The 57,671-nt window shown below is 72.1% G+C and carries 42 protein-coding genes and 1 riboswitch (1 of these 43 cut by a window edge); of the genes, 26 read left to right on the top strand and 16 right to left on the bottom strand.

The features are described 5' to 3' along the window. Window positions 1–40: 40 nt before the first annotated feature. Window positions 41–2,896: a CHAT domain-containing protein gene (locus tag RI578_RS04630; protein WP_310875665.1), complete on the bottom strand. Its 2,856-nt coding sequence runs from the start codon at window positions 2,894–2,896 to the stop codon at window positions 41–43. Between the two features lie 194 nt (window positions 2,897–3,090). On the opposite strand from RI578_RS04630, the gene RI578_RS04625 reads away from it, so the two are divergent. Genes RI578_RS04625 through RI578_RS04615 form a run of 3 tightly spaced genes read left to right on the top strand, consistent with a single transcriptional unit; the run spans window position 3,091 to window position 5,662 of the window. Continuing rightward, complete coding sequence (locus RI578_RS04625; RefSeq protein WP_310869857.1) at window positions 3,091–4,524, top strand: S8/S53 family peptidase; 1,434 nt, start codon at window positions 3,091–3,093, stop codon at window positions 4,522–4,524. An 8-nt stretch (window positions 4,525–4,532) separates the two neighbouring features. Beyond that, window positions 4,533–5,171: a sigma-70 family RNA polymerase sigma factor gene (locus RI578_RS04620; RefSeq protein WP_310869856.1), complete on the top strand. Its 639-nt coding sequence runs from the start codon at window positions 4,533–4,535 to the stop codon at window positions 5,169–5,171. Continuing rightward, window positions 5,168–5,662, top strand: a complete 495-nt coding sequence (locus RI578_RS04615) for a hypothetical protein (protein WP_310869855.1) — start codon at window positions 5,168–5,170, stop codon at window positions 5,660–5,662. Before RI578_RS04620 ends, RI578_RS04615 begins: the two co-directional genes overlap by 4 nt. Before the next feature lie 22 nt (window positions 5,663–5,684). Here the strand turns inward: RI578_RS04615 and RI578_RS04610 are convergent, their stop codons facing one another. The 5 genes from RI578_RS04610 to RI578_RS04590 form a co-directional block, all read right to left on the bottom strand. Then, entirely contained in the window at window positions 5,685–6,908 is a 1,224-nt protein-coding gene (locus tag RI578_RS04610) for a cytochrome P450 (RefSeq protein ID WP_310869854.1), read from the bottom strand. 70 nt (window positions 6,909–6,978) lie between these two features. Beyond that, window positions 6,979–7,764: an N-formylglutamate amidohydrolase gene (locus tag RI578_RS04605; protein WP_310869853.1), complete on the bottom strand. Its 786-nt coding sequence runs from the start codon at window positions 7,762–7,764 to the stop codon at window positions 6,979–6,981. Between the two features lie 130 nt (window positions 7,765–7,894). Beyond that, the gene (locus RI578_RS04600) at window positions 7,895–10,114 is read right to left on the bottom strand and encodes an NADP-dependent isocitrate dehydrogenase (protein ID WP_310869852.1); all 2,220 of its coding nucleotides are present in this window, start codon (window positions 10,112–10,114) and stop codon (window positions 7,895–7,897) included. 153 nt (window positions 10,115–10,267) lie between these two features. Beyond that, window positions 10,268–11,329: a mechanosensitive ion channel family protein gene (locus tag RI578_RS04595; RefSeq protein ID WP_383555744.1), complete on the bottom strand. Its 1,062-nt coding sequence runs from the start codon at window positions 11,327–11,329 to the stop codon at window positions 10,268–10,270. A gap of 233 nt (window positions 11,330–11,562) precedes the next feature. Then, entirely contained in the window at window positions 11,563–12,462 is a 900-nt protein-coding gene (locus RI578_RS04590; RefSeq protein WP_310875664.1) for a lysylphosphatidylglycerol synthase domain-containing protein, read from the bottom strand. A 231-nt stretch (window positions 12,463–12,693) separates the two neighbouring features. On the opposite strand from RI578_RS04590, the gene RI578_RS04585 reads away from it, so the two are divergent. After that, window positions 12,694–14,577: an ABC transporter ATP-binding protein gene (locus RI578_RS04585; protein WP_310875663.1), complete on the top strand. Its 1,884-nt coding sequence runs from the start codon at window positions 12,694–12,696 to the stop codon at window positions 14,575–14,577. Window positions 14,578–14,620: 43 nt separating this feature from the next. Here RI578_RS04585 and RI578_RS04580 read toward each other — a convergent pair whose 3' ends face one another. The 5 genes from RI578_RS04580 to RI578_RS04560 all read right to left on the bottom strand — a co-directional run bounded on the left by RI578_RS04580 (window position 14,621) and on the right by RI578_RS04560 (window position 24,383). Further along, window positions 14,621–16,402, bottom strand: a complete 1,782-nt coding sequence (locus RI578_RS04580) for a SpoIIE family protein phosphatase (protein WP_310869850.1) — start codon at window positions 16,400–16,402, stop codon at window positions 14,621–14,623. A 217-nt stretch (window positions 16,403–16,619) separates the two neighbouring features. Next, window positions 16,620–17,633, bottom strand: a complete 1,014-nt coding sequence (locus RI578_RS04575) for a LacI family DNA-binding transcriptional regulator (RefSeq protein ID WP_310869849.1) — start codon at window positions 17,631–17,633, stop codon at window positions 16,620–16,622. A gap of 86 nt (window positions 17,634–17,719) precedes the next feature. Then, a complete protein-coding gene (locus RI578_RS04570) occupies window positions 17,720–22,009 on the bottom strand; it encodes a discoidin domain-containing protein (RefSeq protein WP_310869848.1) in 4,290 nt (1,429 codons plus the stop codon). Window positions 22,010–22,329: 320 nt separating this feature from the next. After that, window positions 22,330–23,340 carry a LacI family DNA-binding transcriptional regulator gene (locus tag RI578_RS04565; protein WP_310869847.1) on the bottom strand — a complete coding sequence of 337 codons (1,011 nt, stop codon included), beginning with the start codon at window positions 23,338–23,340 and terminating at the stop codon, window positions 22,330–22,332. Between the two features lie 86 nt (window positions 23,341–23,426). Then, window positions 23,427–24,383, bottom strand: coding sequence for an endonuclease/exonuclease/phosphatase family protein (locus RI578_RS04560; RefSeq protein ID WP_399059455.1), 957 nt, complete (start codon window positions 24,381–24,383; stop codon window positions 23,427–23,429). 300 nt (window positions 24,384–24,683) lie between these two features. Here RI578_RS04560 and RI578_RS04555 point away from each other — a divergent pair, with 300 nt between their 5' ends. The 8 genes from RI578_RS04555 to RI578_RS04520 all read left to right on the top strand — a co-directional run bounded on the left by RI578_RS04555 (window position 24,684) and on the right by RI578_RS04520 (window position 32,331). Beyond that, complete coding sequence (locus RI578_RS04555; RefSeq protein ID WP_310869846.1) at window positions 24,684–26,405, top strand: carbohydrate-binding module family 20 domain-containing protein; 1,722 nt, start codon at window positions 24,684–24,686, stop codon at window positions 26,403–26,405. A gap of 130 nt (window positions 26,406–26,535) precedes the next feature. Further along, window positions 26,536–26,667: riboswitch (cobalamin riboswitch) on the top strand. A 101-nt stretch (window positions 26,668–26,768) separates the two neighbouring features. Further along, window positions 26,769–27,872, top strand: coding sequence for a FecCD family ABC transporter permease (locus RI578_RS04550; RefSeq protein ID WP_399059453.1), 1,104 nt, complete (start codon window positions 26,769–26,771; stop codon window positions 27,870–27,872). Then, complete coding sequence (locus RI578_RS04545) at window positions 27,872–28,645, top strand: ABC transporter ATP-binding protein (RefSeq protein ID WP_310869844.1); 774 nt, start codon at window positions 27,872–27,874, stop codon at window positions 28,643–28,645. The genes RI578_RS04550 and RI578_RS04545 overlap by 1 nt, the downstream gene beginning before the upstream one ends. A gap of 40 nt (window positions 28,646–28,685) precedes the next feature. Continuing rightward, window positions 28,686–29,711, top strand: a complete 1,026-nt coding sequence (locus tag RI578_RS04540) for an ABC transporter substrate-binding protein (RefSeq protein ID WP_310869843.1) — start codon at window positions 28,686–28,688, stop codon at window positions 29,709–29,711. Window positions 29,712–29,837: 126 nt separating this feature from the next. Then, the gene (locus RI578_RS04535; RefSeq protein WP_310869842.1) at window positions 29,838–30,626 is read left to right on the top strand and encodes a DJ-1/PfpI family protein; all 789 of its coding nucleotides are present in this window, start codon (window positions 29,838–29,840) and stop codon (window positions 30,624–30,626) included. Between the two features lie 144 nt (window positions 30,627–30,770). After that, complete coding sequence (panD, locus tag RI578_RS04530) at window positions 30,771–31,190, top strand: aspartate 1-decarboxylase (RefSeq protein ID WP_310869841.1); 420 nt, start codon at window positions 30,771–30,773, stop codon at window positions 31,188–31,190. A gap of 41 nt (window positions 31,191–31,231) precedes the next feature. Further along, a complete protein-coding gene (locus tag RI578_RS04525) occupies window positions 31,232–31,576 on the top strand; it encodes a GNAT family N-acetyltransferase (RefSeq protein WP_310869840.1) in 345 nt (114 codons plus the stop codon). A gap of 47 nt (window positions 31,577–31,623) precedes the next feature. Beyond that, window positions 31,624–32,331 carry an aspartate/glutamate racemase family protein gene (locus RI578_RS04520; RefSeq protein ID WP_310869839.1) on the top strand — a complete coding sequence of 236 codons (708 nt, stop codon included), beginning with the start codon at window positions 31,624–31,626 and terminating at the stop codon, window positions 32,329–32,331. A 561-nt stretch (window positions 32,332–32,892) separates the two neighbouring features. Here RI578_RS04520 and gndA read toward each other — a convergent pair. Further along, window positions 32,893–34,332: an NADP-dependent phosphogluconate dehydrogenase gene (gene gndA, locus RI578_RS04515; RefSeq protein WP_310869838.1), complete on the bottom strand. Its 1,440-nt coding sequence runs from the start codon at window positions 34,330–34,332 to the stop codon at window positions 32,893–32,895. Window positions 34,333–34,659: 327 nt separating this feature from the next. Between gndA and RI578_RS04510 the strand changes: the two genes are divergently transcribed. Beyond that, the gene (locus RI578_RS04510) at window positions 34,660–35,937 is read left to right on the top strand and encodes a transglycosylase family protein (RefSeq protein ID WP_310869837.1); all 1,278 of its coding nucleotides are present in this window, start codon (window positions 34,660–34,662) and stop codon (window positions 35,935–35,937) included. On the opposite strand, the gene RI578_RS04505 is transcribed toward RI578_RS04510, so the two are convergent. Beyond that, window positions 35,927–37,114, bottom strand: coding sequence for a DMT family transporter (locus RI578_RS04505; protein WP_310869836.1), 1,188 nt, complete (start codon window positions 37,112–37,114; stop codon window positions 35,927–35,929). The two genes, RI578_RS04510 and RI578_RS04505, sit on opposite strands and share 11 nt — an antisense overlap. Window positions 37,115–37,353: 239 nt before the next feature. Between RI578_RS04505 and RI578_RS04500 the strand changes: the two genes are divergently transcribed. The 6 genes from RI578_RS04500 (at window position 37,354) to RI578_RS04475 (ending at window position 46,711) form a co-directional block, all read left to right on the top strand. Further along, window positions 37,354–38,136 (top strand): ferric iron reductase, encoded by a 783-nt coding sequence (locus RI578_RS04500; RefSeq protein WP_310875661.1) that lies wholly within the window; start codon window positions 37,354–37,356, stop codon window positions 38,134–38,136. A 38-nt stretch (window positions 38,137–38,174) separates the two neighbouring features. Further along, window positions 38,175–39,350 carry a glycogen synthase gene (glgA, locus tag RI578_RS04495; RefSeq protein ID WP_310869835.1) on the top strand — a complete coding sequence of 392 codons (1,176 nt, stop codon included), beginning with the start codon at window positions 38,175–38,177 and terminating at the stop codon, window positions 39,348–39,350. Between the two features lie 78 nt (window positions 39,351–39,428). Next, complete coding sequence (gene glgC / locus RI578_RS04490) at window positions 39,429–40,649, top strand: glucose-1-phosphate adenylyltransferase (protein ID WP_310869834.1); 1,221 nt, start codon at window positions 39,429–39,431, stop codon at window positions 40,647–40,649. A 177-nt stretch (window positions 40,650–40,826) separates the two neighbouring features. Beyond that, entirely contained in the window at window positions 40,827–43,445 is a 2,619-nt protein-coding gene (locus RI578_RS04485) for a PA14 domain-containing protein (protein ID WP_310869833.1), read from the top strand. 276 nt (window positions 43,446–43,721) lie between these two features. Next, complete coding sequence (locus RI578_RS04480) at window positions 43,722–45,062, top strand: wax ester/triacylglycerol synthase family O-acyltransferase (protein WP_310869832.1); 1,341 nt, start codon at window positions 43,722–43,724, stop codon at window positions 45,060–45,062. Between the two features lie 104 nt (window positions 45,063–45,166). Continuing rightward, window positions 45,167–46,711 (top strand): SDR family NAD(P)-dependent oxidoreductase, encoded by a 1,545-nt coding sequence (locus tag RI578_RS04475; RefSeq protein WP_310869831.1) that lies wholly within the window; start codon window positions 45,167–45,169, stop codon window positions 46,709–46,711. 123 nt (window positions 46,712–46,834) lie between these two features. On the opposite strand, the gene RI578_RS04470 is transcribed toward RI578_RS04475, so the two are convergent. Then, entirely contained in the window at window positions 46,835–47,278 is a 444-nt protein-coding gene (locus RI578_RS04470) for a hypothetical protein (RefSeq protein ID WP_310869830.1), read from the bottom strand. Window positions 47,279–47,752: 474 nt separating this feature from the next. Here RI578_RS04470 and RI578_RS04465 point away from each other — a divergent pair, with 474 nt between their 5' ends. Together RI578_RS04465 and RI578_RS04460 are read left to right on the top strand one after the other, a co-directional pair. Next, a complete protein-coding gene (locus RI578_RS04465; protein ID WP_121745644.1) occupies window positions 47,753–47,929 on the top strand; it encodes a hypothetical protein in 177 nt (58 codons plus the stop codon). 44 nt (window positions 47,930–47,973) lie between these two features. After that, complete coding sequence (locus RI578_RS04460; RefSeq protein WP_310869829.1) at window positions 47,974–48,456, top strand: GNAT family N-acetyltransferase; 483 nt, start codon at window positions 47,974–47,976, stop codon at window positions 48,454–48,456. Between the two features lie 8 nt (window positions 48,457–48,464). Here the strand turns inward: RI578_RS04460 and RI578_RS04455 are convergent, their stop codons facing one another. Next, on the bottom strand, window positions 48,465–49,820 hold the full coding sequence (locus tag RI578_RS04455; protein WP_310869828.1) for an amidase family protein: 1,356 nt from the start codon (window positions 49,818–49,820) through the stop codon (window positions 48,465–48,467). Window positions 49,821–49,974: 154 nt separating this feature from the next. Further along, window positions 49,975–51,030 carry a LacI family DNA-binding transcriptional regulator gene (locus RI578_RS04450; RefSeq protein WP_310869827.1) on the bottom strand — a complete coding sequence of 352 codons (1,056 nt, stop codon included), beginning with the start codon at window positions 51,028–51,030 and terminating at the stop codon, window positions 49,975–49,977. Window positions 51,031–51,260: 230 nt separating this feature from the next. On the opposite strand from RI578_RS04450, the gene RI578_RS04445 reads away from it, so the two are divergent. The 5 genes in view from RI578_RS04445 to RI578_RS04425 are tightly spaced (at most 31 nt apart) and all read left to right on the top strand, a layout consistent with a single transcriptional unit that may run on beyond the window. Further along, entirely contained in the window at window positions 51,261–52,550 is a 1,290-nt protein-coding gene (locus RI578_RS04445) for an extracellular solute-binding protein (RefSeq protein WP_310869826.1), read from the top strand. A gap of 5 nt (window positions 52,551–52,555) precedes the next feature. Then, complete coding sequence (locus RI578_RS04440; RefSeq protein WP_310869825.1) at window positions 52,556–53,461, top strand: sugar ABC transporter permease; 906 nt, start codon at window positions 52,556–52,558, stop codon at window positions 53,459–53,461. 5 nt (window positions 53,462–53,466) lie between these two features. Continuing rightward, window positions 53,467–54,372 (top strand): carbohydrate ABC transporter permease, encoded by a 906-nt coding sequence (locus tag RI578_RS04435; RefSeq protein ID WP_310875660.1) that lies wholly within the window; start codon window positions 53,467–53,469, stop codon window positions 54,370–54,372. Window positions 54,373–54,403: 31 nt separating this feature from the next. After that, entirely contained in the window at window positions 54,404–55,699 is a 1,296-nt protein-coding gene (locus RI578_RS04430; protein WP_310869824.1) for a cellulase family glycosylhydrolase, read from the top strand. Continuing rightward, a protein-coding gene (locus RI578_RS04425) for an endo-beta-N-acetylglucosaminidase (protein ID WP_310869823.1) crosses the window boundary here: on the top strand, window positions 55,696–57,671 show its 5' portion. 73 nt of this gene lie beyond the right edge of the window; the window shows 1,976 of its 2,049 coding nt (coding positions 1–1,976); the start codon lies at window positions 55,696–55,698; its stop codon lies beyond the right edge, outside the window. The genes RI578_RS04430 and RI578_RS04425 overlap by 4 nt, the downstream gene beginning before the upstream one ends.

The raw sequence follows: 57,671 nt of genomic DNA, 5'->3' as shown, positions 1-57,671 counted from the left end.
GGGCCACGCCACGGAGGGACCAACGGAGACCGGCCGGTGCTCAGGCCGCCCCGAACGCGGAGAACGCCCACCCCGTCGCCTGGTGCACCGCGTCGTCCGGCAGCGCCGCCCGCGCGTCGCGCAGCGCCTCCGCCAGGGACAGCCCCGCGTCCAGGCCCTTGTGCAGCGCGAGCATCAGCGGCACCACCGCCGCGTCGTTGACCGGCGCGCTGCACGCCACCACCCCGGCCGTACCCAGCGGCAGCAGCGCGGTGACCAGCCCGAGCAACTCGTCCGCGCCGACCGAGGCGAAGCGGGCGGTGTCGCAGCAGGACAGGATGATCCGGTACGGGCTGCGGTCCAGCCGCTCGAAGTCGTGCACGATGAGCGGCCCGTCCGCCATCCGCAACGACGAGAACAAGGGGCTGTCCGCGCGGAACGTCCCGTGCGCCGCGATGTGCGCCAACGCCGCCCCGTCCAGCTCCCGCAACACCCGCGGCACCCGCGCCGCGTCCCCCTCCAGCACGGTGGGCACCGCACGCCGCCCGGCGCCGCCGTCCGGTCCGGCGGGCTGGGCCGCATGTGCCGCTGGCGTTTCTTCGCCGCCCTGCGGTCCGGCGGGCTGGACCGCATGTGCCGCTGGCGTTTCCTCGCCGCCCTGCGGTCCGGCGGGCTGGGCCGCATGTGCCGCTGGCGTTTCCTCGCCGCCCTGCGGTCCGGCGGGCGGGGCCGCATGTGCCGCTGACGTCTCTTCGCCGCCCTGCGGTCCGGCGGGCCGGGCCCCGCGTGCCGCCCACGCCTCCTCGCCGCCCGGCGTCCGCGGCGACGTTCCGTACCGGTCGGCGAGTTCCGGTACCTCGGCACCGCCGCTCGCCAGCCCCGGCCCGCGCACCAGGACCTGGCGGCCGCCCCGCGGGGGCGCGGTCTCCCTCGCGCGGAGCCAGCTGCTCGCGGACGGCGACACACTCAGGACCCGTTCGCGCAGTGCGGGCAGCAGGGCCCAGGGCACCCGGTGCAGCCGGCCCGGGGGGACCACGACGACCGGGCCGGAGCCGAGGTGCGCCGCGGCGGGACCCAGCAGCAGCTCCTGGAGGCGCGCGCCCGCCGCCTCCACCAGCGGCAGCCGGGCCTCCGCGCCCGGGTGGGCCAGACGCCGCAGGCCGGCCTGTACGTGCTCGGCCTCCCGTTCCGCGTCGGCCAGCAAACCGGCCTCGAACCGCCGTACCCGGCCCCGCCCGCACAGCAGTACGTGCACGCGTCCGTCGAGCACCGCCAGCTCCACCAGCCGCACGTCGTCGCCCAGCCGCCGCAGCAGGCGCCCCACGTCGAACCGGTCGCCGTCCCCCGGCGCCTCGCCGCGCATGTGCAGGGTGCGGGAGCGGATCTCCCGCTCCAGGCGGCGCTGTTCGCGCTCCAGGGCGGGGACGGGACGGCCGCCGTCCGTCCGGGCCTCCTCCGCGCGGGCGGCGATCTCGCGGAACGCCGTCATGCCGCTCAGCAGCGCGGGGTCGGCCGGCGGCCGGGTCGGCGGCGCGGACAGCACGGTCGCCCGCCAGCGCTCGCTCCACACCAGCAGCCGCCGCGGCCCGCCCGAGACCAGACTCGCGCGCTGCGCCAGCGCCGCCAGCTCCGCGCCCTGCGCGGTGGCCCGTGCCCGCAACTCCGAGGCGCCCAGCGTCATCCGGTGGTCGTCGAGGACGTCCAGACCCCGCCGGCATGCCTCCAGCACGCCCCGCGCCGACCCCGCCCGCAGCGCCTGCGCCGCCCAGCCCGTCATTCGCGCCAGCGGCGGCCCGCTGTGCCGGCTGCGCGCGGCGACCGCCAGATGCCGTTCCGCGTCCGCCGTCCAGCCCAAACCGAGCGCGATCCGGCCCGCCAGCAGCGACGCCTCCGGCGCGGCCGGCGCCCCGAAGGCGGCCAGCCGCTCCGCGACCTCCGCCGCGTCCGCGACCAGCCGGCCCGAGCCGCGCCCCGTCGCGACGCGCGCCTCGATCAGCACCAGTCGGGCGTGCGTCTCGTACCAGGTGCGCCGCTGCCCGGCGAACAGCCGTACCGCGACGGCCGCGCGCGCGAGCGCCGTCCCCGGATCACCCGCCAGCCGGGCGGCCCGCGCCGCGACCAGCAGCAACTCCGCCTTGCGGGTGGACTGGCCGCCGATCCCGTCCAGCGCGGCGATCGCCCCGTCCGCCTCGGTCAGCGCCTCCGTCGCGAGCCCCGCCGCCATCAGCACCTCGCAGCGCCGGATGGTGAGCATGAACGTGGGCGTGCCCAGCTTCGCGTACCGTTCCTCCGCCTCGTCCAGCAGCCGCAGCGCCGCCGGCACGTCACCGGACCGGAACGCCGCGAGCCCCCGGCTCTCCACCGCGTCCGCCTTGTCGTGCTCCTGGCCGGTGGTGTCCCACAGCGCCTCCGCCGCCGTGAAGTCGGCGTCCGCCCGCTCCACCGCGCCGAGCGCCAGGTGCACGGTGGCCCGCAGGGTCAGCGCCCGCGCCGTCCAGATCACGTCGTCCGCCTGCCGCAGCACCGGAATCGCCCGCCGTACGTCCTCCAGCGCCTCGCCGTGCCGGCCCAGCACCCACCACACGTACGCCCGCCGGTACAGCACCCGCGCGCGCGTGTGCCCGGTACCGCGCGCCACGCCCCGCTCGAAGGCGGCCAGGCCCTCCCGGGTGCGGCCGGAGTGCACCAGCGCGACACCCAGCGTGGCCAGTACGTCCGCCTCCCGCTCGGCCGAGTCCGCGCGCGCCGCGAGATCGCGGGCCCGCCGCAGATGCGCCAGAGCCCGCCGGGTGTCCCCGAAGTCCCGCTGCCAGATGCCGATCACCTGATGGGCGATCGAGGCGTGCAGCGGTGAGGGATCGGCCCCGAGCAGGCCCTCCGCCCGCGCCAGCGCTTCGTTGGGGGCGGCGAACACCATCGGCAGCAGTTGGAGAACCGAGTCGCTTCCCGCTGTCACTCCACGGATGGTAGTGCTCCGGAACCACGCCACACAGGTTCGAGTCTGTATCAATCAGCCACCCCCGGACTCTGATTGACGACCGTCACCGAGACCGTGGACGAGACGGTCGCGGCGACCGCCGCCACCACCGCCGCCCCAGTGGAGGAAATGCCATGGCACCACAGAGATTCCGCGAGCAGTTCGACCAGATCCAGCGCTCGATGCCGGACGTCCCGCTGGCGATGGGGCCGGACGACTCCGCCGAGTTCCTCTACGAGAAGGGCGTCGTCCTCGCCCGCGACGGTGAGGAGGCCCGCCTCGTCGAGGACACCGTGCGCGACCACTTCACCACGATGTCCGGCCTGACCCCGGACCACGTGCGCCGGGCGAGCCCCGAGACCAACCGCACCGGCATCACCCGCATCCAGGTCGCCGACCCCGGTGAGGGCGACCACGGCGGCGATCCGACCGTCGCGCACGCCCTGCGCTCCCTGCGGACGATGGAGGGACGCGCGGGCCGCCGGCTGATCAGCCGCAACCACGTCGTCTCCATCGCCGTCAACGCCTGCCCAGGCGACGAACCCGTCCCCGTCCCGATCAGCGAGCCGCCGAACCCGGCCGCCGCCGAGACGGCGTACGACGCCGGGACCGCCGTCGGCGTCCTCGTCATCGACACCGGCCTCATGCACGACTACCGGTCCTACCCGCTGCTGGCCCACACCGACGGCGACGCCCAGATCAGGGAGTGCGACGACGACGGCATCCTCCAGCAGTACGTCGGCCACGGCACGTTCATCGCCGGGCTCGTCGCCGCCGTCGCCCCCAACACCGAGGTGACCGTCCGCAACACCCTCAACGACGCGGGCGCCATCCTGGAGTCGGAGCTGGGCGAGAAGCTCTTCGAGGCCGTCGACCGGAGCGGCTGGCCCGAGGTGCTGAGCCTCTCCGCCGGCACCTCCAACGGCCGCACCGACGGCCTGCTCGGCGTGCACGCCTTCATGGAGGAACTGCGCGACCGGCGTACCCTGCTCGTCGCCGCCGCCGGCAACAACGCGAGTGCCACGCCCTTCTGGCCCGCCGCCTACGCCGACCTGCCCGGCTGGGAGAACTCCGTGCTGTCGGTCGGCGCGCTGCGCGCCGACGGCGAGTTCGGCGCCTGCTTCAGCAACCACGGCGGCTGGGTCAAGGCCTACGCCCCCGGCGAGCGCCTCACCAGCGCCCTCACCGGCTTCGGCACACCCGTGCCGTACGTCTACCAGCACTCCACCTACGACGCCTGCCGGTACGGCTTCGGCTACGCCTGCACCTGCCAGTTCCCCCGGCACAACGGGGTCCTGAGCGAACCGGGCGAGGCACCCGCCAAGCCGGACCAGGTGATGTTCGAGGGGCACGCGCAGTGGAGCGGCACCTCCTTCGCCACCCCCGTCGTCGCCGGACTGGTCGCCTCCCACATGACGGCGCACAAGGAACGGGACCCGCGCGCGGCCCGCAAGCAACTGCTCGCGGCCAACACCGAGTACGCGGAGGTGCGCGGCGCACACGTACCGGCGCTGCTGCCGCCCACCTGGCGCCCCGTCACCCTCGACCCGCCGTCCGGCGGGGCGTGAGCGGCCGGATGCCGGCCGGAACCACCCACTCCACGGCGTACGATGGCGTGTCGTACACGAGGGGTGGGACCGTGGACCGTGCAGATGTCGGGGTGCTCGTCCAGTCTGCCGCCGACGGGGACGCGGCGGCCTGGAAGTCACTGGTGGACGGGCTGGGCCCGCTGGTGTGGTCCGTCGTGCGGGCCCACGGGCTGTCCGACGCCGACGCGCACGAGGTGTACCAGACCGCCTGGTTCCGGTTCGCCCAGCACCTGGGGCGGATCCGCGAACCGGAGAAGACCGGCTCCTGGCTGGCGAGCACGGCACGGCACGAGTGCCTGAAGCTGATCAGGGCGTCGAAGCGGTGGACGCCGACCGACGACCCGCAGCTGCTCGACCGGCCGAGCGAGGACCGTACGCCGGAGGAGTCGGTGCTCGACTCCGAGGAGGCCGCCGCGCAGACCGAGCGCGTGCGCCGGCTGTGGCAGGAGTTCGAGGAACTGGGCGAGCGGTGCCGCCAGTTGCTGCGCGTGCTGATCTCCTCGCCGCCGCCCAGTTACCAGGAGGTGTCCGCCGCGCTGGGTATCGCGGTGGGCAGCATCGGGCCGATGCGCCAGCGCTGTCTGCGCCGGCTGCGGGCCCGGCTAGAGGCACGGGGGACGATATGAGCGACATGAACGACGACTTCGGGGACGAACCGTCCGACGGGACGTTCACCGACGAGGAACTCGGCACCGGGCTGCTGGAGGAGGAGCTGCGGCAGGCCGCCGCGATCCTGGACCCGGTCCCGGCCGGGCTGCGGCAGATCGCCGTCGACGCCTTCGCCCTGCACGATCTCGAAGCCCGCGTCGCCGAGCTGACCTTCGACTCGCTGGTCGACGCCATCCCGGTCAGAGGAGAGACGGACCCGCCGCGGATGCTGACCTTCCGCGCGGACGAGGTGACCGTCGACGTCGAGGTGACCGCGGACGGTCTGATCGGCCAGGTGCTGCCGCCGGGGCCGGCCCGGATCGAGGTGCTGAGCGGTCCGCTGGCCCATGCGCGGCTGACGGCGGACGACATGGGCCGGTTCACCGGCGGGGCCCCGCCCACCGGCCCGTTCGCGCTGCGGCTGCGGACCGGCCGGGAGGTGGTCGTGACGGAGTGGCTGCGCGCCTGAGCCGCCGGTCCGCCGTGCGGGCCTACCAGGCGCAGGGCAGGGTGCGCGGCCCGCGGATCATGGTCTTGCGGCGCCAGGCCACCTGGTCGGCGGGGACCGCGAGCCGCAGCCCCGGCAGCCGCTCCAGCAGGGTGTCGACGAGCAGCTCGGTCTGCATCCGCGCGAGGACGGCACCCGTGCAGTAGTGGTGCCCGTTGCCGAAGGCGAGGTGCGGGTTGGGATCGCGGTCGAGGTCGATCCGGTCCGGGTCGGGGAAGACGTCCGGGTCGCGGTTGGCGGCGAGGTAGGACACGTAGACGGGGTCGCCGGCGCCGATGCGCACCCCGTGCACCTCGACGTCCTCCGACGCGATGCGGGCGAGGCCCACCGAGGTGCGGTGCGAGATCCAGCGCAGCAGCTCGTCCAGGGCGGTGCCCCGCGCGTCCGGGCGCTCCCGCATCCGGGCCATCAGCTCGGGGCGGGTCAGCAGCAGATACAGCATCTGGCCCACGTTGTGGGTGACGGCCTCGCCGCCGATCTGCAGCGGCCCGGCCAGGCCCACCGCCTCCGTCTCGCCGACCTCGCCCCGGCCCACGGCGGCGCCGAGCATCGAGTACACGTCGTCGCCGGTGCTGCCGGCGCGGGCGCGGACGGTCTCGGTGATCCACCCGTACAGTCCCTGCTTCGCCCGCTCGGCGGCCTCCGCGCCCCCGGAGATGGAGATGATCTGCCGCGTCCAGGAGTGCACGCGCTCCCGGTCGGCGGCCGGCACGCCCATCACCTCGCTGACGACGGCGATCGGGAACGGCTCCAGGACCCGCTCGACCAGGTCCGCCGGCGGCCCGTCCCGGACGACCCCGTCCACCAGGCCGTCGAGGATCTCCCGCGCCCGGGGCCGCAACCCCTTCGTCGCGCCCACGGTGAACGCCCCCGCGACCGCGCGCCGCAGCCGGTTGTGGTCGGGCTGGTCGGCGAAGGCGAGCGAGCCGGGACGCGGCTTGAAGTGCGGGGCGAGCCGCGTGATCTGCCGCTTCGTCACCTCGGCCCGCCCGAACCGCGGGTCGTTGGTGATCGCCTTCACGTCCTCGTACCGGGTGGCCAGCCACGCCCAGCCCTCGCCGTGCGGCAGCCGGACGCGGGTCAGCGGCCCCTCGCGCATCAGATCGGCGAGCACCGGGTCGAACTGCGGCCCGTCCAGATCGAGGGCGGGCCAGTCCCGTACCGGGGGCGGGGACTGGCCGGTCAGCGTGGTGGTCTCCTGCGTCATGCACCCACCTTCACCGCGCCCCGGCGCGGCTGTCGCGCGGGAGTGCTCCAGCCGGTGGGCGGGATGCCGGTCAGCCCGATACGGCGTCGACGAGCGCCCCCAGCGACTCGGCGAGGCGGGCGAGCCCGGGCCCGGCCGCACCGCCCGGCTCGGTCATGTAGGTGTCCCGGCGGATCTCCACCATCAGCGCGCCCACCTCGCGCCGCTTCCCGTAGAAGTCCAGCGGCACGTACGTCCCGCTGAACGGGCTGTCCAGCCCCGTCTCCCCGCACGGGGCGAACGCCTCCCGGGCGGCGGCGAGCAGTCCGGACGGCGTGTGGAACTCGTCGGTGCCCAGGCATACCGGCGGGCGCGGCCCCTCGCCGTGCAGTTCGTAGGGCAGCGGCTCGGTGGGGTAGGAATGCACGTCGATGATCACGGCCCGTCCGGTGGCCGCGAGGCGGTCGGCGACCGCGTCGGTCATCGCCCGCGCGTACGGCCGGAAGTACCGCTCGATCAGCGGCTCCGGGTCGGTGTCCTCGCCCCGCAGCACCTCGCGGTGCGACGTCCGCGTGTACACGGCGCCCATCCCGACGGCCGTCATCTCCTCCCGCTCGTCCGGGAACCGCTCCGGGTCGACGACCAGCCGCGACGCCCGGTTGACGAACCGCCAGGGCGTGACACCGGCCAGATCGGCCGCCGCCTCGGCGATCTCCTCGGTGTGCGAGTCGGTGATGTGGTCCAGCTCCCGTTCCAGCGCGGCGTCGTCCAGGACGATGCCGGGGCGGACGTCGGCCGGTATCCGCCGCGAGGAGTGCGGCACGTGCAGGATCACGGGGGAGGCCGGGGCGCCGGGGACGAGCTCGAAGGAGGGCATGAGGCTGCTCCGCAGGAACGTAGAGAACGCGGGGACGCGGGGACGGGAGAACGCGGGGACGAGACAGACGCGCACCCCGCCTCCGTGAACGGAGACGGGGTGCGCCGCGGGCCTTCGGGCCGGGTGAGGATCAGGCGAGGGACGCCAGCGCCTCGTTCCACGTGGCCGACGGGCGCATGATCTCGGCGGCCTTGGCCGGGTCGGGCTGGTAGTAGCCGCCGATCTCGGCGGGCTTGCCCTGGACGGCGTTCAGCTCGTCGACGATCTTCTGCTCGTTCGCGGACAGCGTCTCGGCGAGCGGGGCGAAGGCCTTGGCCAGGTCCGCGTCGTCGGTCTGCTTGGCCAGCTCCTGCGCCCAGTACAGGGACAGGAAGAAGTGGCTGCCGCGGTTGTCGATGCCGCCGACGCGCCGGGTCGGGGACTTGTCCTCGTTGAGGAAGGTCGCCGTGGCGCGGTCGAGGGCGTCGGCGAGGACCTTGGCGCGGGTGTTGCCGGTGACCTCGGCGTACTGCTCCAGGGACGGCACCAGGGCGAAGAACTCGCCGAGGGAGTCCCAGCGCAGGTAGTCCTCCTTGACCAGCTGCTGCACGTGCTTGGGCGCGGAGCCGCCGGCGCCGGTCTCGAAGAGGCCGCCGCCCGCCATCAGCGGGACGACCGACAGCATCTTGGCGCTGGTGCCCAGCTCCAGGATCGGGAAGAGGTCGGTCAGGTAGTCCCGCAGCACGTTGCCGGTGACGGAGATGGTGTTCTCACCGCGGCGGATGCGCTCCACCGACAGCTTGGTCGCCTCGACCGGGGACAGGATCTTGATGTCCAGGCCCTCGGTGTCGTGCTCCGGCAGGTACGCCTTGACCTTGGCGATCAGGTTGGCGTCGTGGGCGCGGCCCTCGTCGAGCCAGAAGACGGCCGGGTCGCCGGTGGCGCGGGCGCGGGTGACGGCCAGCTTGACCCAGTCGCGGATCGGGGCGTCCTTGGTCTGGCAGGCGCGGAAGATGTCGCCGGCGGAGACCGTCTGCTCCAGGACGGCGTTGCCGTCGGCGTCGACCAGGCGGACCGTGCCCGTGGTGGGGATCTCGAAGGTCTTGTCGTGGCTGCCGTACTCCTCGGCCTTCTGCGCCATGAGGCCGACGTTCGGGACCGAGCCCATGGTGGAGGGGTCGTAGGCGCCGTTGGCGCGGCAGTCCTCGATGACGGCCTGGTACACGCCGGCGTAGGAGGAGTCCGGGATGACGGCGAGGGCGTCGTGCTCCTGGCCGTCCGGGCCCCACATGTGGCCGGAGGTGCGGATCATGGCCGGCATGGAGGCGTCGATGATGACGTCGGAGGGCACGTGCAGGTTGCTGATGCCCTTGTCGGAGTCGACCATGGCCAGCTCCGGGCCCTCGGCGAGCTCGGCGTCGAAGGAGGCCTTGATCTCGGCACCCTCGGGCAGGGACTCCAGGCCCTTGTAGATGCCGCCCAGGCCGTCGTTCGGGGTGAGGCCGGCCTTGGCGAGCGCCTCGCCGTACTGGGCGAAGGTCTTCGGGAAGAAGGCGCGGACCACGTGGCCGAAGATGATCGGGTCGGAGACCTTCATCATCGTGGCCTTCAGGTGCACGGAGTACAGGATGCCCTCGGACTTGGCGCGGGCGATCTGGGCCGTGAGGAACTCGCGCAGCGCGGCGACGCGCAGCACGGAGGCGTCGACGACCTCGTCCTTCTTCACGGGCACGGACTCGCGCAGCACCGTGGTGGTGCCGTCGTCGCCGACCAGCTCGATCCGCAGCGCGCCGTCCTCGGCGATCACCACGGACTTCTCCGTGGAGCGGAAGTCGTTCTCGCCCATGGTCGCCACGTTGGTCTTGGACTCGGCGGTCCAGGCGCCCATGCGGTGCGGGTGGTTCTTGGCGTAGTTCTTCACCGAGGCCGGGGCGCGGCGGTCGGAGTTGCCCTCGCGCAGCACCGGGTTGACCGCGGAGCCCTTGACCTTGTCGTAGCGGGCGCGGATGTCGCGCTCCTCGTCGGTCTTCGGGTCGTCCGGGTAGGCCGGCAGCGCGTAGCCCTGGCCCTGCAGCTCGGCGATGGCGGCCTTGAGCTGCGGGATGGACGCCGAGATGTTCGGCAGCTTGATGATGTTGGCGGCGGGCGTCTTGGCCAGCTCACCGAGCTCCGCCAGGGCGTCCGGGATGCGCTGGTCCTCGGCGAGGTACTCCGGGAACAGGGCGATGATGCGGCCGGCCAGCGAGATGTCGCGGGTCTCGACCGCGACACCCGCCTGCGAGGCGTACGCCCGGATCACCGGCAGGAACGAATACGTCGCCAGGGCCGGGGCCTCGTCAGTGTGTGTATAGATGATGGTCGAGTCAGTCACCGGGTGCTCCGCTCCACGTCTGCAACATTGCTCGACATCAAGATATCTCCTGATCGACCCGGGCTCGACAGGGGCCGTGCGGAGATTCCGGACAACCGGCCGCACGACCCATGTCGAACACGCGAGCGAACACGCGAACGGGCCGGTGGATGATCAGGCGAACGGCACGACGTCCTCGCCCGCCCGCTGCTGCGGGAACACCACGGTCCCCTGCTGGAGAGCGACCGTCCGGGCGGGCGCCGGAATGCGGATGCCCTCCTCGCGGTAGCGCTTGTGCAGGCGCTTGATGAACTCGTGCTTGATCCGGTACTGGTCGCTGAACTCGCCGACGCCCAGGATCACCGTGAAACCGATCCGCGAGTCGCCGAACGTGTGGAACCGCACCGCCGGCTCGTGCTCCGGCACCGCGCCGGCGATCTCGGTCATCACCTCGGCGACCACCTCCGTCGTCACCCGCTCCACGTGCTCCAGGTCACTGTCGTAGGAGACGCCGGCCTGGACCATGATGGTCAGCTGCTGCTCGGGCCGCATGAAGTTGGTCATGTTCGACTGCGCGAGCTTGCCGTTCGGGATGACGACCAGGTTGTTGGACAGGTCGCGGACGGTGGTCTGCCGCCAGTTGATGTCCTCGACGTAACCGTCCTCGCCGCTGCTGAGCTGGATGTAGTCACCCGGCTGCACGGTCTTCGACGCCAGGATGTGCACGCCCGCGAAGAGGTTGGCCAGCGTGTCCTGGAGGGCCAGCGCGACCGCCAGACCACCGACGCCCAGGGCGGTGAGCAGCGGCGCTATGGAGATGCCCAAGGACTGCAGCATCACCAGGAAGCCGATGGCCAGCACCAGGATGCGGGTGATGTTGACGAAGATCGTGGCCGATCCGGCGACCCCGGAACGGGACAGGGTCACCGATCGCACCAGACCGGCGACCACTCGGGCCGACGACACCGTCGCCACGAAGATCAGCAGGACCGTCAGCGCCTGGTTGACGTTGTGCTGCACCGCCCGGGTCAGCGGCAGCGCCGCCGCGGCGCCCGCCACGCCGCCCGCGACCGCCGCCCACGGCGCCACCGTGCGCAGCGCGGCCACCATGACGTCGTCGCCGCTCCAGCGGGTGCGCCCGGCGTGTCCGGCCAGCCAGCGCAGCACCATGCGCAGCAGGAAGGCCCCCACGAGGCCCGCCGCCAGCGCGATGCCGGCGGGCACCAGGTGATCCATGGTCGGGTCGTCGGTCACCGGCCACCTCCATGGGACACGGCTGCGGCGAAGTCCCTCGCCGACGGCCGGATGTGAAGTCTCGTCACGTCGTCACCTGCTCGATACCTGCTGGATTACGGGATACGCGAATCGCGCCGGTCCGCAAGAGGGTTCGACCGGCGCGAGCGTTCATCCTGCCGCATCGCGCGTGGTGGTCGGTACCGCGCCGAGGTGCGAGGCGCGGTGTTTCGGCCTCAGATCACCTTCATCCGCACCAGCGCCGCCAACGTCAGCGCCCCGGGCAGCAGCGGCAGCCAGACGGTCATGAGCCGGAACGCGAGCACCACCGCCGTGGCCACGGCCGCCGGGCCGCCCGCCGCCACCAGCGCCACGACCAGCGCCGCCTCCACCGAACCGATCCCGCCCGGGGTGGGCACCAGGGCGACCGCGACCGTCGCCGCCAGATACGCCACCGCCATGTGCGCGGCCGGCACCGGCAGCCCCAGCGACTCACCCACCAGCACCAGCACCGCCGCCTGGAGCGCGGGGAAGACGAGCGCGCCGCCCCACAGCGCCAGCGCCCGCGCCGGGAGGGCGTGCACCGAGCGGGCCTCGCCGAGCGCCGTCCGCAGGAAGGAGGCCAGCGCCCCACGCAGCCGTGGCGCCAGCGCGAGTACGCCCGCCGCCACGACCGGCACCGCGCCCGCGACGATCAGCAGCGGACCCACGGCCCCCTCGGGCAGCAGCGTGCCGAGCCGCAGCGCGCCGGGGAACGCGATCAGCAGGGCGCCCAGCAGGGCGAGGCGGCCCACGCTCTCCGCCAGCAGATACAGGGCGAGAGCGGCCGAGGAACGGGCGAGCGGCAGCCCGCACACCGCCATGAACCGCAGGTTGACCGCGCTCGCGCCCAGCCCCGTCGGCAGCAGGTGGTTGGCCGCGCCCGCCGCGAACTGCGCGGCGAGCAGCCGCCGCCGCGGCAGCCGCTCCACCACGGCGCCCTGCCGGGTGCAGGCGGCGGCGACCCAGGTCAGACAGGTCGCGCAGGCCGCGGCCAGCAACCAGGGCCAACGGGCGGTGGCGAGATGGCCGAGGCCTTCGGCGAGCACGGACCGGTGCCGCACGGCGACCACGGTGACCAGCAGCAACGGAAGCACGCAGAAGACCCGACGGACCAGACGGGCGCGGCTGTTGCGGCGGACGGGGGCGAAGCCGGGGACGGGCTTCTCGGGGAGTTGTACCGCTGTCACACCACAAGAGATTCCCGGTAGGGCGCCAACTACGGATGGCCGACGCGCGGACGACGTCTTACGGATCGCGGGCGACCGGTCCACCCCGGGGCTCTTGACCTCAAGGAAGATTGAGGTTCTACCGTCACTCGCATGAGCATGGAGACCACAGCCTGGACCCAACTGCACAGCGTCATGAACGCCGAGCAGGAGCGCCGACCCCTCGCCCGCGCGACGCTGCGCCGCATCGGTGCGTTCGCCCGCCCGCACCGCCGCCGCATCGCCCGGTTCGTCCTGCTCGGGGTGGTGACGGCGCTGCTCGCCGTCGCCACGCCCGTCCTGGCCGGCCGCGTCGTCAACGCGATCGTGTCGGGCGACGACGAGAGCGCGGTCGTCCGCCTCGCCCTGCTGATCGCGCTCATCGCGGTCGCCGAGGCGGTGCTCGGCATCCTCTCCCGGAGGCTCTCGGCGAGACTCGGGGAGGGACTCATCCTCGATCTGCGCACGGCCGTGTTCGATCATGTGCAGCGCATGCCGGTCGCGTTCTTCACACGTACTCGTACGGGAGCACTGGTCTCCCGTCTCAACAACGACGTCATCGGCGCCCAACGGGCCTTCAGCAACACGCTGTCCGGGGTGGTGAGCAACCTGGTCACGCTGCTGCTCACCCTGGTCGTCATGCTCACCCTGTCCTGGCAGATCACCCTGCTCGCGCTGGTGCTGCTGCCGGTCTTCGTGTTCCCGGCCCGGCGCATGGGCCGCCGCATGGCCCGCATGCAGCGCGAGGCAGCCACCCTGAACGCCGCCATGGGCACCCGCATGACCGAGCGCTTCTCGGCCCCCGGCGCCACCCTGATCAAGCTGTTCGGCCGCCCCGAGGACGAGTCGGCCGAGTTCGCCGACCGCGCCCGCCGCGTCGCCGACATCGGGGTGCGCACCGCCACCGCCCAGGCGGCGTTCATCACCGCCCTCACCCTGGTCTCCGCCCTCGCCCTGGCCCTGGTCTACGGCCTCGGCGGCTGGTTCGCCCTGCGCGGCACCCTGGACCCGGGCGCCGTCGTGGCGCTCGCGCTGCTGCTGACCCGCCTGTACGCGCCGCTCACCGCGCTCGCCGGGGCCCGCGTGGAGGTCATGAGCGCCCTGGTCAGCTTCGAGCGGGTCTTCGAGGTGCTGGACCTGACCCCGCTCATCGACGAGAAGCCCGACGCCCGCCCGGTCCCCGACGGCCCGGTCGCCGTCGAGTTCGACGACGTCCGCTTCGGCTACCCGTCCGCCGACAAGGTCTCCCTGGCCTCCCTCGAAGAGGTCGCCTCCCTGGACACCCGGGGCGGCGACGAGGTGCTGCACGGCCTCTCCTTCCGCGCCGAACCGGGGCAGACCATCGCGCTCGTCGGCTCCTCCGGCGCCGGCAAGTCGACCATCGCCCAGCTGCTGCCGCGCCTGTACGACGCCGACGGGGGCACCGTCCGCGTCGGCGGCGTCGACGTCCGCGACCTGGGCGCCCGGTCACTGCGCGACACCGTCGGCATGGTCACCCAGGACGGCCACCTCTTCCACGACACGGTCCGCGCCAACCTGCTGCTGGCCCGCCCCGGCGCCACCGACACCGAGCTGTGGGACGCGCTGGACCGCGCCCGCCTGGTCGACCTCGTGCGGTCCCTGCCCGACGGCCTCGACACGGTGGTCGGCGAGCGGGGCTACCGGCTCTCCGGCGGTGAGCGCCAGCGCATGACCATCGCCCGGCTGCTGCTGGCCCGCCAGCGCGTCGTCATCCTCGACGAGGCCACCGCCCACCTCGACAACACCTCCGAGGCGGCCGTCCAGGAAGCCCTCGCGGAGGCGTTGGAGGGCAGGACCGCCGTGGTGATCGCGCACCGGCTGTCGACGATCCGGGCGGCCGACCAGATCCTGGTGGTCGAGGCCGGCCGCATCGTGGAACGCGGCACCCACGACGAACTCCTGGCCGTCGGCGGCCGCTACGCCCAGCTGCACCGCACCCAGTTCGGACGCCGGGCGACGGAGAAGGCGAAGCAGGCGGCGTGAGCGCGCGGGGGCGGGAGGTGCGTCCGGGACGGTACGGGCGGCGCTACGGCGGGCCGGCCGCCCCGGTACGCACGGGCAGGTCCTGCTCGGCCCAGACGACCTTCCCCCCGGGTGTGCGGCACGAACCCCAGCGCCGGCACAGCATGTTGATCAGCTGGAGACCGCGCCCGCTCTCGTCGCTCACGTCCGCGTGCTGGATCTGCGGCAGGTCGGGCCCGGAGTCGGAGACCTCCACGGACAGCCGTTCGTGCCGCAACAGCCGCAGCTCACCGGGGGCGTTGCCGTACCGCAGGGCATTGCCGACCAGCTCGCTGACCACCAGCTCCGTCGTGTCGACCAGGTCGTCCAGACCCCACTTCACCAGTTGTTCGCGCACCGCGGTCCGGGCCTGCCCGGCGGCCTTGCCGTCCGGCGGCAGCGTCCGCACGTACACATCTCCTTCCGGACCGAGCGGCCGTACGCCGGCGAACAGGACGATCGCGTCGTCGGACCGGTCTCCGCCGACCCGCTCGATGATCGCCCGGCACACCGAGCCGTCCACGGGCACCCCGTCGCCGACCGCCTCGCGCAGCCGCTCCATCCGGCCGGTGAGGCCTGCGGTGCGCGACCTGATCAGGCCGTCCGTGTACAGCGTCAGCCGGCTCTGCCCGGGTACCGGGCAGTCGACCGGATCGTACGGGATCACTCCGGCCCCCAGCGGCGCCCCGGTGGGCACGTCCAGGAACGAGGCGGTGCCGTCGGGACCGGTCAGCAGCGGCGGCGGGTGACCGGCGCTGGCGATGCGGAAGGTGCTGCCGCACGGGTCGTAGACCGCGCACAGACAGGTGGCGACCTGGTCCTCCTCCAGGTCGCGGGCGGCCAGGTCCAGCCGGGCCAGCAGCCGCTCGGGCGCGATGTCGAGCGCCATCAGGGTCCGGGCCACGGTGCGCAGCCGGCCCATGGTCGCGGCGGCGGCCAGCCCGCGCCCCATCACGTCGCCCACCATCAGCGCCGTACGGCCGCTGGGCAGCGCGACGACGTCGAACCAGTCGCCGCCCACGGCGGCCGGATCACCGGCCGGGTCGTAGCACGAGGACACGTCGAGGCCGGGCGTACTCGGGCTGGAGCGGGGGAGCAGGGCCCGCTGCAGCGTGACCACGTGTTCGCGCTCGCGCCCGTAGAGCCGGGCGTTGTCGATGTACACGGCCGCCTTGGACGCCAGCTCCATGGCCAGCGCGACGTCGGCCTGGGTGAACGGCGCCCGGCTCCCCGCCCGGACGAAGTCGGCGAGACCCAGCAGCACGCCGCGGGCCACCAGCGGAACCACCAGATAGGAGTGGACTCCGGCGCGACGCATGATGTCGGCCGACTCGGGCGTGGGAGCGACGACGGCGAAGTCGGACCGCGTCATCCGGGCGATCAGCACCGGTTCGCGGGAGATCAGGCACCTGAGCCCGAGCCGGTCGGCGGTGTGCACGGACAGCTCGCCCACCGGGTCCGGCGCGAGGTCCAGACCGTCGATCTCCGACACCGCCATGGCCCTGAGCTGCGGGGGTTCCGTCCCGCGGACGCGATCACCCTCCTGGAACCGCAGCACGGTGTCCAGCAGATCCACCGCGGAGCCGTCGGCCAGCTCCGGCACGGTGAACGCGGCCAGCTCCTCCGCCGTGCACCGCAGGTCAAGCGTGGTTCCGATCCGCAGACCGGCCTCGTTCAGCCAGGCCAGCCGGCGCCGCGCGCCCAGAGCCTCCGTCATCGGCCGCAGCGTGCCCCGCAGGATCCGGCGCCCGCCGACGAATGGGCTCCGAGGGCGGCGCAGCCCGCGCTGCCACGGTCGTTCCCGCACGCGTCGCCTCCTCCCACGGCCTCCTGCCCCGATTCTGCCCTGCCTCGGGGAGACCGGCGACGGCGGCGCCTCCATCGGTTGGCCCACCCGTCGAGGGGGCCGTCACCCGCAACCGTCGGTGGGGCGCCGCTCACTCAACCACCCAGAACAAGCGAACGTAATATATCGCGCTGATGGCGCAATTGCTCGACAGCCTGCCGAAGACGCTGAGGGGCGGTTACTCGGCGGATGCCTGTGCGGTGGAGCCGCGGACGACGAGTTCGGGTTCGAAGAGCAGCTCCCTGTGGGGGACTTCGGTGCCTTGGATTTGTGCGCAGAGGAGGTCGACGGCGGCGCGTCCCATGGCCTCGATGGGTTGGCGGACGGTGGTGAGTGGGGGTTCGGTGCAGGTCATGAAGGCGGAGTCGTCGTAGCCGACGACGGAGATGTCGTGGGGTACGTGGAGTCCGCGTCGGCGGGCGGCGCGGACGGCGCCGAGGGCGAGGGGGTCGCTGGCGCAGATGATGCCGGTGACGCCGCGCTCCAGCAGGCGTGAGGCGGCTGCCTGGCCGCCCTCCAGGGAGAACATGGCCCGTTCGACGAACTCCTCGGGCAGCTCGGCGTTCATGGCGTGGGCGGCGTCCTGGGCGGCGGCCAGTTTCCTGCGGGAGGGGATGTGGTCGGAGGGGCCGAGCACCAGACCGATGCGCTCGTGACCGAGCGAGACCAGGTGACGCCAGGACTGCTCCACGGCCACGGCGTCGTCGCAGGCGATGCAGGGAAAGTCGAGGTCCGCGATGGAGGCGTTGATCAGCACGACGGGGATATTGCGCTCGGCGAGCAGCCGGTAGTGGTCGTGCGGGGCGTCGGCCTGGGCGAACAGCCCACCGCCGGCGAACACCACGCCCGACACCTGCTGCTGCAGCAGCAGCTCGACGTAGTCGGCCTCGGAGACGCCGCCCTTGGTCTGGGTGCACAGCACCGGCGTCAGCCCCTGCTGGGCGAGGGCACCGCCGATGACCTCGGCGAACGCGGGGAAGATCGGGTTCTGCAACTCCGGCAGCACCAGCCCCACCAGCCGCGCGCGCTCACCCCGCAACTGCGTCGGCCGCTCGTAGCCGAGAACGTCCAAGGCGCTCAGCACGGACTGCCGGGTCGCCTCCGAGACCCCCGGTTTGTCGTTGAGTACCCGGCTGACCGTGGCCTCGCTGACCCCAACCTTTTTCGCTACTTGAGCAAGTCGTCGCGTCACATACGCAAGACTAGCGCAAACCTCCGCAAGAGGCTTGCGCCAGTCTTCGACCCGTCCGACACGACCGTCGCCGTGCCGGCGTCGGCCTACGGGTTTCTGATGATCTTGAAGGTGGACGTCGTGTTGCGTATGTCCACGGCGTTGTCGCTGAGCTTCAGCCCGTTGAAGACGACCTCACCGACCGCCGGGCCCTGGCCCGCCTCGGGCATCTCATTGGCCCAGAGGCCGAAACCGGACTTGGCGTCGAACGCGTCACCGCTCTTGCGCGCGCCCGAGATGGTGACATCGGTGAAGACCGTGTCCTTGATCGGGAACTGCGGCTGCCCTCCCACGTAGTTCGTCTGGAACATGATCCCGCTGTAGGTCGGGTCGACGATGTCGACGTTGTTGACCCGGATGCCCTGGAACACCTTGGACGCCGAGAACACCCAGATGCCCGGGAAGGTCTGGTTCCCCCAGAAGTGACCGCCGGCCCGGACGATCGAGATGTTCTCGAAGGTCGTCGGATCCGTCCCGAAGCCGTTCATCGGATACCCGAAGTCCAGCGAGCTGATGGTGATGCCCGAGTAGACCAAAGTGTCCGCGATGTGGATGTTGCGGAAGGTGTTGTTGTAGCCGCCGTAGACGGCGAGACCCGCGGCGCGCCAGGTCAGCGTCGTCGTGAGGTTCTCGTACAGGTTGTTCTTCATGTCCGCGCCGCCCGCGTCGATCGCGGAGAACAGCGCGAAGCTGTCGTCACCGGTCGCCCTGGCGTCGTTGTTGGACACGAGGTTGTCGGTCGAACCGTTGGTCATGTTGACGCCGTCGGCGAACATGTTGCGGATCCGGGAGTTCTTGATCGTGACCCGGTCCGTGTTGGCGCCCCAGTAGAGGCACACCATGTGCTCGTTCCAGATGTTGTCGATGACGATGTCCGACACGTTGGAGAAGTCGAACACCTTGCCCGGCCCGTCGATGCGGGACGTGTAGTTGCCGAAGTAGGCGAAGTCCGAGAAGGACGAGCCCTTCGCGGTGGCGTCGGCGCGGAAGCCGACATCGGTGTTGTCCTGCGTCGTGGGCGCGTGGAACTGGGTGAACCACGGACCGGCGCCCACCACCTTGACCGCCTTGCCGTACACCTGGAACTTGCTGGACGTCTGGTAGTCGCCGGGCGGCAGGTACACACCGAGCAGCTTGCCGGAGGCGTCCATGCGCACCCGGTCGAGCGCGTTCTGCACGTCCTGGTGCGTGAATCCGGTGGGCACCGCGTACGCCGCCGGGTCCGGGTTGGCCACCGGGGCGACCTGCTCCAGGTTGACGAAGTCGATCGCGTAGTCGGTGGTGTTCGCGGCGTCCTTCTGGAGCCGGATCCTGCTGCCCGCCGGGACGGTCTCGCCCAGCATGATGTGGGCCTCGTCGTAGATGTGACGCGGCGCGCCCGCGCCGGGCGAGTTGCCGGGCGCCGCCTCGTTGCCGTACAGCCAGGCGTACTTCGAGGTGAGCGGCAGCGCCTTCTTCATGACGCCGTCGACGTACACGTTGATCGTCGAGTCGATGCCGCCGCCGCCCGGCGCGTCCGGGATGGAGAAGCGGGTCACCAGGGTGTTGGTCTCGGCCTTCGTGGTGAACTCGACGTACTCACCGGTGGCGTCGAGGTGCACGGCCTCGCGGCCGGACGCCTCGCCGGCGATGTCGCCGATGGTCCGGTTCGGCCCGACCACCTTGGCGCCGCCGCCGACGGTGCCGTCCTCCGCCTCGTACATGTCGTACGGCATGTTGGCGCCGCGTCCGACGAACAGCGGCTGTGTGGAGGTGTTGTTCTCCCGCTTGACCGGCAGCTCGTTCGCGTCGTCGGCGACCGTGACCTTCAGGGTGTACGAGCCGTTGGCCGCCTTCCAGGTGCCGAGGCTCACGGCCGGGGCCGTGGTGCCGGCGGCGATGACACCGGAGTGCGCGCCGGTCAGGGTCTTGACCGTGGTGCCCTTGGAGTCGACCAGGGCGAGCGTCACCGCGTGGCCGCCGCCCGCCGAGTCCTGGGTGCCCTGGTTCTTCAGGGCGACCTTGAAGGTCACGTCGTCACCGGCGGCCGGGCTGGAGGGCGAGGTGGTGACCGTCGCGGCGACCAGGTCGGAGCTCTGGACGGGCTTGACCACCAGCGGTTCGGGCCGCGTGTAGGTGTTGTTGGTCTCGTTCTGCTCGGTGATCTCGTTCGCCTCGTCGGCGACCGCGCTCAGTTCGTAGGAACCGGCCTCGCGTGCCCCGATGGACGCGCTGACCGTGCTCTGCGCGCCGGCCTCCAGGGCGCCGACCTCGGCGGTGGCGACCTCGGTGTCGCCCAGCCGCAGGGCGACCGTGCCGGCCGGGGCGTTCGCCGGGCCGCTGTTGCGGACCGTGGCGGACACGGTGATCTCGTCCGACTCGACGGGCGAGGCGGGCGAGGTGGTCAGCTTCGTCACCTCCAGGTCGGGGTTGGGCGCCGGGGCGCCGATGACCTGGAACTCGGCGATCTGCCCGGCCGTCGCCCCGGTGTTGGACGTGAAGCTGAGCCGGACGTCGGCGACCCGGTCGTCGACGGGTACGGTCACGCTGTTGCCGCCGCTCGCCGGGTCGAAGACGTAGTCCTTCGCGGCCACCAGAGTGGTGAAGCCGGACGCGTCCTGCTCCCGTCCGAGCACCTGGATGTTCTGGGTGCGCTTGGACCAGCTGGTGTCGGGGTTGAGCTTGAGGACGACGCTGTCGACGTCCGCGTTGGCGCCCAGCTCGAGGGTGAGCGTGTTCGGGTAGCTGCCCGCCGCCCCCTCCCAGTAGGTCGACGTGCTGTTGTCGTTGGCGTTCTGGGCGGCGTAGGTGTGGATGAAGGACGAGGCGCTGATCGGCTTGCCGACGGCCAGGTTCGACCCTCCTCCGCTGCCGGTGCGGGTCACCGCGTTGCTGTTGCCCGACTGGTTGCCGGCCGCGTCCTTCGCCCGCACGTAGTAGGTCACGTTCGCGGACGCCGGCTGGGTGTCGGTGTAGGTGGTGACGTCACCGGCGACGCTCTTGCGCAGCTTGTTGTCGGCGTATATGTCGTAGCCGGTGACGCCCTTGTCGTCCGTCGAGGCGTCCCAGGTCAGCTTGATCTGACCGGCGGCCGGCTCGGTCAGGGCGAGGTTCGCGGGCGCGGTCGGCGCCTGCGTGTCACCGGTGTCGGCGCGGCGGGTGACCGCGTTGCTGTTGCCCGACTGGTTGCCGGCCGCGTCCTTGGCCCGCACGTGGTAGGTGACCGTCGCGTCGGCCGGCCGGGTGTCGGTGTAGGTGGTGACGTCGCCCGCGACCGTGGTCAGCAGGTCGCCGTTGGCGTAGATGTCGTAGCCCGTGACGGCCGTGTCGTCCGTCGCCTCGTTCCAGGTCAGCCTGACCTGACCGGTCGCCGGCTCGGTGAAGGCGAGGTTCGCGGGCGCGGTCGGGGCCTGCGTGTCGCCGGTCGCCGGGCCGTAGACCTCCAGCTCGGAGACCTGGGCGGCGGGCTGACCGGTGTTGGCCGTCACCAGGACGCGCACGTACCGCGCGGTGGTCGCGTCGAAGGTGATCGTGGCCGACTGGCCGCCCGCCGCGTCGAAGGTGTGCGCCTCGGCGGCGGTCAGGTCGGTGAAGTCCGAGCCGTTGTCGCTGCTCTGGATCTTCAGGGTCTGGCTGCGGGCCGGCCAGCCGTCCGGCAGACGCAGCACGACGCGGTCGATCCGACGGGACGAGCCGAGGTCGGCCTGGAGCCACTGCGGCAGGTCGTTGTTGGTGCTCTCCCAGTAGGTGGCCTTGTTCCCGTCGTTTCCGTTCCCGGGCGTGTACGCCCCCGTGGAACTGCTCGCCGTCAGCCGGCGGCCGGCGGCGAGGTTCGTGGACGCCTCCCCGGCCGCGTGCACTTCCAGCTCGGACAGCTGGGCCGCCCGCCACCCGGTGTTCGCCGTGACATCGATCCGCACGAACCGCGTCCGGGTGGCGGGGAAGCTCACGGTGACCGTGTTGCCCGACCCCGGGCTGAAGGCGTAGGTGGCGGAACTCTTCAGCGTGCTGAAGCTCGTGCCGTCGGCGCTGCCCTGGACCGAGAGTGTCTGGTCGCGGCTCTCCCAGCCGGCGGGCAGTCGCAGGACGACCTCGTCGATCCGTTCGGTGGCACCGAGGTCGGTCTGTACCCACTGGGGCAGGCTGGCGCCGCCGCTCTGCCAGTACGAACCCTGGTTGCCGTCGGTGATGTTGGCGGCGCCGTACTCGCCGTGCGAGCTGCTCGCCGCCGTGGGGTCTCCCACGGCGATGTTGGGGCCGCCCGCTGCCGTGGCCGACAGCAGCGGTCCTCCCAACGCCAGGAGACTGGTCGCGACCACGGTGCACAGCGCACGTGATCTCCAGTTCCGGTTTCTCATCTGTTCTGTCCCCGATCTCCGCCTCGCGCCGCATGGCCACGAGGCACGGCTCAGTCGGATGCGCTCATCAGGTAGACACTCAATGTTCTCCGTCATTTACGTTGAGCGCTCAGAGAGTTGCAGAGAACTGTCGAGTCGTCCACAGGGAAGGCAGGGCGATCTCAGCACCGTGCGCAGGGGAGTGTCCTCTGTGGTCACCGGGAGAGCCCCGGTTGGCGCCCCGGATCAGGGACTTTCACGGGCTGCGTCGGGTAGCCGCAAGCCACTGTCATTTCCCGCAAGAGACTTGCGGCGAGGGATCCGGGGTGAGCGACGTTCTGTTACTTGGCGGATGCCTGTGCGGTGGAGCCGCGGACGACGAGTTCGGGTTCGAAGAGCAGCTCGCCGTGGGGGACTTCGGTGCCTTGGATCTGTGCGCAGAGGAGGTCGACGGCGGCGCGTCCCATGGCCTCGATGGGTTGGCGGACGGTGGTGAGTGGGGGTTCGGTGCAGGTCATGAAGGCGGAGTCGTCGTAGCCGACGACGGAGATGTCGTGGGGTACGTGGAGTCCGCGTCGGCGGGCGGCGCGGACGGCGCCGAGGGCGAGGGGGTCGCTGGCGCAGATGATGCCGGTGACGCCGCGCTCCAGCAGGCGTGAGGCGGCTGCCTGGCCGCCCTCCAGGGAGAACATGGCCCGTTCGACGAACTCCTCGGGCAGCTCGGCGTTCATGGCGTGGGCGGCGTCCTGGGCGGCGGCCAGTTTCCTGCGGGAGGGGATGTGGTCGGAGGGGCCGAGCACCAGGCCGATGCGCTCGTGACCGAGCGAGACCAGGTGACGCCAGGACTGCTCCACGGCCACGGCGTCGTCGCAGGCGATGCACGGGAAGTGGAGATTCTCGATGGAGGCGTTGATCAGCACCACCGGGATGTTGCGCTCCGCGAGCAGCCGGTAGTGCTCGTGCGGGGCGTCGGCCTGGGCGAACAAGCCGCCCGCGAAGACGACCCCCGACACCTGCTGCTGCAGCAGCAGCTCGACGTAGTCGGCCTCGGAGACGCCGCCCTTGGTCTGGGTGCACAGCACCGGCGTCAGCCCCTGCTGGGCGAGGGCGCCACCGATGACCTCGGCGAACGCGGGAAAGATCGGGTTCTGCAACTCCGGCAGCACCAGCCCCACCAGCCGCGCGCGCTCACCCCGCAACTGCGTCGGCCGCTCGTACCCCAGGACGTCCAAGGCGCTCAGCACGGACTGCCGGGTCGCCTCGGAAACCCCCGGCTTGCCATTGAGCACCCGGCTGACCGTGGCCTCGCTGACCCCAACCTTCTTGGCCACCTGAGCAAGTCGTCGCGTCACAGCGAAAGGCTAACGCAAGCTCCGTAAGCGGCTTGCTCTCCAGACGTATTGGGAGGTGTACGCGGAATGCGAAGTGTATGCCTCTTTTAGTCCATCCTGATCCGGGCGACGACCGGAAGATGATCGCTTCCGGTGGCGGGGAGGGTGCGGATGTGGCCGACGGTCGCGGAGCGGGCCATGACCTGGTCGATCCGGGCCACCGGGAAGGCGGCGGGGAAGCTGAGGGCGACGCCCCGCTCGGCCACGTTCAGGTGCGTCGTCAGCGGATCCAGCGCGCGGTCGTCGACCGTGCCGTTGAGGTCGCCCAGCAGGAGGACCCGGCTCAGTCGCTCGGCCGCGACGGCGTCCCCCAGCAGACCGGCGCTCTCGTCCCGCCAGGACGACGCGAGGCCGCTCGCCCCGACGCGGACCGAGGGCAGGTGCGCGACGTACACGGCGATCTCGCCGTGCGGCGTGCGCACCGAGGACCGCAGGCCGCGGTTCCACTCCTCCGTGATGCCCCGGGGCTTGATGTCGAGCGGCCGGGCGCCGGTGAGCGGGTGCTTCGACCAGAGTCCGACCGTGCCCTGAACCGTCCGGTACGGGTAGTCCGGGGCGAGGGTCCTCTCGTACACATCGAGGGCCGGCGGCACCAGCTCCTGGAGCGCGATGAGGTCGGGCCCGGCGTCGGTCAGCGCACGGGCCGTGCCCGCGGGGTCGGTGTTCTCGTCGCTGACGTTGTGCTGCACCACGACCAGGTCGGCGGCGCCGGGCTCCGGCGCGGGCAGGAGCAGGCCGCCGAAGAGATACGTCCAGGCCGCCAGCGGCAGGAGCAGCGCCACCAGCGCGACGGCCGAACGGCGCAGCAGCGCGAGGGGGAGCAGCACCACGACCACCAGGCCGAGCCACGGCAGGAACGATTCCAGCAGACTGCCCAGCCCGCCCACCGCGTTGGGGACCACCCCGTGGAGCATCAGCAGGGCGGCCGTCAGCACCGCCGCCCCCGCGAGCACTCGCCCCCGCGCCCAGGCCGACCTGGCCCGCGCTTCCGTTCGTTCGACCATGGTTCCCGTCCACTCGTCCTCGCTCGTCAGGACGCCGCACCAGGTGGATCGGGTTCCAGTGGGGTCGGGCGCGACCGTTCCCCCGCTGCAAGAGGATGCGGAAATTTGCAGAAATGACGCCACGTCATGCCCCGGAGTCGGCCTCGTCCGAAGGCTTGACCGGCACCGAACAGTGCCTTTACGGTCACGTCTGCAACACCTTGCAGTCATCTTGCAGCAACGTATTGCAAGAGCGCGCCGACTCCCCAGTCAGCCATCGATCGGCATCCAGGACACCCGCATCCTCACACGGGAGACTCCATGCACGGGAGCACCAGCAGAGCGCGAAGAGGCACCGCCGCAGCGCTCGCACTCACCGCCGGCGTGGCCGGTGGCCTCCTCACCACCGCGGTACCGGCGCAGGCTTCGCCGCCCGGCGACAAGGACGTCACCGCGGTGATGTTCGAATGGAAGTTCAGCTCGGTCGCCAAGGCGTGCACCGACACCCTCGGCCCGGCCGGCTACGGCTTCGTCCAGGTCTCCCCGCCGCAGGAGCACATCCAGGGCGGACAGTGGTGGACCTCCTACCAGCCGGTCAGCTACAGGATCGCGGGCCGCCTCGGCGACCGCGGACAGTTCAAGAGCATGGTCGACACGTGTCACGCGGCGGGTGTGAAGGTCGTCGCCGACTCGGTCATCAACCACATGTCGGCCGGGAACGGCACCGGAACCGGCGGCTCGTCGTACACCAAGTACAACTATCCGGGCAGCTACTCGGCGCCCGACTTCGACAACTGCACCTCGCAGATCAACGACTACCGCAACCGCTTCAACGTCCAGGAGTGCGAACTGGTCGGGCTCGCGGACCTGGACACCGGCGAGGACCACGTCCGGGGCAGGATCGCCGGCTACCTCAACGACCTGCTGTCACTCGGCGTCGACGGCTTCCGGATCGACGCGGCCAAGCACATGGCCGCCGCCGACCTGGCCGACATCAAGTCCCGCCTCAGCGACCCGAACGTGTACTGGAAGCACGAGGCCATCCACGGCGCCGGCGAGGCGGTGTCCCCGACCGAGTACCTCGGCAGCGGCGACGTCCAGGAGTTCCGCTACGGACGCGACCTCAAGCGCGTCTTCAACAGCGAGAACCTCGCGTACCTGAAGAATTTCGGCGAAGCCTGGGGCCACATGCCCTCGGACAAGTCCAACGTCTTCGTCGCCAACCACGACACCGAACGCAACGGCGAGACCCTCAGCTACCAGGACGGTGCCCACTACACCCTGGCCCACGTCTTCATGCTGGCCTGGCCGTACGGCAACCCCGACGTCCACTCCGGCTACGAGTTCACCGACCGCGACGCGGGCCCGCCGAACGGCGGCCAGGTGAACGCCTGCTACAGCGACGGCTGGCAGTGCCAGCACGCCTGGCGCGAGATCTCCTCCATGGTCGACTTCCGCAACACCGCCCGCGGCCAGGCGGTGACCGACTGGTGGGACAACGGCGGCGACCGGATCGCCTTCGGGCGCGGCTCCAAGGCGTACGTCGCCATCAACCACGAGGGCTCCTCGCTGACCCGAACGTTCCAGACGTCGCTGCCCGCCGGTGACTACTGCGACGTCCAGTCCGGCAAGGGCGTCACCGTCGACGGCTCCGGCCGGTTCACCGCCACCCTCGGCGCCCACACGGCCGTGGCCCTGCACGTCAACGCCCGTAACTGCGACGGCGGCACCGCTCCCGGTCCCGACCCGGTGACCTCCGGAGTGTCCTTCGCCGTCGACGCCCCCACCGTCCTGGGCCAGAACATCCACGTGACCGGCGACAGGCCGGAACTGGGCAACTGGAACCCGGGCAGCGCCCTCAAGCTCGACCCGGCCGCCTACCCCGTGTGGAAACTGGACGTGGCGCTGCCCGAGGGCACGTCCTTCGAGTACAAGTACATCCGCAAGGACGAGGCAGGGAACGTGACCTGGGAAAGCGGCGCCAACCGCACCGCGACCGTCACCTCCACCAGGGTCACCCTCAACGACACCTGGCGCGGCTGACGCCGCCCGCGCGCCGTGTGGCCGCCCCCGCCTCCTTCACCGGGGCGGCCACGCCCGCAGTATCCGGCCCGCAGCGCGATGTCCGAACCGGTCGGCGCTCGCCCTGTACCTTCCCCGTGCCGAGCAGGCGTGGGACAGGCGCTAAGCTGCAAGCGCCTCGCGGGGGAAGTCCGGTCGAATTCCGGCGCTGACCCGCAACGGTAGGCGGAGCCCCGCACAGGGTTCCGCAAGCCCGATTACCCGCGGTGGTGAAGCTCCTGTCAATCGCCGTGGACTGCGAGAGGTGCTGCGCACGGCGCTCAGCGCCCGGGCCCGCTCCTTCGATCACGCAGGTGCACGGCCCGAGGCGAAAGCGATCCGCCTGTGGCCACGCTCCGCGACCGAACACCCGTCGAACCGCACCACCGTACGAGCAGCGGACCCCCGCGACCCAAGCGCGTCTCGTTGCCCCTGCTCATGACCGTCCTGTGCGTCGCGCTCCCCGTCTCGCTGGCCTGCGGTGCGGGCATCGGGGCCTCGGGACTCTCGTGGAGTGAGGCGCTGCACTACCTCTGGGCGGGGCTGACCGGTGGGGCCATAGCACCGGACGAGGTCTCCTCCTACACCATCGTGTGGGAACTCCGCTTCCCCCGCGCCGTGCTCGCCGCGGTCGTCGGCGCCGGTCTGGCAGCGGTCGGTGTCGCCGTACAGGCCATGGTCCGCAACGCGCTCGCGGACCCGTTCGTCCTCGGTATCTCCTCCGGCGCGGCCGTCGGAGCCAACGCCGTGCTCATCTTCGGCGCCTTCGGCGCGCTCGGTGTCTGGGCGCTGTCCACGGCGGCGTTCGTCTCCGCGCTCGCCGCGATGACGCTGGTGTACGCGATCGCCCGGACCCCGCGAGGGCTGACGCCGCTCCGGCTCGTGCTGACCGGTACCGCGTTGTACTACGGGTTCTCGGCCATCACCACGTTCATGGTGTTCGCCGCCGAGCACGGTGAAGCGGCCCGTTCGGCGCTGATGTGGCTGCTCGGCAGCCTGGGCGGCGCGAGCTGGTCCTCCGTACCCATCGCCGCGGGCGCCGTGCTCGGCGGCCTCGTCCACCTCGGCTGGTCGGCCCGGCGGCTGAACGCCCTCGCCATGGGCGACGAGACCGCTGCCGCGCTGGGCGTGGACCCCGGGCGGCTGCGCAAGGAACTCTTCCTCACCGCCGCCGCCGTCACCGGGGCCGTGGTCGCGGTCAGCGGGGCGATCGGCTTCGTGGGCCTCATGGTTCCGCACGCCGCCCGGATGCTGGTCGGGGCGGACCACCGCCGGCTGCTGGCCGTGGCCCCGCCGGCCGGTGCCGTGCTGCTGATCTGGGTGGACATCCTGTCGCGCGTGGTGCTCGCCCCGGCCGAGCTGCCGCTCGGCGTACTGACCGCCGCGATCGGCGTGCCCTGCTTCGTCCTGTTGATGCGCCGCCGTACCTACACCTTCGGAGGCGTGTGATGCAGGTCGACATCGACACCGTCACAGTGGAGATCTCCGGGACGCGCGTGGTGGAGGACGTCTCACTGCGGGCGGGCAGTGGCCAGGTCGTGGGACTCGTCGGGCCCAACGGCAGCGGTAAGTCGACCCTGTTGCGATGCGTCTACCGGGCCCTGCGCCCCACGGCCGGCGCGGTCCGTCTCGGCGGCGACGACCTCCTGACCATGAGCACGCGGGAAAGCGCGCGCCGGCTCGCCGCCCTCCCGCAGGAAGCGGTCGCGGAGTTCGACTTCACGGTGGCCGAGGTCGTGGCCATGGGGAGGCTGCCGCGCCAGGGTGCGGTGGCCCGGGAGACCGACGAGGACCGGCGGACGTGTGCCGCCGCACTGGAAGGAGTCGGCGCCGGCCATCTGGCCGACCGCGGCTTCCTCACCCTCTCCGGCGGTGAGAAGCAGCGGGTCCTGATCGCCCGCGCACTCGCTCAGCAGCCGCGGGTACTGGTGCTGGACGAGCCCACCAACCACCTGGACATCGCGCAGCAGTTGGAGGTGCTGTCCCTGGTACGGGGCAGCGGGCTGACCGTGCTCACGGCACTGCACGACCTGAACCTCGCCGCCCTCCACTGCGATCTCCTCCACGTCATCGACGGCGGGCGGATCGTCGCTTCCGGCGTCCCCCACGACGTCCTCACGCCCGTCCTGCTGGCCGACGTCTTCGGTGTCCGGGCGCACCGTGTCGCCCACCCGGAGACAGGCGCGGTCCAACTACTCTTCGACCGCCTCCCCTCCCCGTAGTCCGCCTTCCCGGTCCGTTCTCCAAGGAGTCACCGCCACCATGCCCAACCTCGCACGCCCAGCCGCCTTTGCCTTCGCCCTGGCCCTCGCCGTCACCGGCTGCGGGGCAGACGTCTCGCGGGAGGAGGGGAAGGGAGACGGCGCCACGGCGTCGTCCGGCAGCCACTACCCCGTCACGGTCGAGAACTGCGGCGAGAAGAAGACGTTCGACAGCGCTCCGCGGCGCGTGGTCACCAACGACGTGGGAATCACCGAGATCATGTTCGCCCTCGGCCTCGAGGACCACATGGCCGGATACGTCATGCCCGACGACAAGGGCGACCTCACGGCGGTGCCGTGGAAGGACGGCTATGCGAAGACCAAGTGGCTCTCCAAGGAGCGGATCAACAAGGAACTGGTCCTTGACGCCCGTGCCGACCTGGTCTTCGCGGGCTGGAACTACGGCTTCGACGAAGGCGAGGGTTTCACGCCTGCCGCGCTGCAACGCGTGGGCATCGACTCGTACCTGCTCAGCGAGTCGTGCCGCAACGGACAGGGCAAGGCCCGCGGCGTGATGTCGCCGCTCGACGCGCTGTACACGGACCTGCGGAACCTGGGCAAGGTGTTCGACGTCGAGGACAGGGCCGAAACCCTCGTCACCTCGTTCCGCGAGCAGGTGGCCGAAGTACAGGCGAAGACCCCGAAGGGCGCCGACCGGCCGCGGGTGTTCCTCTACGACAGCGGCGAGGACAAACCGCTCACCTCCGGCGCCTTCGCGGGGCCGCACGACATCATCACCAAGGCCGGCGGCGACCACATCATGAAGGACCTCGAGGACAGCTGGACCACCGTGGGGTGGGAGACGGTCGTCGCCCGCGACCCCGAGGTCATCGTGATCAACGACTACGGGGACATCACCGCGGAACAGAAGCGGAAGTTCCTCAAGTCCTACAAGCCGCTCGCGAACGTGTCCCCGGTCAAGAACGACCGGATCGTCGTTCTCGACTACGTCGACCTCGTCGAGAGCCCGCGCAACCCCGCGGCCATCAGCTCACTCGCGGCGGACCTGAGCGGCCTCGGCTCCTGAACGGGACCGCCCCTGGAGAAGCCTGGAGAAGAGGGTGCGCGCCGTCGGGAACTCGTCGGCGGCGCGCGGCGACTGCTTGTTCGTCGGCGCCCCGCCGGGGGCGCGTCTCAAGACAGGGAGTCGGAGATGGCGGAGACAGACCGTGATCGTCGTCGGTTACTGCGGACAGTGGTGGCGGGTGGTATCGGCGCGGGGCTGGTGACGGCCGGCGGAGCGTCGTCGGCGCGGGCCGAACCGGCGGCACGGGAGGACATGGCGGGAGAGGAGGGGGAGGTACGGGTCGCGGTGCTGCTGTACGACGGCTTCACCGCTCTCGACGCGGTCGGACCGTACGAGGTGCTGTGCCGGGTGCCGGGAGTGACGGTGACGACCGTGGCCGAGAGGGCGGGACGAGTCCGTACCGACACCGGCGAGCTGAGCCTGGTGGCCGAGCGTTCCCTGGAGAGCGTCACGCGGGCCGAGATCCTGCTCGTGCCGGGTGGGGGACAGCGCGGGACCACGGCGACGATGGCCAATCCCGCGGTCCTCGACTGGATACGTCACATTCACCGCCGGACGGTATGGACCACTTCCGTGTGCACGGGGTCGTTGATCCTCGGCGCGGCCGGTCTGCTGCGAGGCCTGCCCGCCACCACCTACTGGGCCTCTCGCCCCTATTTGGCGGAGGTGGGCGCCGTCTACACCCCGGGGCGCTTCGTCGAAGCCGGGAAGATCGTGACCGCCGCCGGGGTCTCGGCCGGCATCGACATGGGACTGCACCTGGCCGCGCGACTGGCGGGCGACCAGGTGGGCCGGGCCATGCAACTCGCCGTGGAATACGATCCCGACCCGCCGTTCGACACCGGCAGCCCCGAGAACGCGAGCCCCGAACTGCAACGGTTGGCGCTGCGCCTGCTCGCGGACGCGGCGACGTAGGTCACCCCTTGGGTCACCAAGGGGGAACGACCGTCCCAAGTCCGATCTCTCGAACGATCTCCGGGCCCAGGCGTCCCGTTGTAGAGTGAAGAACGCCCTTGACCTGCAGCAAGCAGGCAGGGAGCCGTCTTCCAGGAGTCCGACATGCTGCGCACCATGTTCAAGTCCAAGATCCACCGCGCCACCGTCACCCAGGCCGACCTGCACTACGTCGGCTCGGTGACCATCGACGCCGATCTGCTCGACGCCGCCGATCTGCTGCCCGGTGAGCTCGTGCACATCGTGGACGTCACCAACGGTGCCCGGCTGGAGACGTACGTCATCGAGGGCGAGCGGGGTTCCGGCGTGATCGGGATCAACGGGGCCGCGGCGCACCTCGTCCACCCCGGCGACCTGGTGATCCTCATCAGCTACGCCCAGGTCACCGACGCCGAGGCGCGGTCGCTGCGGCCGCGGGTCGTGCACGTGGACGGCGACAACCGTATCGTCGCCCTGGGCGCCGACGCGTCCGAGCCGGCGCCGGGCTCCGACCAGGAGCGCAGCCCGCAGGCCGTGTCCGCCTGACGAAACGACGTAACCAACCTGCGCGGACGAGGAGCGTGGCCGTGAGCGACATCGAGATCCGTGAGGACCGGGCGGCGGGCCGTCTGGAGGCGGTCGCGGGCGGCGAGGTCGTCGGACGAATCGAGTACTTCGTCCTGGACGCCCCCGAGCGCGCCCTCGTCCCCGTGCACACCGTCGTCGAGCCGGCCCACGAGGGCCAGGGCATCGCGGGCTCGCTCGCCCGTGAGCTGTACGCCGTCGCGCGGGGCGAGGGCGTCGCCGTCGCCCCGCTGTGTCCGTACGTGGTGAAGTGGGCCGAGCGCCACCCGGACGAGGCGCCCGCGACCGACCCCGAGCTGCTGCGCGCGGCGAAGGAGTGGCTCCTGGCGCATCCCGAGCGGTTCTGAACCGAGGATTCCCGAAGATCACGAGGACCTGCGACGAAGGGGCGTCCGTGCTGGCGCTGCTGCACACCTCGCCCGTGCACGTCCCCGTCTTCGACGCCCTGCGTGACGAGGCGCACCCGGGGCTGGAGCTGCGGCATCACGTCGACGCCGAGCTGCTGGAACGGGCGCGCCGCGAGGGGCCGGAGGCCGTGACGGACGCCGTGCTGGTCGTGCTGCGGCAGGCCGTCGCCGAGGGGGCGCGGGCCGTGCTGTGCACCTGCTCGACCATCGGCGGTGTCGCCGAGGCGGCCGCCGACGGGGCCGGGGTACCGGTGCTGCGGGTCGACCGGCCGATGGCCGCCGCCGCAGTGGCCGCGGGTCCGCGCGTCGTCGTCCTCGCCGCCCTGGACAGCACGCTCGCGCCGACCGCGGCACTGATCGGCGAGGAGGCCCGGCGCTCCGGCCGCCCCGTCGAGGTGCGGACCCTCCTGGTCGACGGTGCCTGGCCGCGGTTCGAGGGCGGCGACACCGAGGGCTACCTGCGCCTGGTGGCGGAAGCGGCCGACGTCGTCCCGGATGCCGACGCGATCGTCCTGGCCCAGGCTTCCATGGCACCGGCCCGTGAACTGACCAGGGCCACTGTCCCGGTGCTGGCCAGCCCCGCGCCGGGACTGGCCGCCGGGGCGGCGGCGGCACGCCGCGTACGGCGCTCGCCGACGCCCCTGTCATCCGGCGCGGTGGGCCACCCGGGTCCGGCCGTTCACGCGGGGGAGTGAGTGGGGAGGCGGCCGTCGGGTAGGCGGGGGACAAGTCCAGAGCCGACGTCGACCGACTGGCCGGAGGACAGCGCCATGACGAACCCGTATCCGGATCCCGTCCCGCCAGGGCCCACCCCGGGACCCGCTCCCGGTCCGGACCCGGAGCCACAGCCGCACCCCGACCCGGTGCCGTCCCCGGGTCCCGCCCCGGCGCCCCCGCATCCCGGCCCCGGCCCCGGTCCGGAGCCGACACCCCCGCCGCCCCCGGGTCCCGGCCCCGAACCCACACCTCAGCCTCCGGGCCCCGGACCGCAGCCGACGCCACCGCCCCCGGGCCCGCCCGAGCCCTCCCCGTCGCCGATCCCGCCGGGACCGGAGCCGGTGCCCAGCCCGGAGCCGGGCCCACCGCTCACCTGAGCCACAGGCCGACCCCCGCAGACACGTAGGGCAGGCACTGGGGCCGGCGGGCGGTGGGCGGTGGGCGACGGGCGGCGGACGTGCCGGGTGGCGACCGTACCGCCCGTCGCCCGTCGTCCTCGCCCGCCGCCCCTCCCATCAGGCACTACGCACCACGTACGACTACGCGGTGACCTCCGACCGGTCCCCGCCCCACAGCGTGTGGAACGCGCCGTCCCGGTCGGTCCGCCGGTACGTGTGCGCCCCGAAGAAGTCCCGCTGCCCCTGCGTCAGCGCGGCCGGCAGCCGCTCCGCGCGCAGGGCGTCGTAGTAGGCGAGGGCCGCGGCGAAGCCGGGCGTCGGCACGCCCTGCCGGGTCGCGGCGACCAGGACCTCGCGCCAGTCGTCCTGCGCGTCGGCGATCTCCTGCGCGAACGTCTCGTCCGACAGCAGGCTCGGCAGATCCGCCCGGGCGTCGTAGGCGGCGCGGATGCGGTCCAGGAAGGCCGCGCGGATGATGCAGCCGCCGCGCCAGATCGCGGAGACCGCGCCCAGGTCGATGTCCCAGCCGTACTCCTCGCTGCCCGCCGCGACCTCGTGGAAGCCCTGTGTGTACGACACGATCTTCGACGCGTACAGCGCCTGCTCGACGCGGTCGGCGAAGGCGGCCGCCTCCGACTCGCCGAGCGCCGACGCCTTCGGCCCCGCCAGCCCGCGCGAGGCCTCCCGCAGCGCCGCGTGCCCGGACAGCGACCGGGCGAAGACGGCCTCCGCGATGCCGGACACCGGCACGCCCAGGTCCAGCGCGATCTGCACCGTCCAGCGGCCCGTGCCCTTCTGCTCCGCCTGGTCGACCACCACGTCGACGAACGGCCTGCCCGTCGCCGCGTCCACGTGCGACAGCACCTCGGCGGTGATCTCGATCAGGTAGGAGTCCAGGCGACCGGTGTTCCAGGTGCGGAAGATGTCGGCGATCTGCGCGGGGGAGTACCCGGCGACGTCGCGCAGCAGCTGGTACGCCTCGCCGATCAGCTGCATGTCGGCGTACTCGATGCCGTTGTGGACCATCTTCACGAAGTGCCCGGCGCCGTCGGGGCCGACGTGCGTCACGCAGGGCGCCCCGTCCGCCGCCTTCGCGGAGATCTTCTCCAGCATCGGGCCGAGCGAGTCGTACGACTCCTTCGAGCCACCCGGCATGATGCTCGGGCCGTTCAGCGCCCCCTCCTCGCCGCCCGAGATGCCGGTGCCGACGAAGTGGATGCCCTGCTCGCGCAGTTCGCGTTCCCGGCGGCGGCTGTCCGCGAAGTGGGCGTTGCCCCCGTCGATGATCATGTCGCCGGGCTCCAGCAGGGGGGCGAACTCCTGGATCACCGCATCCGTCGGGTCACCGGCCTTCACCATGATCACCAGGCGTCGGGGCCGCTCCAGCGCCGCCACGAACTCCTTGGCGGTCTCGGTCGCGACGAAGTCGCCCTCGCTCCCGAACTCCTCCACCAGCGCGTGCGTGCGGGACGCCGTCCGGTTGTGCACCGCGACCGTGTAACCGTTGCGGGCGAAGTTGCGGGCGAGGTTGCGGCCCATGACCGCGAGACCCGTGACGCCGATCTGCGCTGTAGTGCTCATTGGGTTGGCTCCTAGTGACCTTGATGTCTGTCTGTGGTGCCCTGTGTCTGTGGTGCCCTGTGTCCGTGGTGCCGTGATGCCCGCCAGTATTGCCGGTCTGTCCGCTCGACCATCCTGACGTGCCGGTACTCGGGTCGCACTTTCTGGTCCGGCGGACTTCAGTACGCACCGGATGGGCCCGGTGCCTCAGCGCGCGGTCGACGCATCCGGCCAACGGCCACCCGTTCTTGGCCACTTGGCGTGACCAACCGGCCGATTGCCGTCTTGTCATGGCCTGTTAGCGGCGCTTACTTTTGCCACTCCTGACGCAATGTCGAGGGGGACTCCATGGCCGTACGCGGCCGGCACCGCCGGTATCAGCCGAACAGGATCAACCGCGCGTCACTGACCGTCACCGCGGGTGGCGCGGGACTGGCGCTCCCGCTCATGGGTACCGGCACCGCGCAGGCGGCCGACGTGGAGACCTGGGACAAGGTCGCCGCCTGCGAATCCACCAACGACTGGGACATCAACACCGGCAACGGCTACTACGGCGGGTTGCAGTTCACCCAGTCCACCTGGGAGGCGTTCGGCGGCACCGAGTACGCCCCGCGTGCGGATCTGGCCACCAAGGACCAGCAGATCGCCATCGCCGAGAAGGTGCTCGACGGGCAGGGCCCCGGCGCCTGGCCGGTGTGCTCGGAGCGCGCCGGACTGTCCCGGGGCGGTGACGCCCCGGACATTCGCCCGGCCGGAGGCGCGGGAACCGGGAAGAGTCCGGAACGGACCGCCAAGAAGTCCACCGAAAGGTCCGCCGGGAAGTCCGACTCGGTGCAGGACGTCCAGCCCCAGATCACCCCGCAGTCCCGGGCCGGCAAGGCCAGGATGTACACGGTGGTCACCGGCGACACCCTGTCCGGCATCGCCGACACCCAGCAGGTCCGGGGCGGCTGGCGGGGGCTGTACGAAGCCAACCGCGCCGCGATCGGAACGGACCCCGACCTGATCCTGCCGGGCCAGCGCCTGGCGGTGCGCGGCGAGGCGACGGCGACCGAGCCGCGGCAGAAACAGAAGCAGAAGCAGGAGCAGAAACAGAAGCAGAAGCAGCCGAAGAAGTCGGCCCCGGACAGCGGCAAGGAGAAGCAGGGCGGGCAGGGCAAGAAGGAGAAGGCGGACAGGGCCGACAAGGCAGCGAGCAAGGCCGACAAGGCCACCACCCGCCAAGGCGTCGTCGCGCCCGTCGACGCCTCCACCGGCACGCCGTACCACCAGGCGGGCTCTTCCTGGTCGAAGGGCTATCACACCGGCGTCGACTTCCCCGTCCCCACCGGCACCTCGGTCAAGTCGGTCGCGGAGGGCCGGGTCGTCAGCGCGGGCTGGGGTGGCTCCTACGGGTACGAGGTGGTCGTACGGCACAGCGACGGCCGCTACTCCCAGTACGCGCACCTCTCGGCGATCTCGGTGAAGGACGGTCAGTCGGTCGGCGCCGGCCAGCGCATCGGCCGCTCGGGCTCCACCGGCAACAGCACGGGCCCGCATCTGCACTTCGAGGTGCGGACGGGGCCCGGCTTCGGTTCCGACGTCGACCCGGTGGCGTATCTGCGGGCCGGCGGCGTCAGGATCTGATCCGCACCCGTTTCCGGCTGAGAACGGGCGGCGGTACGAACGGACCGCCGTAGAAGGGGCCGTAGGAGAGCGGCGTGTCGTCGCTCTCCGCCGGTTCCCGGTCCCCGTATCTGTCCCCGTACCTGTCCTCGTACCTCTCCTCGGCGGGGACGCTGTCGGGGGCCGCCGGTGACATCGGGGAGGGCAGGAAGACCTTGTCGGGCAGCGGGGCGACCCGCGTCCCGTCTCCGTCCCGAATCTCCCGGGCATCCCGAATCTCCTGGACCTCCCCGGCCTCCCGGGCCGGCACCGCCGCGGGCCCGGCGGACTCGGTCGCCGCCGGAACGGCCGCGACCTCCTCGGCGGACTCCCGCGCGATCCGCTCCGTCGTCAGCAGGATCAGCCCGCCCGCGGCCACCACACCGCAGCTCAGGGCCAGCGCGGTGCCCGTCGTCCCGTAGCGGAAGGTTTCGCCGAACATCGTGATGCCGACCACCGCGGCCACCACCGGGTTCACGACCGTCAGCGTGGCCAGCGGGGCCGCGAGACCGGCGCCCCGGTAGGAGGCCTGCGACAGCAGCATGCCCGCCGTGGCGAGCACACCGATCACGGCGAGGGACGGCACGTCGGCGGCCGACATCCCGCCGGACCAGTCGACCGCGACCGTCTTGGTGAAGACCGAGGACATACCGAAGGCTATGCCGGACGCCGTCGCCAGCAGGATGCTGCGGACCGCCGGGTGCCGGTGCGCGGCCCGGCCGGCGATCATCAGCGCCACGACCACAGCGCCGGTGACGACGGCCGCCCCGACCCGCTGCCCCGTGTCCAGCGACTGCGCGTCGGACGCGCCGACCAGGGACAGCAGCCCCGCGAGACCGACCGTCGCCATGAGCGCGCCCCGCCATGCCGTCGCACCGGCCTTGCGGCCCACGAACAACGCCGCCATGGGCAGCGCGAACACGATGGTGAGCGCGCCCAGCGGCTGCACCAGGCTCAGCGGGCCGAGGGCGAGCGCCACCACGTGCAACAGGCCGCCGAGGCCGTTGAGTCCGACCGCCGCCCACCAGCCGGGCCGGCGCAGTGGAGCGTACTGAGCACCCGGAGAGGACGCCGCGACCCGCTCCTGCACGATCGCTCCGCCCGCGTACGCCACGGCGGAGACGAGCGACAGCAGCACGGACAGCGCGAGGGCGCTCATCGGCTGCTCCTCTGCGTGAGGCGGGGGCCCTGGGCCCGGCGCGGCGAACGGTCGTCTTCCATGGACAACACGATGCCGTCTCAGGGTCTTCCCGTCGTCGTCCCTGAGCACTCATTGGGTCCTACTGCCGATGGAGTACGACGGCGGCGCCGTCCTCCCCAGGGTGGGCGACCGAGGGACGGGACCCCTTACCCAGGCCCCTAGGGGCCTTGATACTACTGCTCTCCGTGGACCTCGACGTGGACTTCGACCCCGGCCTCACCGCACTCCGCCCGCTCGGCGGTTTCTTCGTCCTACGTGCCTCGCGGCCGTCGCCGCCCCGGCCTCTTCCCACCCTCGCACACGCCTACGCACCGGTATACGGAGCTGCGACGCCGGACGTTCACCTACCGGCTCGGGAGGACCCGCTCGCCTTCCGCGTCCGGAAGGTCGCCGCCGCACTCCGTGCCCCCGAGATCCGCGTCGCCGCCTCCGTGGCCCAGCAGGGGCTGGCGGCCCGCCTGTGGTCGGTGACGCTCGGATGCGCCGTCCTCTACGGCGGCGTCCCCGACCTCGCTCCGCGCCTGCTGCACTGGGACCCCGACGCCGGCGCCCCCGACGACCTGTGGCTCGCCGGGGTGAAGCGCCTGCCGGGCGACGCCGGCACGATCGCGGAGGTCGTGCTCGACGGCCACCTGGCACCACTGACGGCGGCCCTGCACGCCCGGTACCGCGTCGCGACCGGTCTGTTGTGGGGCAACGCGGCGTCCGCGCTGGCGGGCGCCGGCCGGGAACTGGACCGCTGGTCCCGGCGCCACGGCCGGGCCGACGCCGCCGCCCGCGCCCGCTCGCTCACCGCCGGCCTGATGGCCCACCCCCTGCTGGCCGGGACCGGCACCCTCACCGGCAACGGCTTCCGGCGGCGCAGTTGCTGTCTGTACTACCGGGTGCCCGGCGCGGGTGTCTGCGGCGACTGCTGCTTCTCCCACCCTCCTCGATCCCCGCAGCCCCGGCGCTCTTCCCCAGGCGCCCCGTCTGGGTGACCATGAGGGGACCAGCCGCCGAGCACGGGAGGTTCCGGGTGCGTGTGGGACTGCTGACCCGGGAGTACCCGCCGGACGTGTACGGCGGCGCGGGCGTCCACGTCGAGTTCCTCGCCCGGGAACTCGCCCGCATCGTCGACCTGGACGTGCACTGCTGGGGCGAGGGCCGCACCGACGGCGTGCTGCGCCACCGACCCTGGCCCGCGCTCGACGGCGCCAACGACGCGCTGCGCACCTTCTCCGTGGACCTCGCCATGGCCGCCGCCCTCGAAGGCCGCGAACTGGTCCACTCCCACACCTGGTACGCGGGTCTCGGCGGCCACCTCGCCAAGCTGCTGCACGGCATCCCGCACGTGGTGACCGCCCACTCCCTGGAGCCCCTGCGCCCCTGGAAGGCCGAGCAACTCGGTGGCGGTTACGCCCTGTCCGGCTGGGCCGAGCGCACCGCGGTCGAGTCCGCCGACGCGGTGATAGCCGTGTCCGCCGCCATGCGCGAGGACATCCTCGGCTGCTACCCGGCGCTGGACCCCTCCAGGGTCCACGTCGTGCACAACGGCATCGACACCACCCTCTACCGGCCCGACCCCGGCACCGACGCGCTGGACCGGATCGGCCTGGACCGCTCCCGCCCGTACGTCCTGTTCGTCGGTCGCATCACCCGCCAGAAGGGCGTGCCCCACCTGCTGCGCGCCGTACGGGACATCGACCCCGCCGCGCAGGTCGTGCTGTGCGCCGGCGCCCCGGACACCCCCGAGATCGACCAGGAGTTCCGCGACCTCTTCGCCGAGCTGAGCCGCGCCCGCGAGGGCGTGCACTGGATCCCGCGCATGCTGCCGCGCCCGGAGGTGATCCAGTTGCTGACCCACGCCGCGGTCTTCGTCTGCCCCTCGGTGTACGAGCCCCTCGGCATCGTCAACCTGGAGGCGATGGCCTGCGGTACGCCCGTGGTCGCCTCCCGGGTCGGCGGCATCCCCGAGGTCGTGGCGGACGGCGCGACGGGGCTGCTCGTCCCCAAGGACGACGACGGGAGCGGCAGCCGGGACGACGACTTCGAGGCGGGCCTCGCCCGGGCACTGGACTCCGTCCTCGGCGATCCGGACACCGCCCGGCGGATGGGCGAGGAGGGCCGGAAACGCGCGGTGGACGAGTTCGGCTGGGACGCGGTCGCCCGCCGCACCGTCCGGCTCTACGAGGAGATCCTCAAGCAGGCGTAGTACGAGGAGCCCGTCAAGCAGGCTTAGGCCGCCCCGCCCCGGGGCAGCCGAGGGTGAACGAGGGTGAGGGGAGCGGCCATGCGTCGTGGAGGTCCTTCGGTGCTCGGGATCGTGCTGGCGGGCGGAGAGGGCAAACGTCTGATGCCCCTGACCGCGGACCGAGCCAAACCCGCGGTCACCTTCGGCGGCACGTACCGACTGGTCGACTTCGTGCTGTCCAACCTGGTCAACGGCGACATCCTGCGGATCTGCGTCCTCACCCAGTACAAGTCGCACTCACTGGACCGCCACATCACCACCACCTGGCGGATGTCCAGCCTGCTCGGCAACTACGTCACCCCCGTCCCCGCCCAGCAGCGACTGGGCCCGCGCTGGTACCTGGGCAGCGCCGACGCGATCCTCCAGTCCCTGAACCTCGTGTACGACGAACGGCCCGAGTACGTCGCGGTCTTCGGCGCCGACCACGTGTACCGGATGGACCCGCGCCAGATGCTCACCCAGCACATCGAGTCCGGCGCCGGCGTGACCGTGGCGGGGATACGGGTCCCGCGCGCCGAGTCGCCGTCCTTCGGCGTGATCACCCCGGGCTCCGACGGCCAGACCGTCACCGGCTTCCTGGAGAAGCCCGCCGACCCGCCCGGACTGGCCGACGACCCCGAATGCGTCTTCGCCTCGATGGGCAACTACGTCTTCACCACCAAGGCCCTCATCGAGGCCCTGCACCGGGACGCCGAGGACGGGAACTCCGTGCACGACATGGGCGGCTCGATCCTGCCCGGGCTCACCGACCGGGGCGAGGCCGCGCTGTACGACTTCAGCGCCAACCACGTGCCGGGGGAGACCACCCGGGACCAGGGCTACTGGCGGGACGTCGGCACGCTCGACGCCTACTACGACGCCCACATGGACCTGATCGCCGAGCGGCCCGCCTTCAACCTCTACAACCGGGACTGGCCGATCTACACCCACTCCACCCAGCTCTCGCCCGCCCGCTTCAACGCCGGGGGCATCGCCAGCGAGTCGATCATCAGCGCGGGCTGCCTGATCCGGGGACAGGTCACCCGGTCCGTGCTCTCGCCGGGCGTGGTGGTCGACCCGGGAGCCGTGGTGCAGGGCTCGGTGCTGCACGACAACGTGCACATCGGCCGGGGCGCGGTCGTGCGCGGGGCGGTGCTGGACAAGAACGTGGACGTGCCGCCGGGCGCGACGATCGGCGTCAACCCGGAGCGGGACGCCGAGCTGTACAGCGTCTCCAAGGGCGGCGTGATCGCGCTGGGCAAGGGGCAGCGGGTGCCGTGACGGGCGGGTGACGGCCCCGGGTCGCGCGGTGCGCCCGGGGCCGTTGTCATGTCCCTGGACGCCAAGCGGAATCCGTGCTGTCATGCCTCTGCACCGCTGCTGTACATCGTTGTATGACATCGATGTCCTGAGCCATCGGCCACCACCCGTTTCCACCCGTTCTCGAGGAGAGGGTCAGTGCGCACCAAACGACTCAGAGACCGACTGGCATTACTGCTCGCCGCCGTACTCGGCGTCGCCGGACTCGCCGCCGTGCCGAACGCGACCGCGGCCGCCGAGGACGCCGCGGAGATCCACGGCCTGAAGGGCGAGTACTACACCCAGTCCGCCCCCGGCGCCTTCGACTTCCACGAACTCAAGGCCACCGGCTTCGATCCGCAGCTCGACTTCGACACCCTGGAGCCGCGGCTGAACTTCGCCACCGGGCAGTCGGACGACGTCAGCGTCCGCTGGACCGGCAAGCTGGTGCCGGAGAAGACCGGCGCCCACACCTTCTCGATCACCGCCGACAACGGCTTCCGCCTCTGGATCGGCGGAGAACCGGCCATCGACCACTGGGTCGACGACTGGGACCGCGAACAGACCTCCCGGCCCATCGAGCTGACGGCAGGGCAGGCCTACGACGTCAAGCTCGAGTACTTCGAGCACTACGGAGGCTCCAACCTCCACCTGCGCTGGACCGAGCCCGGCGGCGGCAAGGAGCCGGTCCCGCAGTCGGCGTTCCGCCTGCCGGACGGCTTCGACTACGACGGCGCGACGGCGACCACCGTCCAGGCCACCGGCCGCACCCTCAAGCTCGACTTCCCGAGCCCTCTCGCCGCGGCCCCCGCCGGCCTCACCGACCACCTCGAAGCGGTGATCGGCGGCGCCAAGTGGCCCCTGGGCGAGGCCGAGGTCGACCCCGCCGACCCCACCGCCCTCCTCGTCGCCCTCGACCAGCCCGTCGTCGGCAACAAGAACGGCGACGCACCCGGCACCGCCGACGTCCGCTACGACGGGGACGGCGGCCTCACCGACGCCGAAGGCAACGTTGTCAACGCCTTCTGGAGCAGCGGCGGCAACAAGTCCACCTACGAGCTGCGCACCGACTGGGCCGAAGAGGTCGGCCCGGACAACGCCCACCCGGAGTACCCGCGCCCGCAGTTGACGCGGGACGCCTGGCGCAACCTGAACGGCCGCTGGCAGTTCGCCGCCGCCGAGGCGGGCGAGCAGCCGCCGGTCGGCAAGAACCTCAAGGAGCGGATCCTCGTCCCGTACCCGGTGGAGTCCCAGCTCTCCGGCATCCAGCGGCACGAGGACCGCATGTGGTACCGCCGGACCTTCACCGTGCCCCGCGACTGGCACATCGGCTCGGGGCAGCGGCTGAAGCTCAACTTCGGCGCCGTCGACTGGCAGTCCGAGGTCTACGTCAACGGCACCAAGGTCGCCGACCACAAGGGCGGGTACGACAAGTTCAGCGCCGACGTCACCGACGCGCTGAAGCCGGGCCGCACCCAGGAGCTGATCGTCGGCGTCCACGACCCGACCGACGCGCGGGGCGGCGAGAACCCGCCGGTCGGCAAGCAAAGCCTGGACCCGAGCGGCATCTGGTACACGCCCAGCTCCGGCATCTGGCAGACGGTCTGGATGGAGCCGGTCGCCCGGGACCACGTCGACTCCCTGAAGCTGACCCCGCACGTCGACGGGGCGGCGGGCACGCTGACCGTCGAGCCGAAGGGCGTGCGCGACGGCGTACGGGTCGAGGCGACGGCGTACGCCGGACACCGCAGGGTCGCCACGGCGAGCGGACGCACCGGCGAGCCGCTGACCCTGAGGATCCACGACCCGCGCCTGTGGTCGCCCGACGACCCCTTCCTCTACGACCTGAAGGTCACCGTCGGCCGCGACCGCGTCGACAGCTACTTCGGGATGCGCTCGATCGCCGTCGAGAAGGTGAACGGCGTTCCGCGCACGGTCCTCAACGGTGAACCGGTGTTCATGATGGCCACCCTCGACCAGGGCTTCTGGCCGGACGGCCTGCACACCGCGCCCACCGACGAGGCCCTCGCGCACGACCTGAAGCTGCACAAGCAGCTCGGCTTCAACTCCGTGCGCAAACACATCAAGGTCGAGCCGGACCGCTGGTTCTACTGGGCCGACAAGCTGGGCCTGATGGTGTGGCAGGACATGCCCTCCATGACTCCGGGGGTGAATCCGAACGCCGCCTCCCGGGCCGAGTTCGAGCGCGAGATGAAGGAGATGATCGACGAACACGTCAGCCACCCGTCGATCATCATGTGGGTCACCTTCAACGAGGGCTGGGGCCAGTACGACATCAAGCGCGTCGCCGAGCAGGCCAAGGCCTGGGACCCGACCCGCCTCGTCAACAACCAGTCCGGCCTGAACCTCGGGGCCGACGGCGGCGCCGGCGACATCATGGACGAGCACGGCTATCCGAGTCCCGCCCTGCCGCCCTCCCCGGACGGCGAACGCGCCCTGGTCACCGGCGAGTACGGCGGCCTCGGTCTCGCGGTGCCCGGACACGCCTGGTCGGTGCAGCAGTCGTACGTCGACGTCGACCCGCAGACGTACACCGACGACTACCTCACCAAGCTCGACGAGGTGCGCGCCCTGGTCTGCCGGGGCAGCAACGGCGCGGTCTACACCCAGATCTCGGACGTCGAGGGCGAGCTGAACGGCCTGACGACCTACGACCGCAAGGTCCTCAAGCCGGACGTCGAGCGGGTGAAGGCGGCCCACGAGGCCCTGATCCACGACGCGTCCCGGCCCACCCCCGCGGGATGCCCGACCGCCTGAGCGGCGGCCGGTACGGACAGGCCGTGGACCGGCGCGCTCGGTCCACGGTCGGCCCGCACCCGTCCGGGTGGGGAACGTCACCGCAGGCGGCGCCACCTCCGCTGACCTGACCTCAGACGCCCCATGAGTCCCTGGAGTCCCGCCCCTGCCGTCGGGGGCGGGACTTTAATCTGCTGTTAACTGTGCGTAGCTTGATCGTACTTGACCGTAATCGGCGGAGGACGATTGACTGCTTGTCCACCCGTCGTCCATGCGTCGTCCTTGCGAGGCAAGCCCTTGACTCCCGATCCGCTCGCTCCCCTCGACCTCGCGTTCTGGAACATCGAGTCCGCCGAGCACCCCATGCACCTCGGCGCGCTCGGGGTCTTCACGGCCGACTCGCCCACCGCGGGCGCCCACGCGGCCGACCTGCTCGCCGCCCGCGCCCCCGCGGTGCCCGGACTGCGGATGCGGATCCGGGACACCTGGCAGCCGCCGCTCGCCCTGCGCCGGCCGTTCTCGTTCGGCGGCGCGACCCGTGAGCCCGACCCCGCTTTCGACCCGCTCGACCACGTCCGGCTGCACGCCCCGACGACGGACTTCCACGCCCGGGCGGGCCTCCTCATGGGACGCCCGCTGGAGCGCGGCCGGCCGCCGTGGGAGGCCCACGTGCTGCCGGGCGCGGACGGCGGCTCCTTCGCCGTGCTGTTCAAGTTCCACCACGCCCTCGCCGACGGCCTGCGGGCGCTGACCCTCGCCGCGGGGATCCTCGACCCGATGGACCTGCCCGCACCCCGGCGCCGGCCCGAGGAGCCCCCGCGAGGGCTTCTCCCGGACGTGCGCGGGCTGCCGGGGAAGCTGCGCGGCGCGCTGTCCGACGCGGGCCGCGCCCTCGACATCGGTGCCGCCGCGGCCCTGTCCACCCTCGACGTGCGTTCCTCGGCCGCGCTCACCGCCGAGTCCTCCGGCACCCGCCGCACCGCGGGCGTCGCCGTCGACCTCGACGACGTGCACCGCGTGCGCAAGACCGTCGGCGGCACCGTCAACGACGTCCTGATCGCGGTCGTCGCCGGCGCCCTGCGCCGCTGGCTGGACGAGCGCGGCGACGGCAGCGAGGGGGTCGCCCCCCGCGCCCTGATCCCCGTCTCCAAGCGCCGCCCGCGCACCGCCCACCCGCAGGGAAACCGGCTCTCCGGTTACCTGATACGGCTTCCGGTCGGCGACCCCGACCCGCTGTCCCGCCTCGGCACGGTCCGCGCCGCCATGGACCGCAACAAGGACGCGGGACCCGGCCGGGGCGCCGGTGCCGTCGCCCTGCTCGCCGACCACGTGCCCGCGCTCGGTCACCGGCTCGGCGGGCCGCTGGTCGGGCAGGCCGCCCGGCTCTGGTTCGACATCCTGGTCACCAGCGTCCCCCTGCCCAGCCTCGGCCTGCGGCTCGGCGGCCACCCGCTCACCGAGGTCTACCCGCTGGCGCCGCTGGCCCGCGGCCACTCCCTGGCGGTGGCCGTCTCGACGTACCGCGGACAGGTCCACTACGGCCTGGTCGCCGACGCGAAGGCGGTGCCGGACCTCGACCGGTTCGCCCTGGCCCTGGCGGAGGAGGTGGAGACATTGCTCACCGCCTGCGGTCCCTGAGACGAACGGGTTTGGCTCCGTGCCCCGGCGCTGAATAAAATCCGCTGTTCGAAAGCGGACGCGTCTCGGAGCGCCGCGACGGTGACCAGGGAACGGCAGCGGCGATGACGGTGACACAGGACGGTTCGGCGACCACGGACGAGGTGGTGCGCGAGTCCGGTGACGAGGCGGTGGCGTACCCGTCCGGTGACGAGGCGGCGTACGGCCCCGGTATCGACCCGGAGCGGCTCGCCGTCTGCCTGAGCGTGCTGGAGGAGCTCGACGGGATCGACCTCGACCACCCGGACGCGATCCGGGTCCGCCGGGCCACCTCGCACATCTACCGGATGGTCAAGCAGCGCCGCCGCCAGGAGCGCCGGGCCGCCAAGACCGCCCACGACAAGGCCGTGACCGAGGCCACCGCCACCGGATCCGCCGAGCGCATCGACGACGAGACCGAAGGCATCCTGCCCTCCTCCCGCACCGAGGAGGGCAGCATCGCGGGGATACTCCAGCGCCCCCGCTCCTGCTACATCTGCAAGCAGCGGTACGTCGAGGTCGACTACTTCTACCACCAGCTCTGCCAGAGCTGCGCCGCCGAGAACCGCGCCCGCCGCGACGCCCGCGCCGACCTCACCGGCAAGCGGGCGCTGCTCACCGGCGGCCGCGCCAAGATCGGCATGTACATCGCGCTCAGGCTGCTGCGGGACGGCGCGCACACCACGATCACGACCCGCTTCCCCAAGGACGCCATCCGCCGCTTCAAGGCCATGGACGACTCCGCGGACTGGATCCACCGTCTGGAGGTCGTCGGCATCGACCTGCGCGACCCCGCCCAGGCCGTGGCCCTGGCCGACCAGGTCACCGAGCGGGGCCCGCTCGACATCCTGATCAACAACGCCACCCAGACCGTGCGCCGGCTGCCCTCCGCGTACGCCGCGCTCGTCGAGGGCGAGAGCGCCCCGCTGCCCGCCGGTGAACTGCCGCCCCACCATGTCATCGGCGCCTTCAACTCGGGCGCGGTGGACGGCCTGGCCGCGCTGCCCGTCGGTGCCACGGGGCTCGACGCGCAGAAGGTGGCCGACCTCGCGCTGGTCGCCGGCAACGCCAGTGTGGTCCGGCACCGCGAGGGCACCGCCATCGACGCGGGCGGCCTGGTCCCCGACGTCGTCGACACCAACACCTGGGTCCAGACCATCGAGCAGATCTCCCCGGTCGAACTGCTCGAGACCCAGCTGTGCAACTACACGTCGCCGTTCATCCTCATCAGCGCGCTGCGGCCGGCGATGGCCGAGGCCGCGCGCAGGGCGACCGCGGGGCGCGCCTACGTCGTCAACGTCTCGGCGATGGAGGGCGTGTTCGCCCGCGGCTACAAGGGCGCGGGCCACCCCAACACCAACGCGGCCAAGGCCGCCATGAACATGGTGACGCGGACCAGTGCCCAGGAGATGTTCGACACCGACGGCATCCTGATGACCTCGGTCGACACCGGCTGGATCACCGACGAGCGCCCCCACTACGACAAGCTGCGGCTGGCCGAGGCCGGCTTCCACGCCCCGCTCGACCTGGTCGACGGCGCCGCCCGCGTCTACGACCCGATCGTGCGCGGCGAGGCGGGCGAGGACCTGTACGGCGTCTTCCTCAAGGACTACGCACCCGGCAAGTGGTGACCGGCCCCGCCGGGCGGACGGCGGCAGGGCGCGTCGAGTGTCAACGGCGGTAATCCGCCGGCCCGTCGACGGGGCGCCGCCCTGCTCCGGGGCGAGCGCCGGGGCGCCCGGTGCGCCGGACGCTCAGTCGACGGCGCCGAGCCGCGAGTTCCGCGCCGCCGTCAGCTCCAGCACCGTGCGCCAGTCCTCGAGGACCCCGGCGTCGAAGACGGCGGTGCGGGCCTCCTCGTCCGCCTGGCGCAGGCTGACCAGGTCGTCGTCGTGGGTCCAGGCGTCCGGGTGGGCGTGCCGGCGCAGCAGGCGGGCGACGCGCGCGCCGAGCAGCGGCCGCACCGCGTCGGCGGTCCGGCCGACCGGATTGCCGGGCCACAGCAGCCGGCCCACGGGCGACACCAGACCGGCGACCTGGAGCTCCTTGTCGGCGGGGCGGCGCCGGCGCAGCAGCGCGGCGGTCCGCAGCGCGTGCCCGTGCAGGTCCCCGGGCCCGCTGCCGTGCTCGGCGGCGGCCCGTTCGCCCCGGCAGGCGTACAGCAGGTCCATCAGCTCCTCGACGCTGCGCAGTTCCATGCCTCGGTCCTCCCACGAGACAGCCGTTGCCGACCGGCAGCAGACCATGGCGAGCTTGCGCCGCAGCCAACGGCAACTTAACTGCGCGACCCGTCGCCGCCGACAATCGAAGGTACGGGCGGCAATGTGGGCCGAATGGGTGAGTCGCACACGGTGCAGAGGCGGGCGAACCCGGGCAGACTGGGCCCAACTGTGCGCGGAACGAAGGGCAATGGTTCTCCCATGTTTTGAGCCCCATAGAGCGCACCCCCGCTCATTTGGTTAATCTGGAGCGGACGGACGGCAGCACAGGGCACTACCCACACCCAAGGTCCGTCATGGGACAAGCCGGTTCACAACGGCCTGCTCTCGCACGAGTGACCGGCGCCACCGCGTCCGAACTGCATTCGACTCACACCCGAGCGGGCGCCGGGCGCCGGACAGGAGACCGGCCCGACAGGCCCCGAGGGTGATCCGACACATAAGGAGTGCGCGGTGACACCGGAGACGACGACGAATCCAGAACAACGCCCGAAGGAACGCACCGAGCGTGCGGGCCGCCGGCCCGGAGAGATCGGCAGCCTCGACGTGTGGGCCCGGTCCGCCCCCATCCGTCTCGCGGGCTACGAGGACGACCTCGCCGAGCCCCACATCCTGCCCAGCGTGGACTGACCCGCCGAAGCCGCCGCGAGCATGGGCGTGCGAGACTCACGCCCATGCTGATCAGGGAAGCGACGGCCGAGGACTGGCCGCAGATCTGGCCCTTCTGGCACCGCATCGTCGCCGCCGGCGAAACCTACGCCTGGGACCCGGGCACGTCCGAGGAGGACGCCCGGGCCCTGTGGACGAACCCCGCCAAACGCGTCTACGTCACCGAGGACGACACCGGCACCGTCGTCGCCTCCGCCTACGTCACCCCCAACTACGGCGGCCCCGCCGCCCGTATCGCCAACGCCGGCTTCATGGTCGACCCCGACCGGGCCGGCCGCGGCACCGGCCGGGCCCTCGCCGAACACGTCCTGGCCGCCGCCAGGGCCGACGGATATCGCGGCATGGTCTTCAACGCCGTCGTCGAGACCAACCCGGCCGTGAAGCTCTGGACCTCCCTCGGCTTCACGATCCTGGGCACGGTGCCGGACGCCTTCGACCACCCGCGGCACGGACGGGTCGGCCTGCACATCATGTACCGGGCGCTGTAGAACGCCGTTCAGTCCAGAGGTGCCGTCCGCCGCCAGGGGCGCAGCGCCTCGATCCGCCCCGCCAGCTCCAGCAGGGCCGCCTCCGACCCCGGGCGCCCCACCAGCTGTACGGCGCAGGGGGCGCCCGAGGGCAAAGTGCCGACCGGCACCGTCATCGCGGGCCAGCCGGTCAGGTTCCACGGCGGTGTGAAGGGCGAGTACGCCGAGTTGGCCAGGATGTTGCGCAGCCAGCCCCGCTCGTGCCAGGGCCCGGCCTTGGGGGAGCGGCGGGCCAGCGCGGGGGTGAGCAGGACGTCGTGCTCGGCGAAGAACGGCTCCAGGCGTTCGCGCAGCACGTTCTGGCCCTTTCCGGTGGCGACCGTGCGTACGAAGGGCCGTCCGAGGGCCGCGTGCACCCGCGTCCGCCTGGCCAGCAGCCGCCGGTCCAGTTCCCGCGCGTCCACGGACACCCCGGCCGTCCAGTGGGTCAGGGCGGTCAGGCCCAGCGACGCCGGGTAGGGCGGGTCCGCCCGCCGCACCTGGTGCCCCGCCTTCATCAGCACCCCGGCCGCCTCGCGGACGGCGTCCGTGCAGGGGCGGGAGACGGTGACGCCGGCCAGCGGGCTGCGCAGGGAGGCGGCGACGCGGAGGGTGCCGGGCTCCGCGCGGCGCGGCGGCTCGCCGTCCGCGAGGTCGTCCGCCAGCACCGCCAGCATCAGACGCGCGTCCTCGACCGTCGTGGCCAGCGGCCCGTTCTCCGACATGCCGAACCAGTCGCCGTCGCCGATCCCGGCCGGCACCACGCCGTACCCCGGCTTGATGGTGACCAGACCGCAGTTGGCCGCCGGTATGCGCAGCGAACCCATGCCGTCGTTGCCGAGCGCGATCGGCACCATCCCGGCGGCGACCGCGGCGGCGCTCCCGCCCGAGGAGCCGCCCGCCGAGCGAGCCGGGTCCCACGGGTTGCGGGCGGTGCCGTGCACGCCCTCGCTGGTGCCGAACACGCACAGCTCGGGCACGTTCGTCAGCCCCACCATCACCGCGCCGGCCGCCCGCAGCCGGGCCACGGTGACGTGGTCGTCCGCGGCGGGCGTGTCGGGCGTCGCGGCGGAGCCGTTGCGCGTGGACTCGCCGCGCACCGCCAGGTTGTCCTTGACCGCCACCGGCACACCGGCCAGCGGCAGTTCGCCCAGGTCGCCCCGGGCGCCGACCTCCTCGGCCTCGGCGAGCGCCGCCTCGGCGCGCACCGCGCGGAAGGCGCCGACGCGGCCGTCGAGCCGCTCGATCCGGGCCAGGTGCGCCGCCATCACTTCGCGGGGCGTGGCCCGGTTCTCCCGTACGGCGGCGGCGATCTCGGCGGCGGTGCGGCCGGCCCAGTCGGTCACGGAGGGCTCCTAGGGTGGCGTCGGGACGTGATTACTGGCGAGTAGGCAGGAAGCACTCTGCCCGTCCGGCGCCCCCACGTCGAGAGCCCGGACCCGCCGACCGCCCCGTTCGGGCCGACCGCCCCGTTCACACCGTGCCGGCCGACCGTCCCGTTCACCCCACTCCAGCCGACCGCGCCGGCCCCGTGCTGTCCCGTTCGATCAGCCGCGGCACCGGCACCCGCACCGTCCGCGCGGGGCCGCCGTCCAGCAGGGCGGTCAGTTCCGTCGCCGCCGTGCGGCCGAACTCCACGCTGTCCCGGGAGAGCGCGGACAGCCACGGCTTGACCATGCGGCACAGCGCCGAGTCCTCCCAGGCCACCACGGACACGTCCGCCGGTACCGAGAAACCGAGTTCGGCCGCGGCGGCGACCCCGGCGACGGCCATCACGTCGTTGTCGTAGATCAGGGCGGTCGGCGGAGCGGGGGCCTCCAGGACCCGGCGGGTGACGGCGGCGCCCTCCGCGTCGGAGTAGTCCGTGGGCACCGACTGCACCTCGGTCAGGCCCCGGCGTCCCGCCTCGGCGCGCAGGGCCCGGATGCGGCGCTCGGTGTGCGCGAGGCCCGGCAGTCCGGCGATGTGCGCGATCCGCCGGTGGCCGAGCGCGTGCAGCCCGTCCACCAGCGCGGCCATCGCGCCCGCGTCGTCCGCCCACACCGACGAAAGCCCCGGATGGCGTTGGTCGGGCGCCCCGCCGATCACCACGGCGGGCAGGCCGAGTTCGTCGAGCAGGTCCGGACGCGGGTCGTCGGTGCGCGGGTCGACCACCAGGACGCCGTCCACCCGGTGCTCGGCCCACCAGCGCCGGTAGACCGCGCACTCGTCGTCGACGTCCTGCGCCACCTGGAACAGCAGACCGAGATGACGCCGTGCCAGCACCTCCTGGATGCCGGAGACCAGTTGCAGGAAGAAGGAGTCCACGCCGAGGGTGTGCGCGGGCCGCGCCAGCACGAAGCCGACCGTCGCCGCGCCCTCCCCGGACAGCGCGCGGGCCGCCGTACTGGGCCGCCAGCCGAGCTGCTCGGCCACCCGGCGCACCCGGTCCCGGGTGATCTCGGAGACCCCCGGCCGGTCGTTCAGCGCGAAGGAGACCGCGCTCTCGGATACCCCGGCCCGCCGCGCGATGTCCTTCATCGTCGGCCGGCGCGCGGCAGGCCGCTTGGCCGGCATGCACGCCCCTTTCCCCAGTGCGTGAGTTGAAGCCCGAGCTAAAGCGCTTGAGTGGAAAGATCCTAAAGCGCATTAGTAGATCGTGGCAAGTCACCTCTCACACCCACTGTGACCTGGACTAATGCTGTTCGTTTCGCTTTAGTTCCACTGAATCCATTGACTTTGCGGGAACTCGCCGTGCATGGTCGCTGGCATCCAGCCGCCGACGTCCTCCAGGGAGACGTGTCACCGTGCCCACATCGCGCAGAAGCTTCGCTGTCGCAGCCGTAGCCGCCCTCGTCCTGCCGCTCAGCGCCTGCGGGTCGGGAGGGGACGGCGGCTCGTCCGACGCCTCCGGCAAGGTCGAGGGCGACATCACCTTCCAGACCTGGAACCTGCGGGCCAACTTCAAGCCGTACTTCGAGGACCTGATCGCGGACTTCGAGAAGAAGTACCCCGGCACCCACGTCAAGTGGATCGACCAGCCCGCCGAGGGCTACGCCGACAAGATCAGCGCCGACGCCGCCGGCGGCACCCTGGCCGATGTCGTCAACGTCTCCCCGGACCTCGCCGCCCCGCTCGCCCAGGCCGGGCTCGCCCTCGACCTGGACAAGGCCGCGGGACAGTACAAGAAGGACTACCTGGAGGCCGCCTGGGCCAGCCAGCGGGTACCGGGCCTGGAAGGGACCTACGCGTTCCCCTGGTACCTCAACACCGGCCCGCTCTTCTACAACAAGTCCCTGTTCGAGAAGGCCGGTCTCGACGCCGACAAGCCGCCGACGACGTACGACGAACTCTTCGACACCGCGCTGAAGCTCGCCCGGAAGACCGACGGCGAGGTGGCCACGCTCGCCAACGTGCCCACCATCGAGGACTTCGGCCGCTACGGCGTCCCGCTCATGAACGACGAGGGCACGGCCTTCGCGTTCGACGACGCCAAGGGCGTCGAACTCCTCACCCGCTACAAGGAGCTGTACGACGCCGGAGGCCTGGACTCGCAGGCGCTCACGGCCACGCCCGAGTCGTCCGGGAAGAAGTTCCTGACCGGCGCGGTCGCCATGAACCCCGGCAGCGCCCTCGACCTCGCCAACTTCAAGAAGCAGGCCCCGAGCCTGTACGAGAACATCGGCATCACCGACCAGATCACCAGCACCGGCCACGTCAACATGTACGTGATGGGCCTGCTGGTGAACTCCCAGAGCGAGCGCAAGCCCGCCGCGGTCGCCTTCGCCCGCTTCGTCACCGACGCCGCCCACCAGATGTCGTTCGCGAAGCAGGTCGCCGTCTTCCCGAGCAGTGCCGGTTCGCTGGACGACCCGTACTTCACCGAGGAGGACGGGACCGACGAGACCCGGGTCCGGGTGGCCGCCGCCAAGTCGCTGAAGACCGCGGTCAACTACACGCCGGTGCTCTTCAGCGAACAGATGAAGACCGAGCTGCGCAACGAGGTCGCCAAGGCGCTCCAGGGCAAGCAGAGCCCCGAAGAAGCTCTTGACAACGCTGTCAAGGCGTGTGACCGGCTCCTGAAGCAGCAGGGCTGAGCGCCATGGCGAGTTCCACCGTGTCCTCCGGCACGCGCCGGGTCCGGCGCCAACTGCCTACCAGTCCCTGGCTGTTCGCCGCCCCCGGACTGCTGATCGCCGGCGCCTTCATCCTCTACCCGTTCGTCTCGACGCTGGTCAACTCCTTCACCGACCGCCGCACCCTGGTGCCCGGTGAGTTCGTGGGCCTCGCCAACTTCCGCGAGCTGCTCCACGACGACATGTTCTGGATCGGCCTGCGCAACAGCACCCTGTACGTCCTCGGGGTCGTACCCGCGCTCGTCCTGCTGCCGCTGCTGCTCGCGATGCTGGTGCAGAAGACCATCCCCGGCATCACCTTCTTCCGGTCCGCCTTCTACACCCCCGTCGTCGCCTCGATCGTCGTCGTCGGGCTGATCTGGGTGTGGTTGCTGGACGAGCGCGGCCTGGTCAACTCGGTGCTGGAGACCATCGGCGTCGGGCGGATCGGCTTCCTCAGCGACCAGTGGCTGATCCTGCTCAGCGCCATGGCCGTCACGGTCTGGAAGGGCCTCGGCTACTACATGATCATCTACTTGGCGGCGCTGGCCAACGTGCCCCGCGAACTGCACGAGGCCGCCGCCGTCGACGGTGCGGGCGCCCTGCGCCGCTTCGTGACCGTCACCATGCCCGCCGTGCGCTCCACCATGGTCCTGGTCGCGGCCCTCGCCTCGGTCGCCGCGTTCAAGGTCTTCTCCGAGGTGTATCTGATGGCCGGCCCGGACGGCGGCCCGGCGGGCGAGGACACCACCCTCGTCATGCTCGTCCAGCGCACCGGCACCGGCCTGACCGGACGCGTCGGCTACGCCTCGGCCATCTCCGTCGTCGTCTTCGTCGTCACCCTGGTCCTGATGCTGCTCGTACTGCGCGCCGACCGGAAGGAGGAGTCGTGAGCGTCATGGACAAGGTCCGGACCGCCCCGGAGCAGCCGGCTCCGGCCCCGGCCCAAAAGCCCCGGATCACCGACGAGCACGGCCGACGGGTACGCGTCTGGGAACTCGCCCTGCGCTACCTGCTGCTGCTCGGCGTACTCGCCCTGACCATCGGCCCGTTCGTGTGGCAGCTGTCGACCTCGCTGAAGGGCCCGACGGAGGACATCTTCAGCTCCCCGCCGAAGTTCCTGCCCTCCGATCCCACCCTGCACAACTACGAGCGGGTCGCCGAGACCATCCCCGTCTGGGACTACGCGCTGAACTCGCTGAAGGTCGCCGTCGCCAACGTCGTGACCAACTGCGTCGGCGCCGCGCTGGCGGGCTACGCGCTGGCCCGGCTGCGCTACCGCGGCCGCCGCGTCGCCACCCTGGTCTTCATCCTGACCATGCTCGTCCCGGTGGAGGGCATCATCATCGCCCAGTTCACCACCATGCGGGAGCTGGGCCTCAACAACACCCTCGTCGGCGTCCTGCTGCCCGGCTGCATCAGCGCCCTCAACGTCCTGCTGATGCGCAACGCCTTCCTCAACCTCCCCTACGAGATCGAGGAGGCGGCCTACGTCGACGGCGCCAACGTCTGGCAGCGGTTCCTGCGCATCGCCCTGCCCGCCGTGAAGGGCACCCTGGCGGTCGTCGCGATCTTCGCCTTCATGGGCGCCTGGGACGACTTCCTGTGGCCGCTGATCGTGCTGAGCGACCCGTCCAACTTCACGCTCACCATCGGCCTCAACTACCTGCACGGCACCTTCGCCAACGACGAACGCCTCGTCGCCGCGGGCACGATCATCGCCGTGGCGCCGCTCATCATCCTCTTCGCCTGCCTCCAGCGGTACTTCTTCCGCGGGGTCGGCGAGGGCGCCGTCAAGGGCTGATCCACCGACTTCCCCCTCACAAGGACACCGCATGCCTTCTGCCGTGCGCTTCGGCGTCAACTACACGCCCAGCGAAGGGTGGTTCCACTCCTGGCTCGACTTCGACCCGGACTCCGTACGCGCCGACCTCGACTCCATAGCCGCCCTGGGCGTGGACCACGTCCGGGTCTTCCCGCTGTGGCCCTACTTCCAGCCCAACCGCACCCTGATCCGCGACCGCGCGGTCGGGCACCTGGTGGAGCTGGTCGACGCGGCCGGCGAACGCGGCCTCGACGTCAACGTGGACGGCCTCCAGGGCCACCTGAGCAGCTTCGACTACCTGCCGGCCTGGACCCGCACCTGGCACCGCCGCAACCTGTTCACCGACCCCGAGGTCGTCGACGGCCAGGCCACCTACCTGCGCACCCTCGCCGCCGCCCTCGCCGGCCGGCCGAACTTCCTCGGCATGACCCTCGGCAACGAGGTCAACCAGTTCTCCGCCGGACCCCACCCCGACCCGGACCGGGCGACCGCCGACCAGATCGACGCCTGGCTGGAGCGGATGCTCGCCGCCTGCGAGGAGGGCGCCCCGGGCCGGATGCACCTGCACGCCGAGTACGACGCCACCTGGTACCAGGACGACCAGCCCTTCACCCCGGCCCAGGCCGCCCGCCGTGGCGCCGTGACGGCCGTGCACTCCTGGGTCTTCAACGGCACCGCCCAGCGCCACGGCCGCACCTCCGTGCCCAGCGAGCACCACGCCGCCTACCTGATCGAGCTGAGCAAGGCCTGGGCCGACGAACCGCACCGCCCGGTGTGGCTCCAGGAGGTCGGCGCCCCCGCGCCCCTCGTCCCCGCCGAGCACGCCGCCGCCTTCACCGAGGCCACCATCGCGAACGCCCTGGACTGCCCCGACCTGTGGGGCGTCACCTGGTGGTGCTCCCACGACGTGTCCCGGGCGCTGGCCGACTTCCCCGAGCTGGAGTACGGGCTCGGTCTGCTGACCAACGACCGCCGCCCCAAGGACACGGCCCGGGCGCTGGCCCGCGCGGCCCGCTCGGCGCGCGAGGGGGGCCACCCCGCCCCCGCCCCGCGCACCACCGCGCTCGCCGTTCCGGCCGACCCGGCGGCGCGCTCGGCCTGCGCCCCCGGCGGCGCGGTCTTCGACGCCTACTTCCGGCTGGTCGCCGACGGCGCCCGCCCGACCACCGTCCTCGACACGCGTGCCGCCGACACCGCGCACCTCGCGGCACGCGGCATCACCGAGGTCGTCACCCCCGACCAGGTACTCCCCACCCCGCACAGGACCGTCGGATCAACGGTTCGCCAAGGAGGCACCCGCTCGTGACCCCCACCCGACGCACCGTCCTGCTCGCCGGAGCCGCGGCCGCCCTGTGGCCCGCGCTGCCCGCGCACGCCGCCCCGAAAGGCCCCGGAAAGGCCGACACGGCGCTCCAGCCGTACGCCTCCTACTGGTTCCCCGACTCGCTGCCCTCCGGCACGCCCGGCGAGGGGATCACCTGGCGCAGTCTCAAGGCGTGGCGCGCGGCCGACGACCCCGACCTCGCCTTCAACAGCGCCTCCGTCCCGCTCGCCGGACGCTTCACCCCGACGCCCGCCAACACCACGGCCCGCGCCGGCCAGGCCCGCGTCCAGTCCCTGGTCTCCTTCGGACCCACCGCGAGCAACCCCTCGCAGGGCTCCGCCACCGCCGACTACTACGCCCTCACGCACTGGGCCTACGTCGACGAACTCGTCTTCTGGGGCGGCTCCTCGGGCGAGGGGCTGATCCTCGCCCCGAACGCGCCGGTCGTCGACGCCGCGCACCGGCACGGCGTACCCGTCCTCGGCAACGTCTTCCTGCCGCCCGCCGCCTACGGCGGACAACTGGGCTGGACCCGCGACCTCGTACAGAAGGACGCCGCCGGGCGCCACCCGCTCGCCGCGCAGCTGGTCGCCGTCGCCGAGGCGTACGGCTTCGACGGCTGGTTCGTCAACGCCGAGACCGGCGGAGGCGACGCCGCGCTCGGCGCGGACATGCGGGGCTTCCTGCGCGAGCTGAAGTCCCTCGCCGCGGCCAAGGGACAGCGCGTGACCTGGTACGACTCGATGACCGTGGACGGGGCGGTGAGCTGGCAGGGGGCGCTCAACGACCGGAACGAGGCGTTCTTCGAGGCCGCCGACGACATGTTCGTGGACTTCCGCTGGACGGCCGACCGGCTGGCCACCTCCGGGGACCGGGCCGAGCGGCTGGGCCGCAGCCGCTACGAGCTGTGGGCCGGCGTGGACGTGGAGAGCGACGGCTGGAACACCTCCGAGAACTGGGACGCGATCGTGCCGCGCGACACCGCGCACATCACGTCGATCGGCCTGTACCGGCCCGAGTGGACCCGCAACCACCTGCCCGAGGACCGCCGGACGCCGGAGGACTTCCACGCCGCCGACGACCGGTTCTGGACGGGCGCGTCGCTCGACCCGTCCCGCCCGGGCGGCGGGGACGACGCGGACGGCTGGCGGGCGCCCGCCGTGTCGGTCGCCGACCGGTCGACGGTGACGTCGCTGCCGTTCGCGAGCGCGTTCAACACCGGGCACGGACTGCGGTGGTACGAGGAGGGCGCCGTCACCTCCGAGACGCCCTGGAACCACCTCGGCCTCCAGGACCGGCTGCCGTCCCGGCGCTGGGTGGTGCGCACGGAGGGCGCGCGCCCGGCGGTCTCCTTCGACTTCGCGGACGCCTGGCGGGGCGGCAGCAGCGTCCTGGTCGACGGCGAACTCGACCGGCCGGCGGTCCTCGACCTGTACGCGACACGGCTGCCGCTGGGTGTCGACACGGTCGTCGAGCTGACGCACCGCACGGACGCGGGCGCCGTGGACATCGAACTCGCCGTCGCCACCGCCGAAGCCGGCGAACCGGGCGAGGCACCGCCGTACCACTGGCTTCCCGTGACGGCCGCGCGGACCGCGATGAAGTCGGCCAACGGCTGGCAGACGGCCACCGTGCCGCTCAGAGGCCTGTCCGGCACCCTGCACGCGATAGGCGTGCGGCTCACGGCGTCCGACGGCCCCGTGCGGTGGCGGGCGGGCGGACTCGCCGTCCGCACCGGCGCGGCGACGGCGCCCGCCGCTCCCACCGCCGCCCGCGTCACCGCCGCGAACGGTGGCGACCTGCGGCTCGCCTGGAACCATCCCCACGGCGACGACGTACGGCACTACACCCTGCACCGCGTGCTGCCCGACGGCACCCGCCGCTTCCTCGGCGGCACCTGCCAGCGGGCCTGGTTCGCCGGCGGCCTGCGCCGCGAGCAGGACGAGCGCGCCGC

This window comes from Streptomyces sp. BB1-1-1 (assembly GCF_031597775.1).
GTDB lineage: Bacteria > Actinomycetota > Actinomycetes > Streptomycetales > Streptomycetaceae > Streptomyces > Streptomyces thinghirensis.
Note: the sequence above shows the minus strand (reverse complement) of the source record. Positions and strands in the feature narration are given on the sequence as shown.

Coding starts and splice junctions, on each gene's coding strand:
- RI578_RS04630 (WP_310875665.1), bottom strand. CDS start 2,896: ATGGTGTTCGCCGCCCCCAACGAAGCGCTGGCGCGGGCGGAGGGCCTG.
- RI578_RS04555 (WP_310869846.1), top strand. CDS start 24,684: ATGCACGGGAGCACCAGCAGAGCGCGAAGAGGCACCGCCGCAGCGCTC.
- panD (WP_310869841.1), top strand. CDS start 30,771: ATGCTGCGCACCATGTTCAAGTCCAAGATCCACCGCGCCACCGTCACC.
- RI578_RS04625 (WP_310869857.1), top strand. CDS start 3,091: ATGGCACCACAGAGATTCCGCGAGCAGTTCGACCAGATCCAGCGCTCG.
- RI578_RS04605 (WP_310869853.1), bottom strand. CDS start 7,764: ATGCCCTCCTTCGAGCTCGTCCCCGGCGCCCCGGCCTCCCCCGTGATC.
- RI578_RS04460 (WP_310869829.1), top strand. CDS start 47,974: ATGCTGATCAGGGAAGCGACGGCCGAGGACTGGCCGCAGATCTGGCCC.
- RI578_RS04615 (WP_310869855.1), top strand. CDS start 5,168: ATGAGCGACATGAACGACGACTTCGGGGACGAACCGTCCGACGGGACG.
- RI578_RS04595 (WP_383555744.1), bottom strand. CDS start 11,329: ATGGATCACCTGGTGCCCGCCGGCATCGCGCTGGCGGCGGGCCTCGTG.
- RI578_RS04570 (WP_310869848.1), bottom strand. CDS start 22,009: ATGAGAAACCGGAACTGGAGATCACGTGCGCTGTGCACCGTGGTCGCG.
- RI578_RS04430 (WP_310869824.1), top strand. CDS start 54,404: ATGCCTTCTGCCGTGCGCTTCGGCGTCAACTACACGCCCAGCGAAGGG.
- RI578_RS04475 (WP_310869831.1), top strand. CDS start 45,167: ATGACGGTGACACAGGACGGTTCGGCGACCACGGACGAGGTGGTGCGC.
- RI578_RS04620 (WP_310869856.1), top strand. CDS start 4,533: ATGCCGGCCGGAACCACCCACTCCACGGCGTACGATGGCGTGTCGTAC.
- gndA (WP_310869838.1), bottom strand. CDS start 34,332: ATGAGCACTACAGCGCAGATCGGCGTCACGGGTCTCGCGGTCATGGGC.
- RI578_RS04610 (WP_310869854.1), bottom strand. CDS start 6,908: ATGACGCAGGAGACCACCACGCTGACCGGCCAGTCCCCGCCCCCGGTA.
- RI578_RS04510 (WP_310869837.1), top strand. CDS start 34,660: ATGGCCGTACGCGGCCGGCACCGCCGGTATCAGCCGAACAGGATCAAC.
- RI578_RS04540 (WP_310869843.1), top strand. CDS start 28,686: ATGCCCAACCTCGCACGCCCAGCCGCCTTTGCCTTCGCCCTGGCCCTC.
- RI578_RS04505 (WP_310869836.1), bottom strand. CDS start 37,114: ATGAGCGCCCTCGCGCTGTCCGTGCTGCTGTCGCTCGTCTCCGCCGTG.
- RI578_RS04440 (WP_310869825.1), top strand. CDS start 52,556: ATGGCGAGTTCCACCGTGTCCTCCGGCACGCGCCGGGTCCGGCGCCAA.
- RI578_RS04560 (WP_399059455.1), bottom strand. CDS start 24,383: ATGGTCGAACGAACGGAAGCGCGGGCCAGGTCGGCCTGGGCGCGGGGG.
- RI578_RS04545 (WP_310869844.1), top strand. CDS start 27,872: ATGCAGGTCGACATCGACACCGTCACAGTGGAGATCTCCGGGACGCGC.
- RI578_RS04450 (WP_310869827.1), bottom strand. CDS start 51,030: ATGCCGGCCAAGCGGCCTGCCGCGCGCCGGCCGACGATGAAGGACATC.
- RI578_RS04435 (WP_310875660.1), top strand. CDS start 53,467: ATGGACAAGGTCCGGACCGCCCCGGAGCAGCCGGCTCCGGCCCCGGCC.
- RI578_RS04470 (WP_310869830.1), bottom strand. CDS start 47,278: ATGGAACTGCGCAGCGTCGAGGAGCTGATGGACCTGCTGTACGCCTGC.
- glgC (WP_310869834.1), top strand. CDS start 39,429: ATGCGTCGTGGAGGTCCTTCGGTGCTCGGGATCGTGCTGGCGGGCGGA.
- RI578_RS04535 (WP_310869842.1), top strand. CDS start 29,838: ATGGCGGAGACAGACCGTGATCGTCGTCGGTTACTGCGGACAGTGGTG.
- RI578_RS04585 (WP_310875663.1), top strand. CDS start 12,694: ATGGAGACCACAGCCTGGACCCAACTGCACAGCGTCATGAACGCCGAG.